Origin of the sequence: Actinoplanes italicus (genome assembly GCF_003001815.1) — a bacterium.
GTDB lineage: Bacteria > Actinomycetota > Actinomycetes > Mycobacteriales > Micromonosporaceae > Actinoplanes > Actinoplanes italicus.
In genome coordinates this window covers 171,653-227,906 of record NZ_PVMZ01000013.1, presented here as the reverse complement: position 1 = coordinate 227,906, position 56,254 = coordinate 171,653, and the positions used below count along the sequence as shown (strand labels likewise).

Genomic DNA, 56,254 nt, shown 5'->3' with positions numbered 1-56,254 from the left:
CGGTGCCGAAGACGGCGGCCGACCTGGTCGACGCCGCCGTGGACCACCTCGCCGCCCGGCCCGGCACGCTCCTGCGCGGCATCTACTTCCTGGCCTACACCGACGCGGAACGCCACGCGCTGGCCGAAGAGCTGGGCGGCCATCCCGCGCTGCGGCCCGCCGATCCGGACACCGACGGCACCGGCGCTACTCGGTGACGGCCAGCTCGTCGATGAACTGCCTCACGCGGGGCCGCTCCCGTACCTCGGCCGGCATCCGCTCGTAGATCCGCCCGGCCTCGTCGGCCGCGGCACGACCGGCGTGCCGGTGCGCGACCGCGAGCGTGGCCAGGCTCTCCGCGAGCGACTCCGCGACGTCCAGCACACGGGACACCTCGCAGGCCTCCGCGGCGGCCGCGATCGCCCGCCCCGGCTGACCGAGTTCGATCAGAGTGCGGGCCTGCCCGTTCAGCACGGCGACGAGATGCGGCCGGTGTGCCGCCGGACGATCGGCGGCCAGCGCGCGATACCGGTCACCGGCTTCCGCGTACGCGTCCGCGGCCTCCTCCGCCCGGCCCAGCGCCCGCAGGATCTGCCCCAGATTGTTCAGCGACGAGGCCAGGAACTCGCCGTACGTGACCGGGTCCCCGGCCGTGAGCCGCCGCCGGATCGCGACGGCCTCGCCGACGGCGGCCATCGCCTCGTCGACGCGACCCGCGCCGAGCAGGTCGACGGCGTAGTTGTTGAGCCCGACCGCCAGGTCCGGCTCGAAGACCGCGGGCCGGGTGCCGGCCAGCCGGCGCCGGATCGTCACCGCCTCGGCCGACGCGGCCAGCGCCTCGTTCGTCCGCCCGATCTCGGACAGCGGCTCGCTCAGGTTGCTCAGCGCCGTCGCCAGGAAGTGCTCGAACGAGTCCGGGCGCGTCTTCGCCAGCTGCCGGTAGGCGGCCACCGACTCGATCATCACCGCGGCCGCCTCGTCGAAGCGGCGCAGGCCGTTGAGCTGCATACCCTCGTTGACCAGCACGGCGGCCACCTCGTGCAGCCAGGCGTTCGGGTCGTCGGCCGCACGCCGCCGGTAGATCGCCGCGGCCCGCCGCACGTCGGCGAGGGCCTCCTCGTAGTCGCCGACCCCGTGGCGCCAGATCCCCCGGTTGCCCAGAGCACCGGCCAGCTCGCCCTCGTACTGGTCGAGGTCCTCCGCGGCGAGCCTCTCGTAGAGGACGACCGCCTCGGCGCACGCCGCGACGGCCTCCTCGTGGCGGCCGAGCGCGGCCAGGACGGTGCCCAGTGTGCTCCAGGTGTACGCCAGGTCCGGCTCGTGCTCGCGAGGATCGCCGGCGGCCAGGCTCCGATAGAGCTCGCGGGCCTCCTCGGCACTGGCCAGGGCGGCGGTGCGATCACCGACGTCGAGTTCGGTGTGTGCCAGGTTCATCACCGCGTGCGCGAGATCGTCGTCGGCCCCGGTCACGCCCTCGTCCGTCACCGCCTGCCGGTAGGCGGACACCGCGGCGGCCATCTCGGTGCGCGCCTGCTCGCGATGGCCGGCCACGTTCAGGCGGTAGCCGAGGTCCACGTGGACGTGACCGCGCTCGCGGGGTCCGGCGGCCGCCGCCAGACGCTGCTCGGCGAGGCGGCGCAGCACCGTCAGGGCGGCCAGGTCCAGGTCGAGATGCCGGCCCTTGGGCAGGTGCGGCTCGATCTCGGTGAGCAGCCCGAGGTCCACGCGGTCGGCGGTGGCCAGGACCACCAGGCTGTTACCGCCCGCCTCGACGGCCAGTGCCGGATCCCGGCGCAGCAGCGGATACAGGTGACCGGCGCCGAGATGGTCCCAGCGCAGCGCGGCCGCCGCCAGCGTGGACATGGCGTGCGGCAACCAGGGGCGCGCCACTCCGCGCGCGTCCCTGGCCAGCAGCTTCCCGAGCAGCGGACCGGCCCACGTCTCGGCCTGGTACGGCGACGAGTGACCGGAAAGGGTCAGCGCCACGAAGTCCTCGGCGAGCCGGTCCGGGTAGAGCGGCTGCAGCCGGTCGCCGGCGGTGTCGGGCGGATAGCAGGCCGCGTGGTCGTCGGCAGCCAGTGCCGTGTCGACGTGCTCCGGCAGCGCCGCGGCCAGCGACTCGGCGGCCTGCACGGCCGAACGGGTGCCGCAGACGGTCGCGACGAACACGACCCGGCGCATCAGGTCCGGCTGGAGCCGTCCGCCGCGGCCGTAGCGGTTCGCCCAGTGCAGCTGCTCGCGATCCAGCAGATAGAGGGTCAGGCCGGCGACGTCGGCGGGCAGCGGTTCCTCCGGACGGTCAAGATCAACAGATACCAGAGCCGCCATGTGTACGGCCAGAACGAGCCCGAATCCCGGCGCGCCGAGCAGATCGCCGATCCCCGGCGCGGGCCCGCGATCGACGCCGTACCGGTCGGCGAACGCGGATCGGGCCGCCTCGAACATCCGGCCCCGTGCCCCGCCGGTGCCGTCCAGCGGCTCCAGCAGTGACGACGACATCCGCATCCGGTGCTCGTCGAGTGACCCGGTCAGGCCCTGCCAGACAGCGTCGGTCCGGGCCAGGAACAGCACCCGGACCGGGACCTCGGCGTGGGTCAGCAGCCGGTTCCCGAGCAGCAGGAGCAGGTGGGACAGCGGCCAGCGATCGGCGTAGTCGACGATTAGCAGCAGGCCCGGCACCCCGTCCGTGCCGAGGTCCTGACGCTCGGCGGGCCGGTGGATCGGCCCGGAGCCCGCGCTCGCCGTGACGACCGCCCAGCCCAGGGCGTGCGCCTCGGCCGCCACCTCGTCGGCGAGCCGCGTCTTGCCCTGGCCGCCGGGACCGTACAGCCACCGGACGGCGAAGCCGGTGTCGTTGTCACGCCACTGGCGGAACTCGGCCAGCTCGGTGTCGCGGCCGGTGAACGGCACCACCCGGTTACGGGCGTCCAGGAGCCGGCTCGGCAGTTCGGCCAGCCATCGCGATGACGGCGGTTCCGGTCTCGACCAGTGGGTGAGCAGGTACAGCGGCACCCCGTCGGGACCGACGTGGAGGTCGGCGCCGGTCACGCCGTACGCGAATCCCTCGATGACGCCTCTCCTCGTTTCGTCGGCGCCGGCGGAAGACCTGAAGTCAGCGCCGCCGGAAGACCTGAACTCAGCGCCGCCGGAAGATCGCCGCCAGACGTGCGGTCAGTTCCGCGGCCACCTCACCGGTGAGCCGTTCGAGGTGTGTCGCCGGCAGGGATTCCTCGGCCGGCACCTGCGCGATGTTCGTCCGGCCGAACCCGCCGGCGTGCGTCCGCGGCAGATTGCCGATGCTGTCGACGGTGACCATCCAGGCCTTACTGACCGCCACCGCGGGCGCGTAGCGGGCGGCCCGGGGCAGATCCAGGTCGAGGAGGATCCTCAGGGCGATGGCGAGACGCCCGGTGACCCAGTCGTCGTCGAAAATCGCGCCGAGCCTGTCGGACGGGAGCGGTTCCCAGGCAGAGCGCACGCCGTCGCGGCTGACGAGCAGGCCGCGGGGACCGAATTCATGGCCGGTGACGACGGCTCGGGCCGCTTGCTCGTCCGTGGACGACTTGGCGGACATCTCGGGCGGCAACAGACCCGCGAGTGTGTCGGCGAGCCCCGGCAACCTGCGGACCTCGATCCTGGCCACGTCCCCGACCGGGATCAGATGAAGTTCGAGCGCCGTGTGCTCGATGGTGTGGTTCTCCTGCTTCCGCCACGGCACCGGCGGTGGCCGGCTGAGGGTGCGCCACTCCAGCGCGAGCGGATCCTCCGGGGCGTGGATGTGGACGTCGCCGTGCATCGCGCCGAACGCCGGTGCGCCGACCCCGATGATGTTCTGGACCGTCGACGACTGCTCGGGCTGCGCGGCGGGGACCTCGTGCGGCTGCGACAGGTAGTCCCTGATGACCGCGACGGCGAAGTCCGCCGCGTTCCGGGCGGCGAGCGGCTGCCACCCGTCCGCGTCGACGGTCTCCTTCTCGCCGTCCGCCCTGTCGCTGATGCCGCGGACCACCAGCGCCGGGACACGGCACACGTGACAGGCCCGGGCCATCCCGGCGCTCTCCATCTCGATGGCACCGGCATCGTTGTAGTGGCTCACCAGCTGCTTCGCCAGTGGCCGGGTGCGGGAGTTGAGCACCACGTCACCGGCGGCAACCGCCCGGAAGTGAACCGGTGGCGCATCCGGAAGCTCATAGTGGTCATGGGCGGCCATCTGGGCGAGCTGCAGGAGTTCGTGGTCGGCGTCGTGGGCATCCGGCCGGGCGAGGAGGCCCGCGTCGGTCTCCATGCCGCCCTGGTAGGCGTAGACCTTGACGGCGACGACCACGTCACCGATCCGCAGGTCGTCGTGCAGGGCTCCGGCGATACCGACGAACAGGATGGCACTGGGCCGGAACAGTTCCACGGCGTGATCGACTCCCAGCGCGGCATCGATGTTGCCCTTCCCCAGCTGGGCGATCGCGATCCTGCCGTCGACCCCCGGCAGCACGCCCACCTCGAACTGGGTGCCACGCGGATGCGACCGCCGGACCCGGTCCTGCACATGTGCCCGAACCGCGCGGTACTCCACCGGGAGCGCGGTCAGCACGACGACCCGCGCACCGTCCTGTGTGCTCACCGGATCAGCGTAGCCGTCGGCATCATGGACGACATGGACGAACAGTCGGTGCAGGCGCGGGGCGGCTTCGCCTACGGAGTGAAGCATGGTGACCTGCACGTCCACGGAAGCGGCGGCGTCTCGTACCGGCTGGAGAGGGTCGAAGATCCTCTGCCCGGCGACCCGGTTCCGCACCGCTGGCCGGAGGGCCGCCTCTCCGCCCTGTGGCTGCACGGCCCGGATTTCACCCGCACGGGTGCCGCCTCCGCATCGATCGCGGCCGGGTTCGCCGCCGACGGCTGGGCGGTCCTCGCGGCCCGGCCCTCGAACGCGCCCGGAACCGACCCGGTGCCCGCGGACGCGACCGGAGTGGTGATCATCGTGGCCGGCGCCGACGACTGGTCCACTCCGGAACTCGGCTGGCTGCTGAGCAACACCGTCCTGCACCGCCCCGAGCTGCCGGCCCGGCTGCTGCTGACGGCGAGCAGCATGAACGGGCTGCCCGCCCTGCGCGCCGCCCTCACCCCGTTGCGGGCCGGGATCCACCCGATCGAGATCGCCCGGCCCTCCGGCGGAACCGTTCCGGCTGATCGGCCGGGGGACGTTCCGCGCGGCACGACAGACGTAACTTGACGGCATGCATCCGTCGTTCATGCCCGGGCTGCGCTTGTGCCGGGACTTCTACGCCGAGGCGGTCCGCCCGCTCCTCGACGACGCCTACCCGGGTCTCGTCCACGCCGCCGCGCGGGTCGGGCAGGGGTCGGAGGTGCTCGGCTTCGACACGCCCCGGTCGGTTGATCACGACTGGGGGCCACGGCTGGAGCTGTTCCTGTCGGCGGAGGACGTCGAACGGCACGGTCGGGACATCTCGGCGCTGCTCACCGCGCGTCTGCCCAAGGACGTGCACGGCTGGCCGACCAACTTCGAACCCCCCGACGCCCGGGTACGGGTGATGACCGCGACCACCGGCCCGGTCTCCCACCGGGTGCTCGTCACCGACGTGGCGAGCTGGTCGGCGGCACAGCTAGGGTTCGACGCGCGCCGCCAGCCGGACCTGCTGGACTGGCTGGCGACGCCCAGTCAGCGGCTGGCCGAGGCGGTCGGCGGCGAGGTGTTCCACGACGGGTCCGGCGAACTGACCGTGCTCCGCGAGCGGCTGCGGTGGTATCCCGACGACGTGTGGCGGTACCTGCTGGCCGCCCAGTGGACGCGGATCAGCCAGGAGGAGGCGTTCACCGGCCGGGCCGCGGAAGCCGGTGACGAGCTCGGCAGCCGGGTGGTGGCGGCCCGCCTCGCCCGCGAGGTGATGCGGTTGTGCCTGCTTCTGTCGCGCCGCTTTCCCCCGTACAGCAAATGGTTGGGAACTGCTTTTCAGAGACTGCCGGGAGCCGAAGGGATCGCCGCCGCCCTGCGCGACGCTGTCGAGACCGGCGACCCGCAGCGGCGGCAGGCCGCGCTGTGCAGCGCCTACGAGGCCGCCGGTGCCCGGCAGAACCGTCTCGGGATCGCGGAGCCGGTCGAGGCGACCCGCCGGCCGTACTTCGACCGTCCGTTTCCGGTCATCGAAGCCGGACGGTTCGCCGACGCGCTGCGGAGCCGGATCACCGACCCGGCGGTGGCCGCGTTGTCTCCGATCGGGGGAATCGACCAGTACGTCGACAGCACCGACACCCTGGTCGATCCGGCCCTGTGCCGGAGGATCATGGGAGCGGCCGGGAAATTCTGACGACCCGGGGGCGTCGATGCGCGTTGGAACGATCGGGGCGGCCGTAGGCTCGGAGCCGTCACCGACGACCTCGCCCGCGTGGAGATGCCGATGAGCGTTCTGAAGGCCCTGTTGTCCGGACTCAGCGCTGGCTCGATCGAGGTCGTCGACCTCACCGCACCGCTGTCCGCGAGCACGCCGATCCTGCAGCTGCCGCCGCCGTTCGCGAACACGATCCCGTTCGGTCTCGAAGAGATCAGCCGGTATGACGACCGGGGGCCGGCCTGGTACTGGAACGACATCCACACCGGCGAGCACACCGGCACGCACTTCGACGCGCCGATCCACTGGGTCACCGGCCGCGACGGTGACGACGTGTCGCAGGTTCCGCCGGGGCGGCTGGTCGCTCCGGCCGTGGTCATCGACGTCGCCGACCGGGCCGCCAAGGACCCGGACTTCCTGCTCGAGGTGGAGCACGTCCGCGAGTGGGAGGCCCAGCACGGGCCGCTGCCCCAGGGTGGCTGGCTGCTGCTGCGCACCGGCTGGGACGCCCGCTCCGGCGACCAGGAGGCGTTCCTGAACGCGAACGAGACCGGCCCGCACACCCCCGGCGTGTCGGTGGAGGCCGCGAAGTGGCTGGCCGAGGAGTCGCCGGTGATCGGCCTCGGCGTGGAGACGGTCGGCACCGACGCGGGGGCCGCGCACTCGTTCGACCCGCCGTTCCCGTGCCACTCCTACCTTCTGGGCGCCGGCAAGTACGGGCTCACCCAGCTGCGCAATCTGGACCGGCTACCGCCGACCGGGGCCGTGGTGATCGCGCCGCCGCTGCCGATCGTCGGCGGGTCCGGCAGCCCGGTCCGGGTCCTGGCCCTGATCGAGAAGTGAGCGACCGCACCGTTGCCGACCTGGTCGGCGAGACGCTCGCGAAACTCGGCGCCGACCTGGTTTTCGGTGTCGTGGGCAGCGGGAACTTCCACGTCACGAACGCTCTCGTCGCGAACGGGGCCCGGTTCGTCGCGACCCGGCACGAGGGCGGCGCGGCCACGGCCGCCGACGCGTACGCGAGGGTCAGCGGACGTCCCGGCGTGGTCTCGGTGCATCAGGGCTGCGGGCTGACGAACGCGATGACCGGCATCGCGGAGGCGGCGAAGAGCCGTACGCCGATGGTGGTCCTCGCGGCGGAACCGGCCGCGGCCGCGTTGCGCTCGAACTTCCGGGTCGACCAGGACGCGCTGGCCCGTGCGGTCGGCGCGATCCCCGACCGGGTGCACAGCGCCGCGACCGCGGTTGCCGACACGGCGCGGGCGTGGCGGACCGCCGTGCGTGAACGGCGGACCGTGGTGCTCAACCTGCCGCTGGACGTGCAGGCCGCAGCCGCCGGACCGGCCGATCCGCCACCGGCGCCCGCGGTGCAGCCGCCACGTGCCTCCGACGACGCGGTGACCGCTCTTGCCCATCTGCTGAGCGGCGCTGAGCGGCCGGTGTTCATCGCCGGTCGTGGTGCGGTCGCCGCCGGTGCCGAGCTGGCCGACCTGGCCGCGGCGTGCGGTGCCCTGCTGGCGACGTCGGCTGTCGCGAAGGGCCTGTTCGCCGATGACGACTGGAATCTGGACGTGTCCGGTGGCTTCGCCACGCCGCTGGCGACCGAGCTGATCCGGGCCGCCGACGTCGTCGTGGCCTGGGGCGCGTCGCTGAACATGTGGACCAGCCGGCACGGTTCGCTGATCGGGCCGGAGACCGTGGTGGTGCAGGTGGACCTGGACGAGGCCGCGTTCGGCGCGCACCATCGCATCGATCTCGGTGTGTGCGGTGACGCGGGGCCGACGGCGGTCGCGGTGGCTGCCGCGCTCACCGGTTCCCGGATCGCTTACAGGACCGATGTCGTACGGGAGAGGCTGCGCGCCGCATCCCGATGGCGCGACGTGCCGTTCGACGACGACGGCGACGACACCCACATCGACCCGCGGACGCTGGCGATCACCCTCGACGATCTGCTGCCCGCCGAGCGGGTGGTGTCCGTCGACTCGGGCAACTTCATGGGTTACCCGTCCATGTTCCTGTCTGTTCCTGATCATCGCGGGTTCTGTTTCACGCAGGCGTTCCAGTCGGTCGGGCTCGGGCTGGCCACCGCCCTCGGCGCGGCACTCGCCAGCCCGGGCCGGCTGCCGGTCGCGGCTTGTGGTGACGGCGGGTTCCTGATGGGCATCGCCGAGCTGGACACGATCCGGCGGCTCGGCCTCGGCATGCTCGTCGTGATCTGGAACGACGAGGCGTACGGGGCCGAGGTGCACCACTTCGGGCCGGGCGGCCACCCGATCTCCACGGTCGTGTTCCCCGAGACCGACCTGGCCGCCATCGCCCGTGGCCACGGCTGCGCGGCGGTCACCGTGCGGGGGCCGGACGACCTCGAACCGGTTCGCGAATGGCTGGCCGGGCCACGCGACCTCCCGATGGTCGTCGACGCGAAGGTCGCCGCGGACCGCCCGTCCTGGTGGCTCGAGGAGGCGTTCCGCGGCCACTGACGCTCTCAGCGCGATCACAGCGGTGATCGTCGATGGTGGACGCCGGGAGGTGCAGCGATGCGGGTACTGATCGCGGCGGTGGGCAGCCGGGGCGACGTGGCGCCGTTCACCGGGCTGGGTGTGCGGCTGCAGGATGAGGGTCATCAGGTCACGATCGCCACGCATGGGCTGTTCGAGGCGTACGTGACCGGCTGCGGGCTGGGCTTTCACCGGCTGCCGGTGGACACCCGGGAGGAGCTGGCCGCCCGGGTCGAGGCCGACGGCGGCCGCAGCCCGGCGCGGATGACGCTGGCCGTGAACCGGGCCCTGGCCGCGCACGCCGGAGAGACGGCGGCGGCGCTGACGGCGGCGGCACGCGACGCCGACGTGCTGCTGCTGACGCCGTTGAGCTGGATCGGCGGGCACGTGGCGGAAGGGCTCGGGCTGCCCAGCATCGGCGTCTACCTGCAGCCGATGACACCGACGCGGGAGTTTCCTCCGGCCACGGTCACCACCCGTACGCTCGGCGGCTGGGGAAACCGGACGGCCGCCTCCGCGCTGCGCATCGCCGGGATGCGGCCCAGCCGGCGGGTCGTCGACGAGCTCCGGGCCGGGTTCGGGCTGCCGCCGGTGGCGCCGGGCGCATGGCTGGCCGGACTCGAGGCGTCCCGCTGGCCGATCTGCTATGGGTTCAGCCCGCTCGTGGTGCCGCCGCCCGCGGACTGGCCCGACTTCCACCGGCCCGTCGGCTACTGGTGGCCCGCCCCGGAACCGGACTTCAAGCCCGGCAGCGAGCTTGCCGGCTTCCTCGCCTCGGGTCCTCCCCCGATCTATGTCGGCTTCGGGAGCCTGCCCGCCACCGATCGGGCTGCCCTCTCCTCGCTGGTCGGTGCCGCGATCCGGGAGGCCGGCGTGCGGGCGGTGGTACACGGCGGCTGGGGCGGTCTCACCGTCGCGGGCGACGATGTGCTCGCGGTTGAGGACGTGCCGCACTCGTGGTTGTTCCCGCGGATGGCCGCTGTGGTGCACCACGCGGGGGCGGGTACCGCGGCAGCCGGTCTGCGGGCGGGGGTGCCCAGTGTGCCGGTGCCGTTCATGGTGGACCAGCCGTTCTGGGCGGGACGGCTGCACCGGCTCGGTGTGACACCGGGTCCGATACCGATGCGGCGGCTGACGGCCGGGCGGCTCGCGGCGGCGCTGACCCAGGCCATCGGCGACCCGGTATACCGGCAGCGGGCCACCGAGATCGCCGCACTGCTGGCGCGGGAGGACGGCGCCGCCGGGGTCGTCCAGCGGCTACGGGAGATCTAGGGCAAGCTCGCGGCTCTGCTCGATGCGCCGCTCGATCCCGGCGAGGGCGCCGGACTCCTGCCAGGTGAGCTGCGGCTGGCGGCCCTCGGCGGCGAGTCTGCGGACCCGGGCCAGTACCTCCTCCTGCTGGGCGATCACCCCGTCGGCCAGGCCGTCGATCGCGGTGAGGCCGTATGCCGCGGCGAACACCTCCATCCGGCGCCGCCGGTCCGGTGCGGCGGGGTGTCGCATCGAGCTCATCGCGAACTCGTCGTCGCGGAACGGGGCCACGTATTCGAGGGCGTAGACGACGTCGTGCAGGGGCGGGTGCGGCCAGGTGTAGTCCCAGTCGAGGATGCCGATCGGGGTGTTGCCGTGCCACACGAGGTTCCACGGCCCGAAGTCGCCGTGACAGACCAGGTCGCCGGGTCGGAACACACCGTCGTGGGCGGCCCAGCCCGCTGCGGACGACGGGCGGAAGTCACGCACCGCGTCGTGGTAGTCGCGCAGCAGCCGAGCCATCGCGGTCAGGCCCTCGTCGGTCACGACCTTCGCCCAGCCGTCACCACCGGACTCGCCGTCGATCCAGGTGAGGACCTCGCGGCCCTCGTCGTCGATGCCGAGCAGGCGCGGGGCGTACTCGAATCCCTGTTCCTGAAGGTGTTGAAGAAGCTCGTGGACGGTCGTCGACCAGGGATGCAACGGGCGGCGCACGGTGTCGCCGATGCGGACCACACGCCGGTACGGGTCATCCTGAAGCACCTCGTCGCTCATTGGCACAGCACATCACCCCGGTACCAGTACGGCGGTGCCCGCCCCTCCCTCCGAGAGAGCGTGCACCGCCGTCGATTCACATCACGCCATGAGTGGGGTCACTGCCGCCGACTCATCGGACTTGTCCCGGCCGCCGCCTGCACCGGTACCGCCTCCGCCCGGCGGTGGGGGTGGCGCGGGTTTGCCGGCCGCTGCGAACACATCTGGCGCCACGGCCGATGCGGGGGCGCCCGGAGCGCCGGAACCATGGGCTGCGGAGACCCGGATCGCCGGTGCGGCCTGGGCCGATGCGGACAAGCCGATCAGCGGCGCGAGCGCCATGGTCATGCTGGCCGCTGCCAGCATCCCGGTGGTCGCCTGGAACGGCGGCCACCGGGTCGTCGGTCACCGGGTCGTCAGCTGGCGAAGGCCTTCACCTCCAGCAGGCCGACCGACGAGGCGCCGCTGGTCAGTGCGACCCGCAGCCTGGTGGTGCTGACCTGGCCGAACGTGACCTGGTTGTACTGGTTGGCGGCGACCGGATAGCCGCTGGCCGACGGGACGTCGACGTAGGCGGTGCCGTTCCAGTACTGGAGCTTCCACGAGGCGGGCAGGTCGATGCCCTGGCCGTCGTCGAAGAAGTAGACCTGTGCCGACTGCAGGTTCTGCGCCGACGACCAGGTCAACTCGGCCCACTGCTGGCCGGTGTTGGGCCAGGTGCCCCAGCGCGGGTTGACGGTGTCGTTCGACGACGGCGGGTCGACACCGTCGTTGATCGCCGCCACGGACTCCCACGATGAGGTGTAGGACGCGCTCGGGGTCGCCGAGGTCGCCAGGTTCGGGTTCGGATTGGGCGGTACGGTGCCCTGCCCGTACAGCTTCAACTCGGTCAGTCCGGTCTTGAGGCTGCCGGACGGTTGCGTGAACTGGATGCGGAGCCGGGCCGTGCTGACCGGTGTGAACGTGACCTTGTTGAAGTTGGCCTGCGGTGTCCCGGGGGTCTTGACCTGTGAGGCGGCGTTGACCCAGGTGCTGCCGTTCCAGTACTGGACGTTGTAGGCGGTCGGTGGCCGGTACCGGTTGCCGGCCCGGTCGTTGCGGAAGTAGATCCAAGCCTCGTCGACCGTACGCGCCGTGCCGAAGCCGACCTCGTACCAGTCGGTGGCGTTGGCGCTGCCGAAGCTGCCCCACAGCGGCGCGTTGGTCGGCAGCCCGTCGATGGCCGCGGCCGCCGACGTGCCGGAGGTGGTGTACGACGCCGACGCGGTGGCGCCCGCGGCCAGGTTGGGCCTGGTCGAGGTGAGGTCGACACCCGCCTTGCTGAAGATGTCGACGACCCGGGCGCTGTTCTGCACCACGTTCTGCGGGGCCTGCAGTGACGGGAAAGCGCTGCTGGCCGCGACCGTGCCGGTGGTGGTGACCGCCCCGGTCGCCGGGTTGTAGGTGAACGGCACGAGCTGGTTGACGGTGGCGACCCGCGTCCCGTTCAGGAAGATCGAGTAGCCCTGCGGGACACCCGGGTACCTGGTCACGCCGTCGGCCGGGTCGTCCCAGACGACCGACAGGTTGGCGTTGCGGTACCGCAGGTTGTTGACCGCGAAGTGGCTCCACCCGATGTTGATCGGCGACAGCTCGATCTGGGTGTCGTTGCGGGGTCGCAGCCCGGCGACGTCCTCGATGATCGTCCAGTTGCTGCTGCCGAGGATGTTGTGGTGGATCCACGAGCGGTAGTTGATGCTGCTGCCGTTCCAGTCGGCCCAGAACTCGTTGGCGTCCGGCCAGGCCGTGTTGCCGCCGACGTACTGTGCCCAGGCGTTCCAGTAGAGCAGCTTCTTGTAGTCCTCGGCGTTCATCCACTGGTTGGGGTAGTTGCGCAACACCGACGAGTAGAGCCGGAACTGCACGGTGGAATTGATCGTCGAGAAGTTGTTGCTGCCGGGGTTGCCGGCGGCTGCCGCGGCGGCCTTGTCGACCTGGTTGGCGGTGTAGAACGGGAAGATCGGGTACTGGCCGGCGTCCGCGAACAGTCGCAGCGCCTCCCGGTACTGGGCGGTGTTCGGCATCAGCCCGACCGAGTACGGGTAGTAGTTGTTGATCTCCTTCCACGGCACGTGCGTGTTCGTCGACACGTGCTTGTGCTCGAGCAGCTGCCGCGACGGGTTCCACAGCGTGTTGACGACGCCGTCGCGGATCCGGTTGGCGAGCGTCTGCATCTCGTTCGCCTTGGCCGTGTTGCCGAGCAGCGTGTAGGCGTCGCGGGCGGCGTTGGCGGCGCTCCACACGTACGCGGTCTCGGCGCGGTCCAGGTTCCCTGCCCGCCAGTGGAACGACACCGCGTCGGCGTCGTTGCCGGTCATGGCGCCCCAGTCGTACTCGATGACGCCGTTGTTGTTGGTGTCGTAGGTCGCGAGCTGACCCTTGGCGTCGCCCTCGGCATAGCGGGCGAAGTTGGTGAGCATGGCCGGCTGACCACCGTGGATCTGGTAGGCCCGCCAGGCGGCCTCGGCGATGTACTGGGTGTACGAGTTCGACCAGTTCTCCGGGTCGCCCGGGTTGTCCATGAACCGGCCGTTCGCCGAGTACTGGCCGACCGCCAGGTACGGGCCGTACGAGTACTCCGCGCCGCGCAGGTACTTCAGGTCGTCGATGTGCATCGGCTGGGTCAGCGCGATCGCGTTGTTGTAGCCGGTCACGCCCTCGATCGACTGCGGGAACTGGAAGTCCTGCCCCGGGATGTCCGCGTCGAGGTGGTTGAAGCGCATCAGCCACCAGCGGTAGTAGATGTTCTTCTTGATCGCCGCGTCCGGCACGTCGATGTACGGGACGTTGTCGGCCCACCAGCGGTTGTAGTCGCGCACGTGGGTGGCGAACGCGTCGGCGGCGGTGCGGGCCCGGTAGGCGTCGTACTCGGTGCGCGACGCCGGGATCTCGTTGGCGACCAGGCCGAGCTGCACCTTGACCGTCACCGTCTGACCGGCGGCGACCGTCACCGATCGGCTGAGCGCCCCGTTGGCGGCGGTGAAGCCGTCACCGGAGAACCGCGGGTAGAGGGTGGTCAGGTTGTTCTTGACGGCTCTCGTGCCGGTGAGCTCGCTGCCGCTGACGGTGGTCGCGTACGGCGAGGTGGCGTTCAGGGTCAGCGTCGTCGAGGCGGTGCCGGTGTTGACCACGGCGACGTTGGTGACCAGCACGTTGTTGTTGGTGATGAACTTGGTGACGTCGAGCCGGACCGACCCGCCGGTGTGCACGCTGCGCCAGTGGCTGGGTGTCTGACGGCGCTGGGCGGCCTGCTCGGTGAAGGTTCCGCTCGACGCGGTGATGGCGTAGGCGTTCTGGCTGGAGATGTTGTCCCAGTACGCCGCGTTGCCACCGAAACCGATCACCGACGGGTTGTGCGTGTACATGAACGCGGCCCGCCCGCGCGTCATCAGCCAGGTGCCGGCCGGGTCGTTGCCGGTCCGGGCGAGCAGCCGGTCCATCCAGAAGTCGGTGCCGCCCGACTCCGCGTCGTAGATGGCGCGCATGGTGTCACCGGTGGTGTAGCCGACCGGCGGCGCCGGGATCGAGCCGGCGTTGCTGAAGGTGGGATAACCGATCGGCTGGGCGGCCTGCGCCGGCTGCTGGGCCACGGTCAGGGCGGCCGAGATCAAGAGCAGACTCATCGGGTACGCCCGGAGCCGCGCCCATCCGGGCCGCCTGCCGCCGGTTCGCTGTCGCATCGGCCCGCTCATGACTGGAAGGCCTTCCACTCGAGCACGCCGGTGGACAGGCCGCTGCGGGACGTGATCTGCAACCGGAGCCGGGTCGTGCTGATCGCGCTGGTGAAGTTGCTGACGTTCTCCGTGTTACCGGCGACCCCGCACGCCGACTGCAGCGAGACCGGCACGTACGCGCTGCCGTTCCAGTACTGCAGTTGACATGACGCTGGTACGTCGATGCCCTGGTTGTCGTCGAACCAGTAGACCGAGCTCTTGTTGATCGACTTGGCGGTCGGCCACTGGTACTCGACCCACTGCACGCCCTGCTGCGGCCAGTTGCCGTAGGCGAGGTTCGACCGGTCCTGCGAGTTCGCCGGCGTCCCGCCGTTGTTGATCGCGGCGAGGCTCTCCCACGAGGACACATAGGACGTCGAAGCGGCCGCGGACGGTCCGAGGTTCGTGCCGCTGCCACCACCGCCGCCGCCCGGGTTCGCGGGCGGGCCGGTGGTCGTCTGCACGACCGGCTGGATGGTGCCGTCAGCGTTGAAGTACAACCGGTCCACGGCCACCGACCTGCGGAAGTTGCCGCCGCTCGGCGCGTTCGCGTTGTGGTAGACGATGTACCACTGGCCGTTGAACTCGACGATGCCCGCGTGGTTGGTCGTCGACGACACCTGGCCGAGCACGACACCGCGGTGGGTCCACGGGCCGAGCGGGTTCGTCGCGGTCGCGTACCGCTGGCAAGCGTAGTTGGAGTTCGTGACACAGCCACCGGTGTCGTTCGCGGCGTACATCATGTAATAGAGGCCGTTGCGTTTGAACATCCACGGCGCCTCCCAGAAGTTGGTGAGGCCCGTGGGCGTGACGACCGACCCGACCGTGTCGATCATGTTGCTGGCCAGGCGTACGGCACGCGGTCCCCAGTACCCGCCCCAGTACATGTAGGCCTGACCGTCGTCGTCGACGAAGACGGTCGGGTCGATGTTGAGGCCTGACGAGTTGGGGGTGCTGTCGCTGATCAGCGGTCCGCCCTTGGCGTCGGTGAACGGGCCGAGCGGGCTGTCGCCGACCGCCACGCCGATGTTCATCCAGCCCGCGCCGTTGCCGTTGACGGACGTGTACCAGTAGTACTTGCCGTTGCGCGGTTCGACCTCGCTGGCCCACGCGTCGGCACCGGCCCACGGGAACGTGCCGATGTTGGCCTTCGCGCCGTGGTGGGTCCAGTTGGCCGCGTCGGTCGACGACAGCACGTGCCATTCGCGCATCTGGAAGTTGGTGCCGCCGGCAGGTGCCTCGTCGCGGCCGGCGTAGATGTACATGGTGTTGCCGACGACGAGGGGGGCCGGGTCGGCGGTGTAGATGCTGGTGATGATGGGGTTCGCGGCCTGTGCCGGGGTGGCGACGGCTATGGCTGCGGCGGCGGTGACCAGCGCACACAGAGCCGCCGGCCATCTTCTTCTGGACATCGGACTTCCCTTCACTGCCCGGTGGCGTGCAATTGCGCGACCTCGGCCGCCGTGAGCGCCCGGCTGTGGATCCGGAAGCTGTCGACGGCTGCGGTCAGGTATGGATCGGAGCCGTACTGGGAGCGGCCGATCCAGTTCTGGGTGGTGGACGGCAGCGACGACGGGCGTACCGTCAGCGCTGTGTTGCGGGCGACCTCGGCGCCGTTGACGTAGAGGACGCCGAGGTTGCCGGTGTGGGTGACGGCGACGTGGGTCCACGCGCCGGTCGGCAGCGCGGCCGGTGCGTTGATGCGCTGCTCGGCGCCGGAGCCGCCGCTGCTGATCGCGTACCGGGCGGTGCCGGAGCTGCTGCGCGGGGTGAGGAACAGGTACGCCCCGGTGCCGGTGCCGAAGTCGAACACCCGGGTCCAGCTGGCGGCCGCGTCGAGACGCACCCAGGTGGCGATCGTGAACGCGGTGACGCCGCTGAGGATGCCGGCGGGCAGGCTGACGTACCCGCTGGCGCCGTTGAGCAGGACCGCGTTGCCGCTGCGCCCGGCCGTGCGGGTGACCCCGCCGACCAGTGAGGCGGTCCAGCCGTTGCCGGTGGCGTCGGCCGTGGTCGTGCCGGACGATTCGTCGAACAGGTAGCGCGCTTCCCGCGGCGTCGTGCTCGTGACGTTCCAGTAGACCGAGTACCGCTGGCCGTGTGTCTTGTAGAACGGCCGGAGCAGCACCGATCCGGCGGTGTACTCCAGCGGCGTGCCGGTCGGCTGCGGCGTCGAGGACAGCGTGGGCAGGGCGGTCAGGTTGCTGGTGCCAAACTGCCCGGCCAGCACGATCGGGCCGTGCTTGACCGCGCGCACCGACGGGTTGTCCGGCGTCGGCTCCAGGGTCAGCGCCATCGGCAGGCTGATGTCGACGACGTCGCCGGTGGTCCAGGTGCGGTTGATCGCCAGGTACGAGCCGGGGGTGGCCGTGCCGGTCACGGTGCCGTTGACACGCACCTGGGCACCGCCGGCCCACGACGGGATGCGGATCCGCAGGTCGATGGCCCCGGAGCCGGCCGTGACGGTGAGCCGCGACGACGGGCTCTCGGGGTAGGTGGTGTCCTGCCGGATGGTGAGGCCGCGGCCCGGCCAGGACAATGTGGACTGTACAAACAGATTGACGTACAGCGTGTTGCCGTTGAAGAAGTAGATGCTGTCACCGAACTTGGTGTTCGTCTCCATGCCGGTGCCGTGACAGCAGGTGAAGTTGTCGTAGTCGTTGCTGTACGTCTTGATGCCACCGGCGCGCAGCGGCACGTAGTAGCTGTGATGCCCGTGCGCCGAGCTGGGGTTCTGCGCGCCGAGAAGGTGGTTATAGAGGCCCTTCTCGAAGAAGTCCATGAACTCGGCGCCGCGGGCGGGGTCGGTGAAGAACAACTGCCGGGTCAACTTCAACATGTTGTACGTGTTGCAGCATTCGCAGGTGGTGTCGGAGAGCTCACTGGCGATCCGGTTGGGCGCCTGGAAGTACTCGCCGTTGGAGTTGCCGCCGATGGCGTACGAGTGCTGGCGCACCACGAAGTTCCAGAAGTTGACGGCGATGTCGCGGTAACGGGTGTCGCCGGTGGCGTGGAAGCCGCGGATGGCGGCGATCGCCTTCGGGATCTGCGTGTTGGCGTGGAACCCGGCGAGCGAGTCGACGTTCGCCGCGAGCGGGTCGAGGACCTGCGCGTGGTCGAAGTACTGCGCGGTGAACAGGTGCACCGGGTCTTCGGTGAGCTGGTACAGGTTGAACAGCGTCTCGCCGATGCCGCCGAACTCCACGCGCAGCATCTGCTGCCGCTGCGCGTGGGTGAGCCGGCTGTTGCGGGCCTGCACCCAGGCGGCCTTGCGCTCCAGCACGGTGAGTGCCTGGGAGCTGCCGGTGAGCAGGTGCCAGTCGAGCAGCCCCTGCACGATCTTGTGCAGCGTGTAGTACGGCGCCCACACCTGCTGCCCGGTCTCGACCCGGTCGATGAACGACTCCGGGTACGCCGACAGGAAACCGTTGGGCCGCTGGCAGAGCGCCAGCTGGGCGACCAGGTAGTCGCCCTTGGCCTGGTACGTGGTGTCGCCGGTGCTGGCGTACGCCTGGGCCAGCCCACTGAGGACGTGCCCGATGGAGTGGCCGCGCAGCTCGGTGGAGGGTGATTCCCAGCCACCGCACGGCGTCGCGGCCGACGACAGGCCGTTGGTCACGCGGAACATGTGCAGGAGCCGGTCGGCGTTGAGGAAACGCAGGTAGGTCTGGGTGCGGCCGGCGTTGTCGAGGAACGGGCCGGCACCGATCCGGACGGCGGTGAGCGGGAACGGGTACGCCGAGACACCGAAGTCGGGGCGGGCGGCGCGGGCCGGGACGGAAGGTAGCAGGACGCCCGCGGCCCCGGCGGCTCCAGCGATCAGGACGGTACGACGATTGAAACGCATGAGGATACCTCTGCAATCGACCTTTTTCGATGCATGAGCGGAGGCGGAGGCCGGGATAGCTGCAGCGTGCGGCACCCTTGGCCGATGCCGGCACACCCACGGTTCGCCTGCGGCACACGCTGCCTTACGAAAACGTTTTCGGCAAGATGTACGCGGTGTTGCGAATAGATTGCCGTGGCTGGGGGCTCTTAGAAGAAATTTAAGATCACCTATGCCGTACGCGCTACGCGCGCCTCTAATGTGGATTGCCAGGAACGCCCGTTTCCCCCACGAGGAGTGCCAATTGCCTTCCACCAACGCGGCCCGCATCACGTGGCCCCTGTTCCGCATCGTCGTCGGCCTGCTGTTCGCCTGCCACGGTCTCGCCAGCCTGTTCGGCCTGCTCGGCGGCGCTCGCGGCAGCGGTGAGCCGGTCCCGGTCGGAGTCTGGCCGAACTGGTACGCCGCCCTCATCCAGCTGTCCTGCGGACTGCTCGTCCTGATCGGTCTCGCCACGCGCCCGGCCGCCATCCTGGCGTCCGGCTCGATGGCCTACGCCTACTTCGTCGTGCACCAGCCGGACGGCCTCATGCCCATCGAGAACGGCGGAGTGACCCCGGCCCTGTACGCCTGGTCGTTCCTGCTGATCGGTGTGCTCGGCGCAGGCTCCTGGTCACTCGACGCCCTGATCAGCAGCCGCCGCACCCCCGCCGCCGCACCCACCGCCGAGCCCGCGAAGCAGCCGGCCTGACCCCGGCCGTCGTCAACCACTGCCTCGCCGCAACCGAGACAGCGACGTCTCGACGACCGTGAAAGACCCCGGCTGTGCGCCACAGCCGGGGCTCTTGCCTGCCGGGGCCGGGACCGCCAAGCTGAATCCCGCTTGTTACCGGCGGGTATTCCGGTGGCGGGCCGGGACGAAGTGTTCGCCGAGCGTTGATCCCCGCGCGGCCCGGCGGATGCACCGGTTCCGGGCAGCCGTGCGGAAATCATCGCCGAAGCGATCGTCTCCGCTCGATCCCCCGAAGGAGCCCGATGTCCCCCATCCCGCGCAGAGTCTCCCGAGCCGCGTTCGTCGCCGGCGGCGCGCTCGCCCTGATCGCCGCCACCGCGGTGCCGGCGCTCGCCGCTCCCCCCACCGAACTCCCCGGCAACGCCGAGGCCATCGAGACCAAGTGGCAGCCGGCCTACGACTACGACACCGACGGCTGCTACCCGACACCCGCGATCGGCCCGACCGGCACCGTCAACGGTGGACTCAAGCCGACCGGCGCGCTCAACGGCGACTGCCACGACAACTACGACCTGGACAACACCAACGGCTACTCCCGCTACAGGTGCAACAACGGCTGGTGCGCCATCGCGTACGGCCTGTACTTCGAGAAGGACCAGGCCCTCGCCGGCAGCTCGATCGGCGGGCACCGGCACGACTGGGAACACGTCGTGGTGTGGGTGCAGAACGACGTCGCCAAGTACGTCTCCACCTCGGCGCACGGCGACTTCAACGTGTACGCGGCGACCAGTGTCCGCTGGACCGGCAACCACCCGAAGATCGTCTACCACAAGGACGGGGCGAGCACGCACGCGTTCCGCCTCGCCGGCACGGCCGACGAGCCGCCGGAGAACGGTTACGGCACCTGGCAGTACCCGTCCCTGGTCGGCTGGAACGGCTTCCCGTCGACCGCGATCCGCACCGCGCTGACCAACTACAACTTCGGCAGTGCGAGCTTCGGCCTCAAGGACTCGAGTTTCGCCGGCCTGCTCACCGAGGCCAAGCCGGCCGGCATCACCTTCAACCCCGCCGGCTGACGCCGTCTCGTCCGGGCCGGGGCGGGTTACTTCGCCCCGGCCCGTATCAGGTACAGGTGGTCGGGATCGGCGTACGAGGGGAACGGCCACGGGTCGCCACCCGCGCCGGGCAACGGCCGCGGCCAGAGGTCGGCCAGTGCTTCCAGGCCCCACGCCCGGAACGCGGACCCCAGCTCGTGCCAGTGCCGGCCGGGCAGCGTCGCCTCGCCGATCGGGTCGCCGGGCGGGTCACCCGCGTAGGTTGTGAGGCATTGCTCGGCCACGACGATCATTCTGGCCCCTCGGCCCGTGACACGATTCCCCGGTGACGCGTGTGCAGATCAACGGCGAGCCGGCGACGACCGAGGTGTTGCATCGAGCCGCCACCCAGGGTTACGGCCATTACACCTCCATGCAGGTACGAGGACGCGCGGTTCCCGGCCTGTCCCGGCACCTCGACCGGCTGCGTGCGGGCTCGGCCGTGCTGTTCCCCGATGCCGAACCGCCCGCGGGCCTGCCCGCCCTCATCGCCAGAGCGCTGGGCGACCTGGACGACGCGTCCGTCCGGGTCACCGTCCTCCCGCATCCGGACGACCGTACCCGTACCGACGTGATGGTCTCCGTCTCCGAACCCGTCGACGACACCCCACGCCCGCCGCTGCGGGTCCGGACCGTCGCATTCGAGCGGGACCTGGCCACGCTCAAGCACATGGGCACGCTGGGGCAGACCTTCCACCGCCTGCAGGCACAGCGGGACGGTTTCGACGACGTGCTCCTGACCGCCCGCGACGGCGCGCTCGCCGAGGGCTCCGTCTGGAACGTCGCCTTCTGGGACGGCGAACGGGTCGTGTGGCCCGACGCACCGCTGCTGGACGGGATCGTCATGCAGTTGCTGCGCGACGGGCTGCGCGAGATCGGCGTCCCCGACACGACCCGGCGCCTGACGGCCGGGTCGCTGCGGGAGATGACCGCGGCCGCCGCGACGAACTCGCACTGCCCGGCCCAGCCGATCGGCACGATCGACGACGTCGCGTTTCCCCGCAACGAGATACTGACCGGCCTGCTCAGCCGGGCATGGAAGCAGGTCGTGCGGGAACCGCTGCGGTGACGGCCTCCACCGGCTGGCGCAGGATGGTCCGCAGTTTCCCGGGCGCGACCCGGCGCGCGTCGCTGAGGTAGATCTCGTGGTGCTTCCCGGTCATCCGCAGACCGTTGGCGGGGATGAACTCGTCGTGCATCCGGGCCAGGGTCTCGGCCTCGTCGTCGTAGGAGCCGACGTGCAGCGTCTGCACACAGCGCCCCTCGGCGAGGGTCGCCAGGCGGACGGCCGACGAGCCGCCGCCCGCGCCGGCGAACATCTCGTCGTCGACCCAGTCCGGGACCATGATCATGAGAGTCCAGTCCCAGCGGCTCTTGTCGCGGGCCGCCGTGAACGCCGTCATGTCACCGGACCACCACAGGCCCTCCAACGGCATCACGACATGGTCCCGGCCGAGCTTCTTGGCGGCGAACTTCAGACGGTACGCCAGCGGGTACAGCGCCCCGGTGGCGTCGGTGAAGGCCCCGGTGTTGGGGTCGCCGTGGCCGTCGATCATCAGGTACCTCAGGGCGGGAACGTCGACGATGTCGAAGCGCCCGCTCTTCGCGGAGTAGGCCGCGATCTCCTTCTTGAAATCGGTCTTGAGCGTCAACGAGGAACTCCTCGGAAGGGTCAGTCGCCGACCCTGCTCCAGAACCCGAACTCGATGCCGCACGACTTGAGGAACCTGCTCTCGCCCTGGCCGACGATCTGGCGGGCGTGGGTCTTCAGCAGGTCCAGGACATCGGCACCGGGTTCGCCGTTCAGGGCGGCGACCACGCGCGGCACGTCGGCCGGGCTCACGGTCAGGGCGTATTCGTACTCGTTGCCGCCGAAGGGGTTGTCCGGGTTCAGGTCCTGGCCCTGGAACCGGAGTGTGCCGTCGGCGTCGAGCGCGGCGTCGACGTAGAGACGGTTCTCGCTCCAGAGACTGACGCTGCGCTGCTGCATGTGGCCCCGCCTATGCCGGTGTCCCGTCGATGGGGAACTGTACCTCGGTGAGCAGTTCCTCCGGGGTGACCGACTGCGGATCGTTGAGGTAGATCTCGCGCGGCGCGCCGTGCGATTTCGCGCCGCGCTCCTCGATCCACGCCGTGATCACGTGATACGCCGGGGAGATCTCCTGGTAGGGGCCGCGGTGGATCGTCGAGGCGACCGGCCCGCCGGGGATCTCGTGGTACCGCACCGGGCCGTCGGGCAGGGTCGTGCCGGCCGGGACGGGGATGCAGATCTCGACATCACCTTCGGTCTTCTCGTCGATGATGTCGTGGTAGACGACGAACGGCGCGCCGGCGGGCCGGACGCCGGCCGTGCCGAGGGCGCCGACGACCGTGCCGAAGCCCTGCTGGATGGCGGCGCCGATGGTGGCCAGGCCGGTGTGCAGGGTCAGGCCCGCCACCGGGACGGCAGCGGCCTGCTTGACGGTCACCTCGTACGGCATGACGTTTCCTCCTCGATCGATGAGACGTTCGAGGAACCGCAGCATCCGCTCCTGCTCGGCGAGCCGGGCACGCAGGCGTTCCCGGTGTGCCGCCAGGCGCTTGCCGGTCAGCTCGGCGTCGTCGTCGGCGAGCAGGTCGCGGATCTCCCCGACCGGCATGTCGATCGCGCGCAGTGCCCGGATCGCCTCGGCCGGTCCGGCCTGTGCCCGCCGGTAGTAGCGGTAGCCGGTCGCCGGGTCGACCCACGCCGGGGTGAGCAGGCCCTGCTCGTCGTAGAAGCGCAGGGCCTTGATCGACAGCCGGCTCATCCGGGAGAAGCGACCGATTCCGATCAGGTCGTCCATGCTCGGTTCCTCCTTCGCCACCAAGGTTCGGGTCTCCCCCGGCGGGAGAGTCAACCCATCCTGCCGGGGGATCGGAGGAACACGCCGCCCAGTGATCAGGAACGGACGACGGCCGAGGCGCCGTTGGACCGCGGCGACGGGATCGGATGCCCGGTCGGGGAGTCGGCCGTGGCGACGGCCGGACCCCTGCCGGCCACGAACCCGCAGTTGGCGATGGTGTGCTGGCGCAGCAGCATCGAGGTCGGCACCGGGGCGATCTCACGCCAGGCGAAGCACGCACGGATGATCTCGGCGTTCTCGCCGCCGGTGATCTCCCGATCGGCCTGCAGGATGGCCCGCAGGATGCCGTGGTAGGTGAGGAAGTCCGGCGAGACGGCACCCCACGTGACGGCGAGCAGCCGGCCGAGGTAGTCACGGGCGCGCAGCAGCGAATCCTTGAACGCGGCCTCGTTGCCGGCGTACGCGGCCGCGAACTCCGCCTGGATGTCGATCAGATCGTGCGCGGTACCGGGCAGATTCGTCGACCGGGTCCGCAGATCCTCACTGATCAGTTTCTTCGCCACCAGGTCCTGCTGGAACACCTCGACCATGGTGTCGAAGATCGCGCCGGTCAGCGGCAGCGACCGCTCGTGCGGCTCGTCGCCGACGTCGGACATGCGCCGCGAGTTCAGTGCCACCCGGATCTCCCTGCTGTCCGACAGCTCACCGACCCGGTCCAGGCCGTTGATGGTCAGCAGGTTGCCCTTCGTGGTGTCGAGCAGGTGGTCGACCAGCGAGTGAAAGTGCAGCGACGCGACGATCGCGACCAGGTCTCCGGCCGACTCGTGCATGCCGCCGTAGTCGACGCCCTCGTCGAACGGGCTGCCCGGGACGCCGACCTCGGCGAAGATGATGCTGTGCCCCAGTTCGTGGGCCAGCACGTCGAAGTTCTCGCAGAACGGCCGCTCGTGGTCGATCGTGCCGTTCGGCTTCCGGCCGAACCCGAACTCGAGGAATCCGTAGCCCGACTGCGCGTTGTCCCATTCGATCAGCGGGATCAGTTCGAGACGATCGAAATCGGATTCGAAATGCCATTGAATCGCACGTCCGAAGTAGTCCTCCCAGATGTCGAGCACACGGCGGACCGTCGCGTACATGGTGGCGGCCGAGAATTCCCGGCTGCTCGGGTCGAGCTGATCGAAATGGCCGTCCTGACCCGGCTGGACGGGCGGCCGCGCCGACCCGCGGAACGGCGGCCGGAAGAAGTTGTTGTAGGGGAGCTTGCCGATCGCGTCGACCACGAACATCCGGTCGTCACCGGGCCCGGCCCGCATCGCCGCCGGCTCGACCGAGACCGTGACGGTCTCCGGCTCGGCGAAGAGCGGGCCGGAGCCGTCGGTCTTCTGAAGGAACCGGGGTTGCGGGAAGATCCGGAATCGGGTGCCGACATCCGCGAGCCTGCGATCCAGTTCGAGGGACATGGGAGAGCCTCCGCCCGCCGTTGATTCTTGGAGGCCTCAAGACGATTCCTTCACCGCCGCGAAGTCAATGTGAGTGTCCAAGAACCATCCGAACGCGATCTGCCGACCGTCACCTATCCGACGTCTGCAGAGCTCCGCCGGACAAATGCAGCCACCGATTCACCCCGATCTCGTCCAGGAACCGTTCGTCGTGACTGACCACCACGAACGCGCCCTGATAGGCGTTCAGCGCGCTCTCCAGCTGGCCCACGCTGACCAGGTCGAGGTTGTTGGTCGGCTCGTCGAGCAGCAGCAGCTGCGGAGCGGGTTCGGCGAACAGCACGCACACCAGCGTGGCCCGCAGCCGCTCGCCACCGGACAGCACCGACACCGGGAGGTGGGCCCGCATGCCCCGGAACAGGAACCGTGCCAGCAGGTTCATCCGTTCGGCATCGGGCAGCGCCGGCGCGAACGACGCCAGGTTCTCGGCCACCGTGCGGTCGACGTCGAGCAGGTCCAGCCGCTGCGACAGATACGCCGCGCGACCGACGGCACCCTTCTCGATCATCCGCATCAGCGTCGACTTGCCGGCGCCGTTCGCGCCGGTCAGCGCGATCCGCTCCGGACCCCTGACGGTCAGATCCAGACCCGAGAAGATCTCCCTGTCGCCGTACGACGCGCGCAGCCCCTCGCCGTGGAATACGGTGCGCCCGGCCGGGACGTTGGTGGCGGGCAGCTCGACGACGATCCGGTCGTCCTGCCGTGCGGCACGGCTGGCCTGGTCGTATCGTGCCTGCGCCTGCCCGAGCCGATCACCGTGCACGTCGGCCGACCGGGCCGCGGACACCTCGGCGGAGCGTTTCAGGTTGCCGGCGTGGATCCGGGCCAGTCCGGCGCTGGCCAGGCCGCGTGACGCGTTCGACGCCCGGCGCGCGGCCCGTTCCCTGGCCTGCTGTGCCTCGCGTTTCTGCCGCTTGAGGTCCTGCTCCGCACTGCGGACCTGGCGTTCCAGGGTCTCGCGGGAGCCTGCCACCGCCTTCTCGTAGTCGGTGTAGTTGCCGCCGTACCAGCTGATCTCGCCGTGATCGAGCGCCGCGATCCGATCCATCTCGTCGAGCAGCTCCCGGTCGTGGCTGACCACGAGCAGGGTGCCGGTCCACGAACGCACCACTCCGATCAGCCGCTCCCGGGCGTTCCGGTCGAGGTTGTTGGTGGGCTCGTCGAGCAGCAGCACATCCGGCCGTTTCAGCAGCTGGGCGGCGAGCCCGAGGGAGACGACCTGCCCGCCGCTGAGGGTGCCGAGCCGCCGGTCGAGCATGACGTCGCCGAGACCGAGACGGTCGAGTTCGGCGCGGGTGCGCTCCTCGATGTCCCAGTCGTTGCCGACCGTGGCGAAGTGCTCCTCGCCGACGTCGCCGGCCTCGATGGCGTGCAGCGCCGCGATGACCGGCTCGACGCCGAGCACCTGCGCGACGGTCTGCTCCCCGGCGAACGGCAGATGCTGCGGCAGGTAGCCCGGCACCCCGCGGACGGTGATCGTGCCGCCGGTCGGGGTCAGCTCGCCCGCGACGAGTTTCAGCAGCGTGGACTTGCCGGCGCCGTTGACGGCGACCAGGCCGGTGCGGCCCTCGGGCGCGGTGAACGACAGATCGCGGAAGACCGGAGTGTCGTCCGGCCACGAGAAGGAGAGTTCGGCAACGGAAAAGGACATGGCTCACCCCTGGGAAGGTGTCGGATTTCAGGGCACGACGAAGGCAGCCGCCGGATCGGCGGCCGGGGCGGGGTCTTCACCCTGCGATGTCGTCGTCCCCTGCCATGTCTCTCTCCTTGCATGAAAGCTCCGGCAACGATAGCTCATCCAGCCCGTCGCGATAGCGTGCCGTGGTGAATGGTGGACCGGCCCGATTCGGCGGGCGTGACGACGTGGTGCTTGCGGTGGTCCTCGACGTCGCTGATCTCAAACGGTCAGCGGCCTTCTGGGCCGGGGTGCTCGGCTACGATCCCGGGCCGAGCTCGCCCGGCATCTACCGGCAGGTGATGCCCGCCGACGGCAACGGCATCGAGCTGCTGCTGCAGAAGGTCGCCGAACCGCACTCCGGCAAGAACCGCATGCACCTGGACCTGCGCGTGCCCGACCTCGCCGTCGAGGTGGCCCGGGTGGAGGCACTGGGCGCACGCCGCCTCACCAGCGAGCCGATCGAGGAACACGGCTGGTCCTGGCACGTCCTGGCCGACCCCGACGGCAACGAGTTCTGCGTACTCCAGCCACCCACCGACCGCGAGCCGTAGCCCGCACTGGTGAAAGCGCTCACGCTCGGCGGGAACGCGACGCGTGCAGGGACGCGAGGAGCCGGAGGCGGTCGGCGTCGGGACTGCCCGGCTCGGCGGTGTAGACGACCATGACCGGGCCGGGGCTGCCCGGCAGCGGGTAGGTGTCCCAGTCCAGGACGATGTCGCCGGCCCCGGGCACCCGGAAGGTCTTGGAGCCGCTCACCGACTCGCGTACGTCGTGCCGCGCCCACAACCGCCGGAACTCGGCGCTGCGGATGCTCAGCTCACCGACGATCGCGGTGGCTCGTGGGTGCGTCGGGTCGGTGGCGACCGCGGTCCGCATCATGCCGATGTAGTCGAGTGCCTGCCGCTCCCAGTCCGGGCAGCCGCGATCGCCGGTCATCGTGTCGTCGAACATCAGCAGCAACATGTTGAGCCGGTCGACCGGGTGGTCGCCCGGATCGCCGAGCAGGACCTCGGCGAGCGGGTTCCAGTCGAGCAGGTCCAGGTGCCGGCCGAGCACCAGCGCCGGGGTGTCCATCACCCGCAGCAGGCGCCGGGTGCTGTCCGGGACCCGCTCGGGCTCGCGGTGCGCCCGGGCCGGTGCCGGGCGGCGGGCGGCGTGAGCGAGGGTGAACAGGTGGCGGCGCTCCTCGTCGTCGAGGCCGAGCGCGCCGGCGATCGCGTCCAGCACGTCGTCCGACGGGCGCACCTCCCGGCCCTGCTCCATCCGCTGGTAGTAGTCGGTGCTCAGCCCGGCCAGCAGCGCCAGCTCCTCACGCCGCAGCCCGGTGACCTTGCGCCGCCCGCCGGGCTCCAGGCCGACGTCCTGAGGCCGGAGCCGGCTGCGCCGGGCCCGGAGAAAATCGGCGAGCTCACGGGCGTACGGATGAAGGCTGCTCATGACCGCAAGTGTGCCCGCCACCCGGGCCGGCGAAGGTAGGTCCCGCCGACCTAGGCAGGCGGGAACGACCGAGACGGCCCGCATCGCTCCTAGCGTCCTTGCGACAGCACCCCGACGCCAGGAGCAGCAGATGAGCAATTGGACCGCCGACCGGATCCCCGCGCAGCACGGCCGGGTCGCCGTGGTGACCGGCGCCAACTCGGGCCTCGGCCTCGTCACCGCCACCGAGCTGGCCCGCCGCGGCGCACACGTCGTGCTGGCGGTGCGCAACATCGCCGCGGGTGAGGAGGCCACCGCACGGATCGGCGGCGACGTGGAGGTGCGTGAGCTGGATCTGGCCTCGCTCGACTCGGTACGCGCGTTCGCCGCGAACCTGATCGCCGATCATCCAGTGATCGACCTGCTGGTCAACAACGCCGGTGTGGTGCTGCTCGGGCCGCGCCGCACGTCGGCCGACGGTTTCGAGCTGCAGTTCGCCACCAACATGCTGGGCCACTTCGCGCTGACCGGCCTCCTGCTCGGCAACCTGGCGGCGGCCCGCGAGGCGCGGGTGGTGAGTCTCAGCTCGATCACCCACCGGGGCGCGCATCTGGACTTCGACGACCTGATGTTCAAACACCGGTACCGGGCGACCACCGCGTACGGGCGGTCGAAGCTGGCCACCACGGTGTTCGGCGTCGAACTGGATCGCCGGCTGCGCGCGGCCGGGTCGCCGGTCCGCAGCGTGCTGGCCCACCCCGGTATCACGCGCACCAATCTGACGCCGCGGGCCTGGGAACACCGGGGACGGCTCGGCAGGATCGTCGCCCGTGCCGGTCTCGTCTTCACCCAGCCCGTCGAGCAGGGCGCGCTGCCGCAGCTGCGGGCCGCCACCGAGCCGGGGCTGACGGGTGGCACGTTCTTCGGTCCGGCCGGCCTCGGCGAGACGCGGGGCCGGGTCACCGAGGCGCGGCTGAGCCGGGAGGCCGCCGATCCGGCCGTGGGCAGCCGGCTCTGGGCGGCGGCCGAGGAGCTGACCGGCGTCAGCTACCTCGCACGTCGAGGACCCGCAGCAGCGCCTCGGTGAGATGCCCGGCCGTCCGGTCCGCGGTCCAGCCGAGGGTGCGGGTGAGGTCGACGACGGCACGCTCGTCGAAGACGGTGATCCACATCAGGACGGCGAACCGGACATCCTGCGACGGCACCAGGCCGGCGGCGATGGCGGCCTCCACCCGGCGGGCCAGCCGCTCGTAGAGGCCGCCGACGAACGGGTCCTCGGCTCCTCGGCGGGCCAGGACGCCGCGCGGGGAGCGCACGTGCACGGCGGCCGCGCCCCAGCGGGACGCCTGGGCCACCCATTCGCGGCAGACCGCCCGGATGTCGCCGATCGGGTCGGCGGCCGGCAGCCGATCGAACGCGTCGAGCAGTTCGGCGGTCAGCTCGGCCCAGAACGCGTCGACGGCGCTGTCAGTGTCGGCGAAGTTCCGGTAGGCCGTGGCGGTCGACAGCCCCGCCAGCCCGGCGGCGTCGGCCAGCGAGAACGCGGTGCCGCGCTCGGCCAGCAGCTCCCCCACGGCGGCCAGCAGCGCCGCCCGCCGCAGCCGCGCGTCACCGCGCCGTGGCTGCCGTTCCGCTCGCGCGCCCGCCGCCGACATGCGCCGATCTTAGGAGTGGGCGGGATCACCGAGGTCTGCCGGGTCGTGTAACAGGGCCGAAAAGGATCGCCCGCAGACTGGGAAGTGAGAAAACATTCTCAGTTACCTCGGGGAGGCAGTGCCATGGCCACAAGGACGCGTGTCGCGGTGATCGGCGCCGGGGCGGTCGGCACGGTGGTCGCGGCGGCCGCGGTGGACGCCGGGCACGACGTGGTGGTGTGCGCACGGCGGCCGCTGGACCGGCTGATCGTCGAGCGGGCCGACAGCGTCCGCGAGATCGACGTGCCGGTGCTGACCGACCCGGGCGAGGCAGGTGAGGTCGACTGGGTGCTGCTGGCCACCAAGGCACAGGACGCGGCCGGAGCGGCGGCCTGGTTCGGACCGCTGACCGGCCCGAACACCACCGTCGTCGTGCTGCAGAACGGCGTCGACCACGCCGAGCGGATCGGGCCGCTGGTCCCCCGCGGGACGCGGGTGCTGCCGGCCCTGGTCTACGTGGCGGCCGAGTCGCTCGGCTCCGGGCACGTGCTGCACCGGATGGGCGCGCGGATCACCGTGCCGGGCGGACCGGGCACGGCCGACGCCGGCACGCGGTCGGCGTTCGACGAGCCGGCGCCGGTGGCGGTGCGAGCGAGCTCGCGGGCCACCGACCCGGCCGACCGGTTCGCCGCCCTGCTGACCGGGTCGTGGCTGCACGTCGAGCGGGTCGCCGACTTCCCCACGGCGGCGTGGCGCAAGCTGCTCACCAACGTCGGCGCGAACCCGGTCACCTCACTCACCATGAAACGGATGTCGGTGATCCAGCACGAGCCGGCCGTCCGTGAGCTGACCCGGGCGCTGCTGGACGAGGCGATCGCGGTCGGGCGGGCGGCCGGAGCACGGCTCTCCGACGCCGACCGCGAGCACACCCTGAACATCTATGACGGGTTCGCCGAGGACGACGGCACGTCGATGCTCTACGACCGGATCGCCGGGCGCGCCACCGAGCACGAGCTGATCACCGGCGCCGTGGTCCGGCTCGGCGAGCAGCACGGTGTGCCCGTGCCGCTCAACCGGGCCATCCTCGCGCTGATGCACGGGGTCAACCACAAGTAGGTCACTGCATCCGCAACGCGAGCCTGCCGTCGAACGGCGCGGTGACGAGGCTGGTGACCCCGCCGCCGCGGAGGCGCCAGGCGATAACGCCCTCGTGGTCGGTCCGCGCCAGGACGGTCTCGCTGTCGTACCAGCTGAGCGCCGCACAGCAGCTCTTGCTACGCCGCGGGCCGGCGGAGTCCTCCATGACGAGGACCTCGCTCAACGCGCCGGTGCGGGTGTCGACGACGGTCAGCATCTGGGCGCCGCCCTGGAACGACCTGCCCATGGCGTCGGCCCAGGAGCCCCAGCCGGCGACGGCGATGCGCCCGTTGCCGTCGGAGATCGCCTGGCCGTAGAACTCGTCGACGGCCCAGCCGGGGGGCATGCCGCTCTGGTCGACCGGCAGCTCGCGGACCGGCTTGGCCGAGCCCATCTCCCACACCCGCAGCACGCTCCGTCCGTCGATCTCGACGATCTCGGCGAGTTCCCCGCCGAGGACGGAGCTTCCGGCGCTGTTCCAGGCCGAGACGGCCGCCGGTTCCCGGCTGATCTCGCCGGTCGCCAGGTCGACCCGGGTGACGCCCGGCCCGTCGGCGCCGACCAGCACGGTGTCGGGACCCCACCACATGACCTGCTCGTTGAGGCCGGGCACCGGGTACCGGCTGGCCTTGGCAGTGGGCAGGTCGACGACGACGAGTGCCTGCGGCTGGGCGACCGCGACGCGGCGCCGGTCCGGTGAGAGGGAGGCGACGCGCAGCGGGTCCGCCTCGTTACCTCCGGCGTCATGGGTACGGACGAGGTCGCCCACATCGACGCGGATCCACTCGCCCCTGGTGTCGAGCACGTGCAGCGGCCGCATGGCGCGGTCAGACTCGCCGGCCTGCTCCTGGAACACCGCGACCGCCTGCTCCACGGGATGCCCGGTCAGCGGGCGGGCGTCGGCCGGAACCCTGACGATCGCCGGGAACGGATCCATCCCGCGCCAGGACACGACCGGTGGGATCGTCGAGATACGCGTGACCGGCGGTTGCGGGGACTCGGTGGACAGCGCCGGTGGCGGCGGCTGGGAGCGTCCGATGTTCAGCGGGATCACCACCGCGGCCACCGCGACGACGACCACGGCCGACGCCACCACCTGACGCGTACGGCGTACCCGCCGGGATCTCGCCCAGGCGGACGCGGCGAACGAGGGAGCCGGCACGTCGGCTGCGGTCTCCTCGAGCAGTTCGGTGAGCCGGTCGGTCGTCATCAAATTCCTCCGTGGATACCCCCGCCTTGAGGCGGGGGAGGAAACGGAACTCCTGCGGAGCAGGTCAGGGATAGCTCATTCGCCGTCAAGGCGGATGAGCGTCTACCCGCGCGGACTTGCCCGTTAGATCGGTTCCGAACAGGTGTGTCAATATGTGAGGGATATCTACGCGTACGGTGAAGCGGGCTTTCAAGTTCCGTTTCATTCCGACTCCGGAGCAGGCTGACCTGCTGATCCGGACGTTCGGCTGTGTGCGCAAGGTTTACAACCTGGCGTTGGAGGCGCGCACCGCTGCCTGGTGTCAGCGGCAGGAGCGGGTCAGCTACAACGCCACCAGCGCGATGCTGACCGCCTGGAAGAGGACCGAGCACCTCGCGTTCCTGAACGAGGTGTCCTCGGTTCCGCTGCAGCAGTGCCTGCGGCATCTGCAGAAGGCGTTCACCGGCTTCTGGGAGAAACGGTCGCGATATCCGCGGTTCAAGGCCAGACACCGGTCGCGGGCGTCGGCGGAGTTCACCGCGTCCGCGTTCACGTTCGAGAACGGTCAGCTGACCCTGGCCAAGATGACCGCCCCGCTGGACATCGTCTGGTCGAGGCCGTTGCCCGAGGGCCGGTCGCCGTCCACGGTGACGGTGTCGCGCGACAGTGCGGGCCGCTGGTTCGTGTCCCTGCTCTGCCAGGACACCCCTGCCCCGATGCCCGCCACCACGCAGGCGGTCGGTATCGATGCCGGGCTCGACCACCTGATCACGCTGTCCACCGGGGAGAAGATCGCCAATCCCCGCCACGAACGCGCCGACCGTAAGCGACTGGCCCGCGCGCAACGAGAACTCGCCCGCAAGGACAAGGGCTCGGCGAACCGGGCCAAGGCCCGGCTCAAGGTCGCCCGCGTCCATGCCCGGATCACCGACCGGCGCCGTGACCACCTGCACAAGCTGACGACTCGACTCGTGCGTGAGAACCAAACGATCGTGATCGAGGACTTGGCCGTGCGCAATATGGTCCGCAATCACACCCTGGCCCGCGCCATCTCCGACGCGGCTTGGACCACCTTCCGTGAACAGCTTGAATACAAGGCCGGCTGGTACGGCCGGGACCTGGTCGTGATCGACCGCTGGTACCCGTCGTCGAAGGTCTGCTCGGCCTGTGGAGCCGTCGCTGACAGGATGCCGTTGAACGTCCGAACGTGGACCTGCCCCTGCGGGGCGACCCACGACCGCGACGTCAACGCCGCGAACAACATTTTGGCCGCCGGGCTGGCGGTGTCTGCCTGTGGAGCCGGCGTAAGAACTCAACGGGGGAACCTCCGTCCGGGGCAGCGGGTTGGGAAGCAGGAAACCCGGCGGGCGACCGCCGGAATCCCCGTCCCTTAGGGCGGGGAGGATGTCAACAGAGGTCCTTCCCCACCAGATCGCTGAGTTCCGGCGCCAGCTCGCGCAGTTTGCGCAGGGCGGCGCTGGCCTGGCTCTTCACCGTGCCGACCGTCACGCCGAGGATCTCGGCGGTGCGGGCCTCGGTGAGATCGTCGAAATAGCGCAGCACCAGCACGGCCCGCTGCCGTGGTGGCAGCCGGCGCAGGGCCGCCTCGAAGACGACCCGGTTCGGCACGTCGTCGCTTCCGGTCAGCCGTTCGGGCGGGGCGGCGCTCAGGTCCTCCCGCCGGAAGCGGCGCCACCAGGAGACGGCGTCGCGGTACATGACGGTGCGCAGGAACGCCTCCGGGTCACCCTCGCGCACCCGGTCCCACCGCAGGGCGAGCTTCACGAGCGCGCCCTGCAGCAGGTCCTCGGCGAGATGGTGGTTCCCGCAGACCAGGTACGCCGAGCGCAGCAGCCGGTGCTGGCGGCTCTCGACGAAGGCGGCGAAGTCGGTGTCCACGTGATTCGAACGCATGGGGACCTCTGAATGGTTGGGCGCTTCGCGGAACCGGCGTTGACAATGTTGCGGAGTCGATTCCAGACTGACGCGCCAAGGAGGATCCTGAGTGAAGATCGTCGATGCACGCGTGATCGTGACCTGTCCCGACCGCAACTTCGTCACCCTCAAGATCATTACTTCATCAGGGGTGTACGGGGTGGGCGACGCCACCCTCAACGGCCGCGAACTGTCCGTCGCCGCCTACCTCAGCGAACACGTCGTGCCCGCGCTGATCGGGCGCGACGCCTCGCGGATCGAGGACACCTGGCAGTACCTCTACCGCGGGGCGTACTGGCGGCGCGGGCCGGTCACGATGAGCGCCGTCGCCGCGGTCGACACCGCCCTGTGGGACATCAAGGGCAAGGTCGCCGGGCTGCCGGTCTACCAGCTGCTCGGCGGCCGCTCCCGGGAGGGCGTGACCGTCTACGGCCACGCCAACGCCGCATCCACCGACGAGGTGCTGTCCGAGATCGCCGACTACGTCGAGCTGGGCTACAAGGCCGTGCGGGTGCAGACCGGCGTCCCGGGACTGGAGAGCACGTACGGGGTCGGCAAGGACCGGATGTTCTACGAGCCGGCCGACGCCGCGCTGCCGACCGAGAACGCCTGGTCGACGGCCCACTACCTCGAGCACGTGCCGACCGTGTTCGCGCGCGTCCGTGAGGAGTTCGGGCCGACGCTGCGGCTGCTGCACGACGTGCACCACCGGCTGACACCGATCGAGGCGGCCCGGCTCGGCAAGAGCCTCGAGCCGTACCACCTGACCTGGATGGAGGACCCGGTTCCCGCCGAGCTGCAGGAGGGGTTCCGGCTCATCCGGCAGCACACCACCACACCGATCGCCGTCGGCGAGGTGTTCAACACGATCTGGGACTGCCGGCAGCTGATCACCGAGCAGCTCATCGACTACGTCCGGGCCACCGTCGTGCACGCCGGGGGCATCACGCACCTACGCCGGATCTTCGACCTCGCGGCGCTGCACCACGTCCGCAGCGGCTCGCACGGCGCCACCGACCTGTCCCCGGTCTGCATGGCCGCCGCGCTGCACCTCGACCTGGCCATCCCCAACTTCGGGCTGCAGGAGTACATGCGGCACACCCCGGCCACCGACGCCGTCTTCCCGCACGGGTATCACTTCGCCGACGGTTACCTGCATCCATCCGAGGAGCCGGGACTCGGCGTCGACATCGACGAGGAAGAGGCCGCGCGGTATCCGTACCGCCCGGCCTCTCTTCCGGTGAACCGCCTCCAGGACGGGACCATGCACGACTGGTGACGCCTACTTCTTCCCGGCGTGGGAGGGGGTGGGCAGGCTGCTCGGTTTGCCCGGTGGCTTGTGACTGCGAGCGGGCTTGCCCGATGCGGCGCCCGGGCCGTCGAGCCCGGCGCAATAGGCGGCCACCTCCGCCTCCGACCCGGCGGCCTCCACCAGGTCCCGGTACCAGGGAGCGTCGTCGCGGCCGGGCGCGGCCGCCCAGGCGCGGCACCAGCCGGCGGCGCCGGGTACGGCCGCCGACCCGGAAGGTTGCGCGGGTGTGGGCGCGGACGGGGGCGCGGCCGCGGACGGGGGCCGGCCGGGCCTCCGGGACGGTTCGGCTCGCGACGGCCGGGGATCGGGAGCGTCCGGGACCGTCTGCGGCGCCGGGACACCCAGCCGGGAGAAGAGGTCGTGTGCGCGCTGCTGCGCGCCGTCCGGAAGGTGGCCGCCACGGGCCGCCACGGCGGCCCCGGTGCCCGTCAGCAGCAGCACACCGGCTGTGACGTTGACGATGAGGGTCCGCACCGCCCGTGACCGCCGGAACCGGGTCGCCGGCCCCGGTGCCGCGGCGTCCAGGCCGGCGGCGGCGAACGCGGCGACCGCGGCCGGCCGGCCGGCCAGTTCCTCCGCGTGCGCCGGAGCCTTCGCGGCCGCCAGGAGCTCGGCCAGGCCTCGATCCTCAGGGCCGGGTTCCGCCCCGGCCGCCCACCGGCCGGCCGCGTCGAGGTCGTCCGGACCGGTCCGCCGCATACGCATCGCATGACGGAGAGCGTCGAGCAGCCTCATCGCGTTACACCTCCTCAGCCACGTAGGTGGCCTTCACGACGTTTCGGGCCCGGACATCGGGGTGGATCGCGAGGCGGCGTAGCCCGCGCATGGCGGCGATGCGCACCGCACCCGAACGTTTGCCGAGGATCTCGGCGGTGGTGGCGACGTCGAGTCCGATGACGACGCGGAGCATGACGGCTTCGGCCTGGTCCCTCGGCAGGGTGGCGATGACCCGCAGCGCCCAGTCGGTGCTGAAACGCTCCTCGGTCTGCGACGCGGCGTCCGGGGCGTGCCACCGGGCCTCGACGTTGCCGACGACGTCCTCGCGCCGCCGCCCGGCACGCCGCAGCTGGTCGATGCCACGGTGCCGGGCGATCCGGAACAACCAGCCGCGGAAGTCGCCGACACCGCCGGAGAAGCGCCGCAGATCCTTCGCGACCTGCAGCCACGTCTCGGAGGCGACGTCCTCGGCGAGGTCGCCCACCACGACCCGCAGGTACCGCAGCACGGCCGGGTTCAGGGCCGACCAGAGGACGGCGAACGCGGCCTCGTCGCCGTCCCGGGCGGCGTCCAGCGCACCGCCCAGATCGTCATCGGTCATGAGAGATGCACTTCCCCCGCTCGGCAGGGGAGCACACGCTACACGGCCCACCGATTCGCTCGAACGAGGTCCGGCGTAACGCCACGGACGCCCGTGACGCTCTTCCTCCGGGACACCGACGATCCCCTGACCACTCCGCCGAGAGGATGTCGTGCACATCGAATGCCGTCACGAAGGCGCCACCACGTGGCTGGCCCCGACCGGAGAGCTCGACATGGTCTCGGGGCCGCTGCTGCTGGAGCACGTCGAGCGCGAACTCACCCCCGGCCACGTCCGTCACCTGGTGGTGGACATGGCCGCGGTGACGTTCTGCGACTCGGCGGGCATCGAAGCCCTGCTGTCCGCCCGGAACGCCGCCACCGATCGCGCCGCGACCCTGCGTACCGTCAACGTGGTCGGACTCGCCCGCCGCACTCTGGAGATCACCGGGATGCTCGACTTCCTGGGCGGGAGCGACTGAGGCGCGGGCAGAGCCGGCCGCTCCTGACCGTCGCGCCGGTGATGGCCCTCCGCGTTTCCCGGACGAGTGGACGGCCTTGCGCACCGGCCCACGTGCCCGCCTCGCCGACACCAGCCGCTCCCCCGAGGCGGCGTCACCGTGAGTACCTGTTCTGGCTGATGGAGAATCCCGGACCGCCGCACCCGAAGATGCGCCAGTGGAAGAGCCGGCTGCCCTTTCGGGCCTCGACGACGGCCTCCGGCGGGCCGTGGCGCGGCCACGGGTCCGTTATGGTTCGCCGCGTGCCGGCTTCCGTGTCACCCCGCATTCTCGCCGTCGTCGACGCCCTTCCGCTGCGGCCGGACTCGCGGGTCCTGGAGATCGGGTGCGGTCCAGGAGCCGCCGCGCGGACCGTGGCGGCCCGTCTCGGCACCGGTCACATCCTGGCCGTCGACCGGTCCGCCGCGGCCGTCGACCAGGCCCGCGCCGGCGCGGCGGAGGCCATCGCGGCCGGGCGGATGAGCGTGCGCCGGACCGCCGCGCAGGACTTCGTCCTGGAGCCCGGCGAGCAGCCGTACGACCTGGTGTTCGCCATCCGGGTAGGAGGCCTCGACGGCCGCCACCCGGAGATCGGGAGGCGGATACTCGAGCGGCTCGCCCACGCCACCACGCCGGACGCACGCCTGTTCATCGACGGCGGGAACCCGTTACGGGAACTGAGCATCCCACGGTCCTGAGATCACGCCGGGAGGCGCTCGGCCAACTCCTTCAGGGCCCGGGCGGCGCCCGCGGTCAGGGGTTCGCCGTGACCGGGCAGGATGGCCCGGATGTCCATGGCGGCCAGCTTGCGGACCGTGGCCTTCGCCAGCTTCTCGTTGGCGGTGAACCGGGGGTCGGAGCCGTCGAGGCCGCCGATCGTACGCAGCGCGTCGCCGGCCACGAGGACACCGGTGGCCGGCTCGAACACCGAGATGTGGCCGAACGTGTGGCCGGGAGTGCCGATGATGCGCATCCCGAAGACCTCGTCGCCGTCGTTCAGCGGCTTCAGCGCCCGTGGCGACTCGATCGCGCCGACGTCCCCCGCCCCGGCGTAGATCGTGGCTCCGACCTGCGGGGCGATCTCGGGCAGTCCGCCGACGTGGTCGTCGTGCATGTGGGTGAGCACGATGTGCCGGACCGACTTCCATCCGGCGCCCGCCGCCTTGAGGGCCTCCTCGATCGCCGTCTCCGAGCCCGCGGTGCCCAGGTCGACGATCGCCGCCTCGTTCCCGCGGACCAGGATGTACGCGGCCACACCCATCTCGACGCGCCGCCAGTCACCTGCCACCGCGCCGACGGCCGCCGGAACGGGCGGCTCCGGCGACGCGGGCGGGGGTGTCGACGCGGGCGGGGGTGGCGCCGATGACGGTGACGCCGGTGATGGCGGTGACGCCGGTGATGGCGGTGACGCCGGTGCCGGAGACGGCGATGACGGCGTGCAGGCGTTGAGGACGGTCATGCCGAGCGCGCCGGCCCCGGCCGTGAACAGCAGATGTCGTCGCGACAGCCACAGCTCCCCCATGACCGTCGATTAAAGCAGCCACGCCCTGCAGAACAGAGGCGAGCGTTGACGCGCGGGCAGGCGCGGCAGGCGCGGGCAGGCACGGCAGGCACGGCGAGCGCGGGCAGGCACGGCGAGCGCGGGCAGGCACGCCGGGCGCGGGCAGGCACGCCGGGCGCGGGCAGGCACGCCGGGCGCGGGCAGGCACGCCGGGCGCGGGCAGATCCGTACCAGCAGGGGCGGGCGGTCAGGCGCGGCGGGCCTTTCGGATTCGATTCAGCAGGGGCCGGCTGCGGACGGTACGGGACAGCCCGGCGAGAGTCCTGGCGGACAGTTCATCCGTTCTGCCCGCCAGGACCTCGACCGCGGCGGCCGCCGTCTGCGGCGCGAACGGGCTCCGTGGCCACGCCGGGTCGGCGGTGGACGCCGCGACGGCGACCCGGCACAGCAGCGCGGCCGCCTCCTCGCGGGGGTCCAGCGACAACATCCAGACCAGGCCGCGCAGCAGTTCGTCGGTGCCGAACCAGACGTAGCCGCGGTGCTCGGTGAAGCACTCCAGGACCGCCTCGATCGGCCACCCGTCCGGGAATCGCGTGGCCTCACGCAGCCACGCCCTCGACGGCACGGGCCGGGTCAGTGAAGCCGCGTGCCGCAGCGTCGCGGTGGCGACCGGACCGTCGAGGCCGGCACCGAGTTTCTGCCGCGCGACCTCGCCGAACCCGCACGACCAGGGCAGCAGATCGAGTGGCAGGCAGCCCGCGGCCCGGCCGATCGCGGTGCCGTACAGCACCGCGAGCTGCCGGCGGATGTGCCGAGGGGTACTCCAGCAGTCGATGAACTCGTCGAGGACAGCGCGCAGAGCCGGGCCGAAACCCTGCAGCTCGGCGGGGTTCAGGGACACGGCGATGTGGCCGGCCAGGTGGTAGCCGCCGCCGTCGTAGTGGTCGTAGCCGTCGGAGGTGCGCAGAGCCCACGCCAGCTCGGAGCGGGTCCACCGGACGTCGTCACCGAACAGAGCGGGCATGACACGGGCCGGCCCTTCGTCGGGGGCACCGCCATTCCCGATCGCCCGGAGGTGTACCCGCAGCGCCGCCTGCCGGCGGACCTCCGCCGGCCAACCCGCCGCTCCCGCCGGCCGCGCCCAGCTGCCGGACGCCTCGTCCACGGCACGCAACGCCGACTCCAGCAGCCCGTCGGGGCCCGGCCCGGGTGAGCCGGCGCGTGTCCGGTCGTCGGGATCCACGAACCCGGCCGCTTCCTCGCCCATCTCCGGAAGCAGCTGCGTCCACGTCATGCGGGAGATCCTGCCGCGGGGGTACGACACTTTCCGGGTCGCCGGGCGCTCCCACCGGGACAACGGACGGCGACGGTGGTACTACAGTCACGCCATGACCGAGGATCCGGCCTGGTTGCCGTACGTCCTGATGGCTTTTCTGGTCGGTGTTCCGGCCATGGCCGGGGTCCTCATCATCGTCGTGGCGGCGCGGCGGTGGTTCCGGTTGCGGCGGCTCGCCACCGAAGGACGGCAGGCGACCGCGCGGGTGGTCGACAACCAGCAACGGTCCGGCTCCGGCCATCGGATCGTCTTCCGGCCGGTGGTCGTGTTCCGGACCGATTCGGATCAGGAGGTCACCACCGTTCTCCCCGACCTGACCCGGTTCGAGTCCCACGTGATCGGCACCGAGATCACCGTGTACTACGACGAGCGGACGCCGGCCGAGGCAGTGTCGGTCGGCCGGGGCAACGGCGGGCTGATCGTCGCCGTCGTCCTCGGCCTGATTTTCCTGGGCTTCGCGGTGCTCGCCTACCGCCTCATGGGCGGGTTCGGCGAGTTCGGCGAGTTCGGCGGGTTGGGCGGGTTCGGCTGAGCCGGGATGTCACGGCTGCCGTACGGGCAGCCGCCACCGGCCGGTGGCGGCTGCCCCGGCGTCACCAGGTCATGTCGAACTGCCGCTCGAAGACGTGGAATCCGGCGCGGCCGAAGGCGGCCGCCATCGGCACGTTGCCGACGTCGGTGGCCGCCCTGATCCGGGGCACGTCCTGGGCCACGAGAACCCGGACGCCCTCGGCGAGCAGGTCGTCGATGTGGCCCCGGCCGCGGTGGGCGGGGACCACGCCGATGTAGGCGATGATCGGGTTGTAGCCGTTGTGTCCCGGGATGACGAACCCGACCGGCTCGCCGCCGGGCAGCGTCGCGACCCGCCACCACTCCGGCGGGCTCGGGTACCTGGCCAGCTCCTCGCGGTACTGCTCGGCGGCCGCCTCCCGTGCCGTCATCCGGGTCAGCTCCTGACGGCTGTAGGCGTCGAGGGTGCCCTCGAGCACGAGCGTCATGAGGTCGATCAGCTCGCCCGCGTCCCGGGGTGGCCGGAAGGTCAGCCGCCCGGACGGCTCGGCGACGGGTGTCCCCGGTTCCCAGTGCAGGCGCAGGCGCTCGACGAACGGCTTGGCGCCGCAGCGTTCGAGCACGGTCAGCCAGGTGTCGGCGTCGGAACGCCGCCAGTCGGGCGGAAGGAACCGGGTGTACTCCGGCGCGGGTGTGGGCAGCGCCGTCTCGACGAGGCGGACCGCGTCCTCGAGGTGGCCTGCGGCGACGTCGAGGATGTCCATGACCAGCGGATGTTCGTCACCGGGGCGGGACCACCAGGCGGCCCGGGCGACGATCCGGTCACCGCGCAGGGCGAGCCACAGCCACTCGGGGCGGCGGCGTCCGGCGGCGAGGTCACCGGCGATCTGTGTGTTGAGGGTGTACGGGAAGGAGTTGAAGAGGTCCAGCTCGCCGGGGATGACGGCGGGTCGGATGGTCAACGGTGTCAAGGCGTTCTCCGTGAGAGAGGCGCCCACTCCGCTCCGGGCAACGGTCAGTCGTGTACCCGGCAGGAGGTGAGCGCGGTGTGCGTGCGGTACATCGCTCAGCCCTCCTTCCTTTGGTCGGTGGATCGATCGCCGAGATTCCACCAGAGCGCCCGCCGATCCGCCACCGAATTATTCGCGCCGACGCTCTTGTCAACGATAAATTGACTTCTGAAGCGTTGCTCTGCCGAAACGTCCGCTCATAGCCTGAGTCGTGCTGGCTCAACTTTAGGAGGACGCCGGTGGATGGGTTCACGCGGGTGATGAGGAACCGGAACGCGAAGGCGTACCTCGGCTCCGTCGTCGTCTCCGGTTTCGGCACCAGCGCGATGATGCTGGCCGCCGGGATCTGGGTGATGACGCTGACCGGATCAAGCAGTCTCGCGGCATGGGTGGGCTTCCTGATGTGGGCGCCGACCCTGGCCGGCCCGGTCATCGGCGCGCTGGTGGACCGGGTGCCGCAACGCCGCCGGGTGATGATCGGCTCCCACCTGGTGATGGGTCTGCTGTTGCTGCTCCTGCTGCTGGTCCGAGACGTCACCGACGTCTGGCTGATCTTCGTGGTGATGGCCTTCTACGGCGTCAGCTTCGTGGTTCTCGACGCGGCCGAGACCGCGGTCCTGCCCGCCGCCGTCTCCGCCGATCTGCTCGGCGACGTCAACGGCCTGCGGATGTCAGCCTCCGAGGGGATGAAACTGGCGGCGCCGCTGATCGGCGCGGGACTGTTCGTCTGGATCGGTGGCGCGGGAGTGGCGGTCCTCGACGCGGTGACGTTCTTCGCGGCCGCGGCGCTGTTCCTGCTCGTGCGGCCCGGCCCGGTCACCGCCGAGACCGAGGACACGGCGTGGCGGCAGCGGGTCGCCGAAGGGGGGCGCCAGCTCTGGCGGCTTCCGGTGCTGCGCCGGATCGTCTTCTCCGGGACGGCGGTCATGCTGCTCACCGGCTTCACGGGGACCGTCGTGTACGCGGTGGCCGATGAAGGGCTCCACCGCGCGCCGGTGTTCGTCGGTGTGCTGTCGGCCATACAGGGCGCCGGGTCACTGGCGGCCGGATTCCTCGCCGGCCCGCTGCAGCGACGGGTGCGGGCGCACCTGTTCGTCGGGGCGAGCATCGCGTTGTTCTCCGCCGGCGTGGTGCTGCGGGCGCTGCCGTCGCTGCCCGCGGTCGCCGTCTCGTCCGTGATCATCGGAGTGGCCGTGCCATGGGTCCTCATCGCGATCGCGACCAGGCTGCAACAGGACGTCCCGGCGCGGTACCTCGGGCGCGTGTCCGGAACTGTTCAGCTGCTCACCTTCGCGCCGGGTGCGGTGGGTCAGGCGCTCGGCGCGACGATGCTGGCGGTGGTCGACTACCGTCTCATGCTCGGCGCCGCGGCGGCCGGTGCCGTGATCACGGCCGCATTCTGTCTGCGGCCGGCCGGGGAGCCGCCGGGTCTCGAGGAGCGCGCAGATGTCCGTACAGCTGAGAAAGATCGTCTCTGATGACGCGAAGCGGCTCGCCGTCCTGCTCGGGCAACTCGGCTATCCCACCGACGAGGCCACCGTGCGCGAACGTCTCCGCGGCTGGGCCGACGACCCGGCGAGCCACCTGCTCGGCGCCGAGGCGGACGGTGTCCTGATCGGCGTGGCCGCGCTGCACACCATGCCGGCGCTGGAGACGGACGGCCGGCTCGGGCGATTGCTGGCACTGGTCGTCGACGAGCACCACCGTGGTCAAGGCGTCGGAGAATCGCTGGTCAGCGCCGTGGAGGAGCTGGCGCGGGCGACCGGCTGCCTCCGGATGGAGATCACCTCAAGCCGCCATCGGGTCCGGACACACGAGTTCTACCAGCGCCTCGGATACGAGGACCGGTGCCCGGTGAGCGCGAGATTCCTCAAGACCTTTTGACGGTACGTCAGCCGAGCGCCCGATCCGGCCGGGCGCCGCCGACGAACCGCTGGGCCTCGTCGTCCGGGTCCGCCTCCCCCACCTCGCCGGCCCACTTCTCCGCGTCGTCCAGCGGCCGGTAGCCGATCGCCCGGCCGCCGGCCTCCGACCACCACCGGCGGGTGTTGGCCGAGACGCCCCACACGAGCCGCCAGCCGGTCGCTGTCAGAGACGCCTCGACCAGCCGGGCCATGTCGTCAGGGGACAACCAGACGGCAAGGTCACGCGGGCTCGACGGCCGTTCGGCGCACTTGCCGATGCGCAGGCAGACGACGTGCAGGCCGTACCGGTCGTGGTGCAGGCGCCCGAGCGACTCGATCGCCGCCTTGCTCCAGCCGTAGTAGGTGTCCGGCCGGGCGGGCACGTCGTCCGCCAGCCCGTCCGGTCCGGCCTGGTCGCGGGTCTGAAGTCCGGCCGCGTGGTTGCTCGACGCGAGGATCACCCGCGGCACGCCCGCCCGGTGCGCCGCCGCGAGCACCCGCTCGGTGCCCCGCACGTTGGCCGCGAGCAGGTCCTCGAACGGCTTCTCGCCCGGGATGCCGCCGAGGTGCAGGATCGCGTCGGCACCGCGTGCGGCCCGCTCGACCGCCGCCCCGTCGGTGACGTCGAGCCGTTCGACGCCGTCGCCGGGCGTCAGGTCGGTGAGCCGCAGCTCATGATCGTCCAGCCGCTTCCGGAGCATCCCGCCGATCCGCCCGGAGGCTCCGGTCATCAGAATCACCGCCATACCCCGCTGTTTCCCTCACCGGCCCGGCCGACACGCGGACTCCGGCGCGTTCGGCGCCTTCCTTCACGGGCCCGAGCGACACACGGACCCCGGCGCGTTCGGCGCCTTCCTTCACCGGCCCGAGCGACACACGGACCCCGGCGCGTTCGGCGCCTTCCTTCACCGGCCCGAGCGACACGCGGGCTCCGGCGCGTTCGGCGCCTTCCTTCACGGGCCCGAGCGACACGCGGGCTCCGGCGCGTTCGGCGCCGATGCCCGCGGTGACCACCAAGGCGACACCGGCGACGGCCGCCCAGCCCGGCACCTGGTGGAGCAGGACGAGCCCGACGACGACGGCGAGGGCCGGTTCGAGGCTCATCAGCGTGCCGAACGCGGCCGTGGTCAGCTTGCGCAGGGCGAGGAGTTCCAGGACGAACGGCACCACCGGCAGCAGCATCGCCAGCAGTAGTCCCTCGACCAGAATCCGCGGCGTGAGCTGCCCGAACACCGACGGCCACGCGACTAGGGTGGCCACCGCGCCGGCCACCGGCATCGAGATCGCGAGACCGGCGACGCCCGAGACCTCGTCGCCGACATGCTGGGTGAGCAGGATGTACGCGGCCCAGCAGACCGCCGCCCCGAGAGCGAAGACGACGCCCAGCGGATCGACCGACCCCTGCCACGGCGAGGTCAGCAACAGCACCCCGGCCCCGGCGAGCAACGGCCAGAGCAGGCGCCGCCCGCGGAACACGGCCACACCGAGCGGGCCGAGGAACTCCAGGGCGCTGGCCGTGCCGAGCGGCAGCCGGGTGACGGCCAGCATGAACAGCAGCGTCAGCGCGGCGGTCACCACCCCGAGCGCGACCGATGAGGTGATGCCGGCCCGGCTGACACGGAACAGGCGGGCCCGGTCGAAGAGCAGGACCAGAACCAGGAGCAGCAGGCCGGCCCAGGCGAGCCGGAGCCAGGCCGTGCCGAGGGCGCCGATCTGGATGGCCAGACCGACCGAGGCGGCGAGGCCGAGCTGCACGAAGCTCATCGAGGCGACGGCGAAACCGGTGCCGGTGCGGGTGTTGGAGAGGGTCACGCCCCCAGTAGACGGCGACCGGAACGTTCGCGTCCACGTGAGGTTGATGGACATATCGTTCGCGACTGCTTAACAATGACGGCGTGGACGTACGCCGCCTGGAGACGCTCCTGGTGCTGTCTCGACTGGGATCGATGCGTGCCGTCGCCGATGAGACGCACACCACCACGTCGACCGTGTCGCAGCAGATCGCCGCCCTGAGCAGGGAGGCCGGCACCCCGTTGATCGAACCCGAGGGCCGGCGCGTCCGCCTCACGCCGGCCGGGCGGCGGCTCGCCGAGCACGCCGTGACGATCCTGGCCGCGATCGAGGCCGCCCGGCTGGACCTGGATCCGGCCGCGGAACCCGCCGGAACACTGCGTGTCGCCGGTTTCGGCACGGCGATCCGGCGCTCTCTCATGCCGGTCACGGCCCTTCTGGCGAAAAACCATCCGGCGGTACGGGTACGCATTCACGAACACGAACCGGACGAGGCGCTCGAACTGCTCGCCGCCGACAAGATCGACCTGGCGCTCACCTACGACTTCAACCTCGCGCCGGAGAAGCCGGACCGCTCGCTGGAGGCCCGGCCGCTGTGGTCCGTCCCGTGGGCGCTGGGTGTGCCCGCTGACGACTCGGACGCTGACGCGCCTTCCCCGCAGGTGTTCCAGCGTTACCGGGACGCGGAGTGGATCGTGAACTCCCGCGGCAACGCGGATGAGCTCGTCGTACGTACCATCGCCTCAATGTCCGGTTTTGATCCTCTGGTGACCCACCGGGCCGACAGCTTGACGCTGCTGCAGCACCTGGTTGTCGCCGGTCTCGGCGTCGGGCTGCTCCCGGTCGATCGCGAACTCATCGACGGTGTGCGGCTGCTGCCTCTGCGGGATCCCACGCCGGTCCTGCGCACCTACGCCGTGGTGCGGGCGGGCAGCACCCGGTGGCCACCGCTGGCGTTGCTGCTGAATCTCCTCTCAAGCGTTCCAGGGCAGCAGCTCGGCGGCGCCGGCCTCGAGGATCGCGGGGTCGGCTCCGGTGACGAAGGCGCGGTCGAAGGGCCACCCGCGGACCCCGGCCTCCCGTGAGAGCAGGAACCGCAGGAAGTGCGGCAGATCGCTGCCGGCCAGGTAGCTGTAGTCGTCGCCCTCCGTCGTGTCGATGAAGTAGACGGCACCCGAACCGGCGTCGAGCACGTAGTAGTTGCCGCACCCGTCACCGGCGACCGGGATCCGCCCCTGCTCCGCCCAGCCCGGGAAGAACGCGAGCGTCTCCGCGACGGTGTCCGTCCCGAAGACCCCGCCCGGCCCGGCCGCCGAGCCGTTGCAGAACCGCAGCCACGCGACGTACGGATCCGGAAGCCGGACCGGACAGCAAGCCGCGATCGTGGCGATCTCGGCCTCGCCGGCACCCCGCAGCGGCGGATCGCCCGGTGGTCGCTCCGCTCGCGCGAGCAGCTCCAGCAGCTGGGCGTCGGCGGCTTCGGGAACGCCGAGCGCGGTGTACAGCAGCCGCGCGGACTCGGCCTGCCACGCGGCTTGCTCCCACTCCGCCCGGTGAAGGTGAACTCCGGCCAGCCCGTGTCGGGCCCGAGCCTCCTCCGGCCGGTTGCCCGCGGACACCGCCAGGTTGAGCGCCGTCTCATGCTCGGCGGCGGCCCTGCCGACGAGCCCGTTCTCGCTTTCCCTACCCCTTTGCTGCTCGTGCCCCTGCTCGCCCTCCTGCTCGCGGCCCTTTCCCTTTTCCTGCTCGTGCCCCTGCTCGCTCTCCTGCTCGCGCCCCTTTCCCCTTCCCTGCTCGTGCCCCTTCTCGTGCCACGCCCGGAGCGTCATCTCGTGCTCGGCGGCCGGCCCGGCCTGCGTGCTTGAGGCGAGCAACGCCTCGCCGAGCCCGTTGTGCGCCGCCGCGAGGTCGCTGCGGTTGCCCATGGCCCGATACACCTCCGCCGCCCGCCGGTGGCGGTCCCCCGCTTCAAACGGCCGGCCCTGGTGCCGCAACAGCAGCCCGACCTGGTTGAGGACCCGTGCCTCTCCGAGCGGGTTGCCGTCCTTGCGGTGCAGGGCGAGTGCCAGGTCGAGGTGTCGGCGGGCCTCGTCGTGCCGCCCGGCCCGATCCAGGATCATGCCGAGATCTCCGAGCACGAAACCCTCCCGCGCCCGGTCACCGGCGACCCGGGCCAGGTCGAGTGCCTCCTTCAGGCAGGTCTCGGCGCGTCCGGTGTCCCGGAGCTGCCAGGCCACGTCACCGAGCGTGTGCATGGCGAGGGAACGTGGGAACTCGTCGTCGGTCACGTCGAGCGCCTGCTCCGCGAACGAGGCGGCCTGCTCGTAGTCGCCGCGCCGCCAGTGCGTCCAGGCCAGGTCGGCCAGAGCCCGGCCGGCCACGTCCGGATCGCCGTTGGCACGGCTGCGCTGGAGGGCGACGGTGTGCAGGGTGACGGCGTCGTCGTGGTGGGCCTGCCGGTCGAGGTACGGCCGTAGGGCGTGCGCCAGATGCCCGACGCAGACCCGTGGACCGTGCACCACGGTGGCGATGATGTTGCCGCGTTCGGCGTCGAGCCAGTCGATCGCCTCGTCCGGCCCGGCGACCGGAACGATGGGGGTGAGCTCCGGTGGCAGACCCGGCCGGTCGCCGATGTTGTCCGGATAGAGCTGCCGCACGGCCGACCGCGACCGATGCAGGTAGTGCACGAGGAGCCGCATGACCGCAGCGCCCCCACCGGTCTCGCCGCCCCCACCGGTCTCGCGGCCCCCACCGCCCAGGCCGGCCTGACCGTCCAGGGTTCGGGTGTGCTCGCGCAGCAGGTCGTGCATCGTGTATCGGCCAGGCTCGCGCTGGATCAGCATGTGCGCGTCGAGCAGGCTCTCCAGCAGGTCCTCGGCGTCCTGGACGGGCACGTCGGCGAGCGCCGCCGCGGCGTGCGGCTCGATGTCGCGGCCCGGCGCCGGCCCGAGGAGCCGGAACATGCGCTGCTCGGCCGGCTCCAGCTGCTCGTAGGAGACGGTGAACGCGGCGGCCACACTGCGTTCGGGTGTCGCGAGGTCGGCCAGTCGCAGGCGCCCGGCCAGGTAGGACACGCTCCAGCGGGGGCGGTGCTGCAGGCGGGCCGCGGCCAGGCGCAGGGCCAGTGGAAGGCGTCCGCACAGCTCCAGCACGTCACGGACCGCGTCGGGCTCGGCGGCGGCCCGCTCCCCCACGATGCCGCCGAACAGCGCGGCCGCGTCGCCGGCGGGCAGCACGTCCATCGACAGCGCCCGTGCGCCGTCGAGGTCGACGAGCCGACGCCGGCTGGTGATCAGCAGCAGGCTCTCGGTGGCGCCGGGCAGCAGCGGCCGCACCTGAGCCCCGTCTGCGGCGTTGTCGAGCACCACGACCGCCCGGCGCGCGGCCAGCTCGGCACGCCACAGCGCGGAGCGGTCAGCGAGAGTAGGCGGAATGTCGTTGATCTCCGCCTGTCGCAGCAGCGTCTCGAGGGCCGCTGCCGGATCCTGCCCGGTCAGGTCGACGAAGAACCGCCCGTCCGGGAAACGCCCGGCGAGCCGGTGGGCGGCGTGAACCGCGAGGGTCGTCTTGCCGACCCCGGCCATCCCGTCGATCGTGATGACGTTGCTGCCGCCGTCGGCCACCAGGCGTGACAGCTCCTCGGCACGGCCCGCGAAGTCGGGGACGTCGTAGGGCAGGAAGCTGCGGCCACGCCCCGGCGGCGCACCGGACAGCACCGACCGCTCCACCTCGATGAAGGCCGGCCCAGGATCCAGACCCTGCTCGTCGGCGAGCACCGACCGGTAGGAGCGGGCCGCGGCCAGCGCGTCGGCCTGCCGCCCCGACCGGTGCAGGGCCAGCACCAGCTGCCCGGCGAGCCGCTCCCGCAGCGGATGCGCCGCCACGTGCGCGGCCAGCTCGTCGAGGACCTTGGCGTGCTCCCCCGCCGCCAGCGCCTGCTCCATCAGCTGCTCGACCGCGGCAAGGCGGCGATCGTCGAGCAGCGCGCGGGCACCGGTCGCGTAGTGGGCGTGCACGTCGGCCAGCGCCTCACCGCGCCACAGGTCGAGCGCCTCACGGAGCCGGCCGGCCGCGACGAGGTCGTCGAACTCGTGCACGTCGGTGCGGGCGTCGGCCAGGTAGCCGCCCGGCCGGGTCTGCAACACGTCGCGCACCCCGGCCCGGCGCAGCGCCGTGATCGCCGCGTGGATCTGTGACCGGGCCGTGTCGGGCTGCTCGTAACCCCACATGGCGTCGATCAGCCGCTCCATCGGGATCACCCGGCCGGCGTGCAGCAGCAGATAGGCCAGCACGGCCCGGTGCCGCGGGGCGATGCCGTCGCAATCCATGACCTGGACAGGGCCCAGGAGCAGGAACCGGGAAACCACGATGCACCTCCCATCGCCGATGCATCGCGAATCTATCAACGGGGTCCGACATCTTTCGTGGCACAGGAACACGAACGAACCCGAGGAGTACGACATGGCACGCATGAAGAACCCGGCGATGCTGGTCCCGGCCGCGATGCAGCCGATCCAGGAGCTGGCCAAGGCCGCCCGCTCGCAGGACGTCGACCAGGAGCTGATGGACCTGGTGCACCTGCGGGTCAGCCAGATCAACAGCTGCAGCCCCTGCGTCGACGGCGGCGTGAAGAGCCTGCGCAAGGCCGGCGTCAGCGACGAGCGGATCGGCCTGGTGCCGGCGTGGCGGGAGACGCCGTACTACACCGACGAGGAGCGGGCCGCGCTCGCTCTGGCCGAGTCGGTGACCCGGCTCGCCGACCGCACCGACGCCGTCCCCGACGACGTGTGGGACGCGGCCGCCGACCACTTCACCGAGGAGCAGCTGGCCTCGATCCTGCTGTGGGTCGCGGTGACGAACCTGTTCAACCGGCTCAACGCCCCCATCCGCCAGACCGCCGGGGCGTGGTGAGCCCGATGACCGTGGTTCGCGCGCACACGTACGGCATCGATCCCGTCGATCTTGAAGAGTTCCTGGCCAGGCGCGCCTCGCTGATCGGCACGGTCCGTGAGACCCACCCCGGCCTCACGAGGACCGTTCTGGTCCGGCTCGACGACGACACGTACACCGACACCTGGCACTGGGCGAGCGCCGCCGAGCTGCAGGCGGCCCTCGCCGCCATCGCCACCTTCCCGGAGGCCCCGCTCACCATGGCCCTGACCAGGGACGGGACGGCCCGCAACGGCCTTGTCGTCGACCAGCGCTGAGGAGCCCACGATGGCAGCCTTCTCCCGCTGGATGCAGCGCGCCGTGAACGCCCGCAAGGTCCGCGACGGCAGGGGCACCATCATGGGCATGGAGGTGCTGGTCCTGAACACCGTCGGCCGGCGCACCGGCCGCCACCCACACCCGCCACCACCCCTGCCGTCACGGCACCCGCCGCACCCGCCATCACACCGCTGAGGTCGCCGCCGTCGTCGCTGTGCCCCGGCCGTATCAGCCGTAACCCACGGCTGGCCTCTTCCGGCGGCCCCTCGATTCCTCCGGCTCTGGGATATGGCTGCTTCCCGCGCCAGAGTGCAGCCATATCCCAGAGCCGGAGTCCCAGAAGCGCCCATGTTGATCATCGAGCAATGGGATGTGCACCTAACGCCGCGATCTAGTGACCTTTCGCCGCCCCCACCACCCAAAACTCACAAGATCGACGGAAACGCGCGGCGATGGGCGCGAAGCGGCAGGAGAGGGCGGGCGGGCGGTCACGTCCAGTAGAGGATGCGGCAGGCAGGCAGCCGGCGGCTGATCTCGGTCTCGAACCAGCCGCGCAGGTCGGCCATCACCGGCGCCGGGTAGACGTACTTCACCGCACCGAACTTGCCGTGCTTGCGTGACCTGACCTCCTCGTCCATCTCCAGCCGGGTACGCGGATACCAGCCCAGCAGCACGTCCCTGCTGCCGGGCGTGAACCGGTGGGTGATCAGTTCAGCGGTCAGGTCGAGGCCGGGCACCCCGTCGACGGCCGCCGCCACGTCGTCCAGCAGCGCGCCGTAGGAAGCGCGCCAGTCGTCGATCGGCATGATCGGAGCGATCGTGAGTCCGACCGGGTAGCCGTCGAGCGCGAGACGACGCAACGCGGCCAGCCGGTCCGCCAGGCGGCTCGTTCCCCCTTCGAACCGGGTCGTCACCGGCAGGCAGTTGACGCTGAACCGCACCCGGGTACGGCCGCGGTGCGCAAGGCCGACAAAGGTGTCCACGTCGTCGAACTTGGTCGTCCAGCGCAGCTGCACCGGCGCGTCCCAGGCGCCGAAGTGCTCCACCGCCCGCCGCCAGCCACCGGTCAGGTGTTCCAGCGCGAGCGGGTCGGTGTAGCAGGAGGCCTCGAACGTGGTGCCCTCGTCGCGCCTGGCCGGGCGGCGGCTGGTGACGGTGCCCTGTCCGGCGTACGCGGCGAGCCCGTCGAGGATGTCGTCCAGGTCGGCGTAGACACGGGTGACCGGCGGCCCGGACAGCGATCCTGCCAGGTAGCAGTACTGGCAGTGCGCCGGGCAGCCCTCCGCGAGGTCGAACCGCCAGTCCGCGCTCGGTGCGATCGGCTGCAGACGCCGGCGCGACGGCGGGCTCACCACGATCGCCATCGTGCTCTTGGCGCGGGCGTACGTCTCGCGGTCGTTCTCCCCGCGGACGCCGGTCAGCCGTGCGGAGCGCAGCCGCTCCACCTCGATGCCCTGGTCCTCGACGAGCGCCATGATCCGGCGGCCGTGCGGATGGTCGTACGCCGGCGGGGTCGCCACCACCCGTCGCGGCGTCCAGCGGCGACCGGGCCGGGCGGGCGGCGCCACCCCGCTCAGGCCGGACGTGGCCACGAGCTCACCACTGGCGCTGTGCGGAGCGGCAGGGGCATCCTGGGCGAGCGGCCGGTCGAGGTCGGTCATACCCGCTGGTTACCCCCGAACGTGAAGATCAACATCGGGTTTCGTCAATCAGGAAGGACGACGCGCTACGAGAGGTAACGATGGGTGGACTTGAGACCAGCGAGGACGACGTCGCGGTGCTGCTGCGATCACGGGGTGAGCCGGACTGCTTCGCCGAGCTGTTCGAGCGCTACTTCACGGGCCTGCACGGGTACGCCTCCCGGCGGCTGGACGGGCCGGGCGGCGACGACGTGGCGGCCGAGACGTTCCTGATCGCGTTCCGGCAGCGGGACCGGTTCGATCCGGGCCGGGGGTCCGTCCGGGCCTGGCTGTACGGGATCGCCACCAACCTGATCCGGGCGCGGCGGCGGGACGAGGCGCAGGGCTATCTGGCGTACGCACGGGCCGCGGCCCACCCGGCCGCCGATCCGATGCACGAGGAGCAGACCACCGACCGGGTGGCGGCGGCCGCCGCCCGGAACCGCATCGTCGCCGCGCTCGCCGGCCTGTCGGCGCGGGACCGGGACGCCCTGCTGCTGGTGGTGTGGGGCGAACTGTCGCATGAGGAGACCGCGGCCGCCCTCGGTGTGCCGGTGGGGACGGTCGGCTCTCGCGTGCACCGTGCCCGCCGCAAGATCCGCGCCGCATTGGACGACGTCGACCCGACCCGACCGACCGAGAGGACAGCCCGCCATGGATGAACTCGACCTGCTGGCCACCGCGCGGCCGGTGACGCCGCCGACCGCCGAGACCACGGCCGCCGCCCGGCAGCGGCTGTTCGACCTGATGGACGCCGCACCGGCCGCCGCACCGGCCGTCACCGTGCCGCGACGCCGGATCCGGGCGTTCCGCTGGGGCCTGGTCCCGGCGATGGCGGCCGCCCTCGCGCTGGTCGTGGTGCTGACCTCGTCGTGGGGACGGCCGGACGACCCGGTCCGCCCCGATGTCGACCTGGCCGACGCCGGGCCGCGCCCGCCGCAGAAACTGCGGAACCTGCTGCTGGCGGCCGCCGACCGGACGATGGGCGACAGCACCGCCGGCGGCCGGTACTGGGTCTCCGAGGTCGAGTCGGGAACACTGCTCGAGGTGGGCCGGGACGGCAACCGGTACGCGATCATGGGCCGCACCGAGGAGACGGTCTGGCACACGGTCCGCCGTGACGACCGGGCCGTGCACTATTTCCGCTGGGTGGGTGCCGCGCCCGCCTCGGACGCCGATCGGGCCGCATGGAAGCGGGCCGGTTCACCGGCGAGCTGGCCGAAGGACGAGGCGTGCCCCGACAGCGGCAGCTATCCGGCCGGGGCCGGTGCGACGCGCACGGTGATCAGCAAGCCGGGGGCCAGCACGTTCTCGATCGGCGGGGGCTACATCACCGCGGCGCAGGTGCGGGATCTGCCGACGGATCCGGTACGCCTGGAGGCGTGGCTGGTCGACTCGCTGCGTCGCGGGAACCCGGATCTGACGGCAGCCGAGCTGTCGAAGGGCATCTTCTCCTCGATGCTCAACCTGCTCTACCAGGCGCCCGGCACGCCGGAGGTCCGGGCGGCGGCCTACCGTCTACTGGCCGTGCTGCCCGGCCTGCGTGACCTCGGGCCGGTGACCGATCCGAAGGGCCGGCCCGGCAACGCGGTCACCCTGGTCACGAACGAGGACGAGCCGGGCGTACGGCAGGCCGACACCGGTGGCGCACGTGAGGTCCGACTGATCTTCGACCCGGAGTCGGGCGTTCCGCTGGCGTGGGAGACGCGGGTGCTGCGCCCGGCCGACTACCTGTCCTGGGTTCCGGCGGGCGCGGTCTTCGACTACGAGGCCGTGCTGCGGACCCGGTGGACCGACGACGTGCCGCCGGACACCGCCGGGGCGCTGCCGGAGGACGTGCAGGAGCCGGCCGGCTGCTGATCGGGGGGATGCCGTCCACCGCGACCCGTGCGGTGGACGGCATCGGCACTGTCAGGGGTGGGCGGCCTCGTGCGCGGCGACGATCTTCGGCCACGACTTCGGCCGGGTGGGAACGAAAGCGGGAGCCAGGGTGGACGGGCCGAGTTCCGGGCGGCCGGGGGTGTAGAGCCAGGTCTGCAGGAACGCGTCCAGGTCCTGGCCGGAGATCTGCTCGGCGAGGGCCTGGAACTCGGGGGTCGTACCGTCGCCGTGTTCGTTCTTCTCGGTCCAGGCGCGCAGGATCGCGAAGAACTTCTCGTCACCGACGAGCTCGCGCAGGTGGTGCACGGTCAGCGCGCCCCTGTCGTAGACGGCGCTGTCGAACAGGCGGTCCGCGCCGGGGTCGCCCGGCAGCACCTGCCAGAACGGGTCGTCGGCGGGGTGGACCTCGGAGTAGACGTACCGGGCGATCTCGGCGGCCGTCCCCTCGTTCTGGTCCTCGGACCAGAGCCACTGGGCGTACGTCGCGAAGCCCTCGTTGAGCCAGATGTCCTTCCACTGGCCGAGCGCGACGGAGTCGCCGAACCACTGGTGCGCGAGTTCGTGGACGACGAGTGAGTTGTTCGAGCCACGGATGAACGAGCGTCCGTCGTACACCGGCCGGGTCTGTGTCTCGAGGGCGAAGCCCTGGTCTCCGGCGCCGGTGACCACGCCACCGCGTGCGCCGAACGGGTACGGCCCGAACAGCCCGGCGGCCCAGTCGGTGATCTCGTCACTGCGTTCCACGCTGGCGCGGGCCGCCGCGGCGGTGACCGGGTCGAGGCGGGTGTTGTAGGCCGTGACGATCGGGCTGCCGTCGGCGGAGGTGTCCTGGTAGGTGTCGAACTGGCCGATCGCCAGGAACGCCAGGTAGGTGGCCTGCGGCTTCTCCTGCCGCCACGACCAGCGGTCCCAGCCCGCGAACGCGGGCGTGGCCCACCGGGTCGGTGTGCCGTTGGAGATCACCTCGACGCCGTCGGGCACGAGGACCGAGACGTCGAAGCTGGCCTTGTCGGTGGGGTGGTCGTTGCTCGGGTACCACCACCAGGCGATCTCCGGCTCGTTGACGGCGAGCGCGCCGTCGTCGGTGCGGTTCCACGAGGTGAAGCCCGCCGCCACGACCGCGGACGGGATGTCGTCGTACTCGACGACGACGGTGATCGGGGTGCCCTTGGTGATCGGGCGGGCCGGGGTGACGACCAGCTCGTGATCACTCTGCTTCGTGAACGTGGCGGGACGGTTGTTGACCCGTACCGACGTGGTCTTGAGGGCGAAGTCGAGGTTGAAGCGGGAGAGGTCCTGGGTCGCGGTGGCCAGGATGGTGGTGGCGCCGGTCAGGCGGTCGGTGTCCGGGTAGTAGCGCAGGCGTATGTCGTAGTGCCCGACGTCGTATCCGCCGTTGCCGTACTCGGGGTAGTAGACGTCGCCCGCCCCTGGGCTCCCGGGCGCCGGTGCGGCCTGGGAGCCGGTCTGGACGGTGAGGACGGCGGCGAGGACGGCCGCCGTCACGGTGACTGTTCTGCGGAGCAAGGGTGTCTCCCTTCACGGGGTTGCCGTAGAAGGGAAACCTACCAATGCATTTATAACTATCGATTAAGTTGACCGTCGGTCAGCAGCGCGGCCATCTCGGGGAGCTTGAAGAACTCGGCCGTGGCCACCGCCGACGGCGAGCCGCCGTGCGGGTCGGCGCCGGCGGCGAGCAGCGACTTCACCGTCTCCGGGTTCTGCCGGAAGACGCCGGCGGCCAGAGCGGTCTGCCCCCGGTCGTTGACCCGGTCAGGGTCGGCGCCCTGCTCGAGCAGAGCCGTCACGGTGTCGACATGGTTGTGGTAGGCCGCCAGGATCAGCAGCGTGTCGCCCTTGTCGTTGGTCAGGTTGGCCGGCAGGCCCGCAACGACGTTGACGATCAGCTCCTCGGTGCCGCCGGAGCGCGCCAGGTCGAACATGCGATGCGCGAATCGAATCGTCTCTTCATCCAGTTCTGCCACGCCCGAAGCCTAACCTTCGATTTCACGCGCGGGTTTCCTGCCAACTCAAACCTATCGCGGACCGGGGGGCTTGCCGCAAGGCCCGGTACGGGGCGCAGAATCGTCGTCCGAGGCCGGGAGCAGCCACGACAATGCAGGAAATGCGCTCAAGAACAGCCGTCGCGAAGGAATTGGCGAATGACTGATCAGTACGTTCTGGATCTCCGCGAGGTCAGCGGGACCAATATCACACTAGTCGGCGGCAAGGGCGCCAACCTGGGGGAGCTGTCGAGGATCGACGGTGTGACGGTGCCGGCCGGGTTCTGTGTGACCACCGAGGCGTTCCGGCGGGCCGAGGACCACCGGCGGGAGATCGAGGCGGCGATCGCCGGGCGGATCCGGGCGGACACGTCGTATGCCGTCCGCTCCAGCGCGACGGCCGAGGACACGCCGACCGCGTCCTTCGCCGGGCAGCACGACACCTACCTCGGCGTGGTGGGCGCCGAAGCGGTCCTGGAGGGGGTTCGCCGCTGCTGGGAGTCGCTGTTCACCGAACGGGCGGTCGCCTACCGGCGGCGCAACGGCTTCGACGACAGCCGGGTCCACATGGCCGTCGTCGTGCAGGAGATGGTCCCCGCGGAGGCGTCCGGTGTCCTGTTCACCGCCGACCCGATCACCGGCGACCGTCGCGTGTCCGCCGTCGACGCGGTCTTCGGTCTCGGCGAGGCGCTGGTGTCCGGCCTGGTGAACCCGGACGGCTTCAAGGTCCGCGACGGCGTGGTCGTCGGGCGGGCGATCGCCGCGGAACGACCCGCCCTCACC

At 71.2% G+C, this 56,254-nt stretch carries 53 protein-coding genes (2 of these 53 cut by a window edge); 26 read left to right on the top strand and 27 right to left on the bottom strand.

What is annotated here, in order from left to right; translation table 11 throughout:
• Window positions 1–197, top strand: the 3' portion of a protein-coding gene (locus CLV67_RS29395; RefSeq protein ID WP_106324089.1) for a macro domain-containing protein. The gene continues 1,108 nt to the left of window position 1, outside the view; only the last 197 of its 1,305 coding nucleotides appear in the window; the start codon falls outside the window, past its left edge; it ends in the stop codon at window positions 195–197.
• Here CLV67_RS29395 and CLV67_RS29390 read toward each other — a convergent pair.
• Entirely contained in the window at window positions 187–3,027 is a 2,841-nt protein-coding gene (locus CLV67_RS29390) for a tetratricopeptide repeat protein (protein WP_106324087.1), read from the bottom strand. The two genes, CLV67_RS29395 and CLV67_RS29390, sit on opposite strands and share 11 nt — an antisense overlap.
• Window positions 3,028–3,115: 88 nt before the next feature.
• On the bottom strand, window positions 3,116–4,594 hold the full coding sequence (locus CLV67_RS29385; RefSeq protein ID WP_170154051.1) for a 5'-methylthioadenosine/S-adenosylhomocysteine nucleosidase: 1,479 nt from the start codon (window positions 4,592–4,594) through the stop codon (window positions 3,116–3,118).
• Window positions 4,595–4,627: 33 nt separating this feature from the next.
• On the opposite strand from CLV67_RS29385, the gene CLV67_RS52120 reads away from it, so the two are divergent.
• From CLV67_RS52120 to CLV67_RS29365, 5 genes are all read left to right on the top strand, one after another.
• Window positions 4,628–5,206, top strand: a complete 579-nt coding sequence (locus tag CLV67_RS52120) for a hypothetical protein (protein WP_170154050.1) — start codon at window positions 4,628–4,630, stop codon at window positions 5,204–5,206.
• A 4-nt stretch (window positions 5,207–5,210) separates the two neighbouring features.
• A complete protein-coding gene (locus CLV67_RS29380) occupies window positions 5,211–6,299 on the top strand; it encodes a DUF4037 domain-containing protein (protein ID WP_106324083.1) in 1,089 nt (362 codons plus the stop codon).
• A 90-nt stretch (window positions 6,300–6,389) separates the two neighbouring features.
• Window positions 6,390–7,163 (top strand): cyclase family protein, encoded by a 774-nt coding sequence (locus tag CLV67_RS29375; RefSeq protein WP_106324081.1) that lies wholly within the window; start codon window positions 6,390–6,392, stop codon window positions 7,161–7,163.
• Entirely contained in the window at window positions 7,160–8,800 is a 1,641-nt protein-coding gene (locus CLV67_RS29370) for a thiamine pyrophosphate-binding protein (RefSeq protein WP_106324079.1), read from the top strand. Before CLV67_RS29375 ends, CLV67_RS29370 begins: the two co-directional genes overlap by 4 nt.
• A gap of 57 nt (window positions 8,801–8,857) precedes the next feature.
• On the top strand, window positions 8,858–10,090 hold the full coding sequence (locus CLV67_RS29365; RefSeq protein WP_106324077.1) for a glycosyltransferase: 1,233 nt from the start codon (window positions 8,858–8,860) through the stop codon (window positions 10,088–10,090).
• Here the strand turns inward: CLV67_RS29365 and CLV67_RS29360 are convergent.
• The 4 genes from CLV67_RS29360 to CLV67_RS29345 form a co-directional block, all read right to left on the bottom strand.
• Window positions 10,076–10,843 (bottom strand): aminoglycoside phosphotransferase family protein, encoded by a 768-nt coding sequence (locus tag CLV67_RS29360; RefSeq protein WP_106324075.1) that lies wholly within the window; start codon window positions 10,841–10,843, stop codon window positions 10,076–10,078. The two genes, CLV67_RS29365 and CLV67_RS29360, sit on opposite strands and share 15 nt — an antisense overlap.
• 395 nt (window positions 10,844–11,238) lie before the next feature.
• A complete protein-coding gene (locus CLV67_RS29355) occupies window positions 11,239–14,484 on the bottom strand; it encodes a discoidin domain-containing protein (RefSeq protein ID WP_106324073.1) in 3,246 nt (1,081 codons plus the stop codon).
• A gap of 65 nt (window positions 14,485–14,549) precedes the next feature.
• Complete coding sequence (locus CLV67_RS29350) at window positions 14,550–15,986, bottom strand: glycoside hydrolase family 43 protein (protein WP_106324071.1); 1,437 nt, start codon at window positions 15,984–15,986, stop codon at window positions 14,550–14,552.
• A gap of 11 nt (window positions 15,987–15,997) precedes the next feature.
• Window positions 15,998–18,421 (bottom strand): beta-L-arabinofuranosidase domain-containing protein, encoded by a 2,424-nt coding sequence (locus CLV67_RS29345; RefSeq protein WP_106324069.1) that lies wholly within the window; start codon window positions 18,419–18,421, stop codon window positions 15,998–16,000.
• A gap of 283 nt (window positions 18,422–18,704) precedes the next feature.
• Here CLV67_RS29345 and CLV67_RS29340 point away from each other — a divergent pair, with 283 nt between their 5' ends.
• Together CLV67_RS29340 and CLV67_RS29335 are read left to right on the top strand one after the other, a co-directional pair.
• The gene (locus CLV67_RS29340) at window positions 18,705–19,151 is read left to right on the top strand and encodes a DoxX family protein (RefSeq protein WP_239166564.1); all 447 of its coding nucleotides are present in this window, start codon (window positions 18,705–18,707) and stop codon (window positions 19,149–19,151) included.
• A gap of 284 nt (window positions 19,152–19,435) precedes the next feature.
• Window positions 19,436–20,209 (top strand): NPP1 family protein, encoded by a 774-nt coding sequence (locus CLV67_RS29335; protein ID WP_106324065.1) that lies wholly within the window; start codon window positions 19,436–19,438, stop codon window positions 20,207–20,209.
• Between the two features lie 26 nt (window positions 20,210–20,235).
• Here the strand turns inward: CLV67_RS29335 and CLV67_RS29330 are convergent, their stop codons facing one another.
• Window positions 20,236–20,472, bottom strand: a complete 237-nt coding sequence (locus CLV67_RS29330) for a hypothetical protein (protein ID WP_146169338.1) — start codon at window positions 20,470–20,472, stop codon at window positions 20,236–20,238.
• A gap of 41 nt (window positions 20,473–20,513) precedes the next feature.
• Between CLV67_RS29330 and CLV67_RS29325 the strand changes: the two genes are divergently transcribed.
• Window positions 20,514–21,296: an aminotransferase class IV gene (locus CLV67_RS29325; RefSeq protein ID WP_106324061.1), complete on the top strand. Its 783-nt coding sequence runs from the start codon at window positions 20,514–20,516 to the stop codon at window positions 21,294–21,296.
• Here CLV67_RS29325 and CLV67_RS29320 read toward each other — a convergent pair.
• The 5 genes from CLV67_RS29320 to CLV67_RS29300 all read right to left on the bottom strand — a co-directional run bounded on the left by CLV67_RS29320 (window position 21,253) and on the right by CLV67_RS29300 (window position 26,202).
• A complete protein-coding gene (locus tag CLV67_RS29320) occupies window positions 21,253–21,879 on the bottom strand; it encodes a GyrI-like domain-containing protein (protein WP_106324059.1) in 627 nt (208 codons plus the stop codon). The genes CLV67_RS29325 and CLV67_RS29320 overlap by 44 nt on opposite strands.
• A gap of 20 nt (window positions 21,880–21,899) precedes the next feature.
• Entirely contained in the window at window positions 21,900–22,217 is a 318-nt protein-coding gene (locus tag CLV67_RS29315; RefSeq protein ID WP_106324058.1) for a hypothetical protein, read from the bottom strand.
• A 10-nt stretch (window positions 22,218–22,227) separates the two neighbouring features.
• On the bottom strand, window positions 22,228–23,052 hold the full coding sequence (locus CLV67_RS29310; protein WP_106324056.1) for a MerR family transcriptional regulator: 825 nt from the start codon (window positions 23,050–23,052) through the stop codon (window positions 22,228–22,230).
• Window positions 23,053–23,147: 95 nt separating this feature from the next.
• On the bottom strand, window positions 23,148–24,512 hold the full coding sequence (locus CLV67_RS29305) for a gluzincin family metallopeptidase (protein WP_203737358.1): 1,365 nt from the start codon (window positions 24,510–24,512) through the stop codon (window positions 23,148–23,150).
• Window positions 24,513–24,621: 109 nt separating this feature from the next.
• Window positions 24,622–26,202 carry an ABC-F family ATP-binding cassette domain-containing protein gene (locus tag CLV67_RS29300; protein ID WP_106324054.1) on the bottom strand — a complete coding sequence of 527 codons (1,581 nt, stop codon included), beginning with the start codon at window positions 26,200–26,202 and terminating at the stop codon, window positions 24,622–24,624.
• 173 nt (window positions 26,203–26,375) lie between these two features.
• Here CLV67_RS29300 and CLV67_RS29295 point away from each other — a divergent pair, with 173 nt between their 5' ends.
• On the top strand, window positions 26,376–26,780 hold the full coding sequence (locus tag CLV67_RS29295) for a VOC family protein (protein ID WP_203737356.1): 405 nt from the start codon (window positions 26,376–26,378) through the stop codon (window positions 26,778–26,780).
• Between the two features lie 19 nt (window positions 26,781–26,799).
• Here CLV67_RS29295 and CLV67_RS29290 read toward each other — a convergent pair whose 3' ends face one another.
• Window positions 26,800–27,666 carry a helix-turn-helix transcriptional regulator gene (locus CLV67_RS29290; RefSeq protein WP_106324050.1) on the bottom strand — a complete coding sequence of 289 codons (867 nt, stop codon included), beginning with the start codon at window positions 27,664–27,666 and terminating at the stop codon, window positions 26,800–26,802.
• 130 nt (window positions 27,667–27,796) lie between these two features.
• Here CLV67_RS29290 and CLV67_RS29285 point away from each other — a divergent pair, with 130 nt between their 5' ends.
• Window positions 27,797–28,732 (top strand): oxidoreductase, encoded by a 936-nt coding sequence (locus CLV67_RS29285; protein WP_106324048.1) that lies wholly within the window; start codon window positions 27,797–27,799, stop codon window positions 28,730–28,732.
• Here CLV67_RS29285 and CLV67_RS29280 read toward each other — a convergent pair.
• On the bottom strand, window positions 28,689–29,300 hold the full coding sequence (locus CLV67_RS29280; protein ID WP_106324046.1) for a TetR/AcrR family transcriptional regulator: 612 nt from the start codon (window positions 29,298–29,300) through the stop codon (window positions 28,689–28,691). The two genes, CLV67_RS29285 and CLV67_RS29280, sit on opposite strands and share 44 nt — an antisense overlap.
• A 123-nt stretch (window positions 29,301–29,423) precedes the next feature.
• On the opposite strand from CLV67_RS29280, the gene CLV67_RS29275 reads away from it, so the two are divergent.
• Window positions 29,424–30,395 carry a 2-dehydropantoate 2-reductase gene (locus CLV67_RS29275; RefSeq protein WP_106324044.1) on the top strand — a complete coding sequence of 324 codons (972 nt, stop codon included), beginning with the start codon at window positions 29,424–29,426 and terminating at the stop codon, window positions 30,393–30,395.
• A gap of 1 nt (window position 30,396) precedes the next feature.
• On the opposite strand, the gene CLV67_RS29270 is transcribed toward CLV67_RS29275, so the two are convergent.
• Entirely contained in the window at window positions 30,397–31,626 is a 1,230-nt protein-coding gene (locus CLV67_RS29270) for a hypothetical protein (RefSeq protein ID WP_106324042.1), read from the bottom strand.
• Window positions 31,627–31,802: 176 nt separating this feature from the next.
• Here CLV67_RS29270 and CLV67_RS29265 point away from each other — a divergent pair, with 176 nt between their 5' ends.
• A complete protein-coding gene (locus CLV67_RS29265) occupies window positions 31,803–32,999 on the top strand; it encodes an RNA-guided endonuclease InsQ/TnpB family protein (protein ID WP_203737354.1) in 1,197 nt (398 codons plus the stop codon).
• Window positions 33,000–33,012: 13 nt separating this feature from the next.
• Here CLV67_RS29265 and CLV67_RS29260 read toward each other — a convergent pair whose 3' ends face one another.
• Window positions 33,013–33,519 (bottom strand): SigE family RNA polymerase sigma factor, encoded by a 507-nt coding sequence (locus CLV67_RS29260; protein ID WP_106324038.1) that lies wholly within the window; start codon window positions 33,517–33,519, stop codon window positions 33,013–33,015.
• Window positions 33,520–33,610: 91 nt separating this feature from the next.
• Between CLV67_RS29260 and manD the strand changes: the two genes are divergently transcribed.
• Complete coding sequence (manD, locus tag CLV67_RS29255) at window positions 33,611–34,819, top strand: D-mannonate dehydratase ManD (protein WP_106324036.1); 1,209 nt, start codon at window positions 33,611–33,613, stop codon at window positions 34,817–34,819.
• 3 nt (window positions 34,820–34,822) lie between these two features.
• On the opposite strand, the gene CLV67_RS29250 is transcribed toward manD, so the two are convergent.
• Window positions 34,823–35,587, bottom strand: a complete 765-nt coding sequence (locus CLV67_RS29250) for a hypothetical protein (RefSeq protein WP_170154049.1) — start codon at window positions 35,585–35,587, stop codon at window positions 34,823–34,825.
• Between the two features lie 4 nt (window positions 35,588–35,591).
• Window positions 35,592–36,170 (bottom strand): RNA polymerase sigma factor, encoded by a 579-nt coding sequence (locus CLV67_RS29240; RefSeq protein ID WP_106324031.1) that lies wholly within the window; start codon window positions 36,168–36,170, stop codon window positions 35,592–35,594.
• Window positions 36,171–36,321: 151 nt separating this feature from the next.
• Here CLV67_RS29240 and CLV67_RS29235 point away from each other — a divergent pair, with 151 nt between their 5' ends.
• Both CLV67_RS29235 and CLV67_RS29230 read left to right on the top strand, forming a co-directional pair.
• Window positions 36,322–36,630, top strand: a complete 309-nt coding sequence (locus CLV67_RS29235; RefSeq protein WP_106324029.1) for an STAS domain-containing protein — start codon at window positions 36,322–36,324, stop codon at window positions 36,628–36,630.
• A gap of 281 nt (window positions 36,631–36,911) precedes the next feature.
• Entirely contained in the window at window positions 36,912–37,346 is a 435-nt protein-coding gene (locus CLV67_RS29230) for an SAM-dependent methyltransferase (RefSeq protein ID WP_106324027.1), read from the top strand.
• Window positions 37,347–37,348: 2 nt separating this feature from the next.
• Here the strand turns inward: CLV67_RS29230 and CLV67_RS29225 are convergent, their stop codons facing one another.
• The gene (locus CLV67_RS29225) at window positions 37,349–38,170 is read right to left on the bottom strand and encodes an MBL fold metallo-hydrolase (protein WP_170154048.1); all 822 of its coding nucleotides are present in this window, start codon (window positions 38,168–38,170) and stop codon (window positions 37,349–37,351) included.
• 226 nt (window positions 38,171–38,396) lie between these two features.
• Window positions 38,397–39,443 carry a hypothetical protein gene (locus CLV67_RS29220; protein ID WP_170154047.1) on the bottom strand — a complete coding sequence of 349 codons (1,047 nt, stop codon included), beginning with the start codon at window positions 39,441–39,443 and terminating at the stop codon, window positions 38,397–38,399.
• Window positions 39,444–39,537: 94 nt separating this feature from the next.
• Here CLV67_RS29220 and CLV67_RS52115 point away from each other — a divergent pair, with 94 nt between their 5' ends.
• Window positions 39,538–40,017 carry a DUF3592 domain-containing protein gene (locus CLV67_RS52115; RefSeq protein WP_170154046.1) on the top strand — a complete coding sequence of 160 codons (480 nt, stop codon included), beginning with the start codon at window positions 39,538–39,540 and terminating at the stop codon, window positions 40,015–40,017.
• A 61-nt stretch (window positions 40,018–40,078) separates the two neighbouring features.
• Here CLV67_RS52115 and CLV67_RS29210 read toward each other — a convergent pair whose 3' ends face one another.
• Complete coding sequence (locus CLV67_RS29210) at window positions 40,079–40,966, bottom strand: GNAT family N-acetyltransferase (RefSeq protein ID WP_106324021.1); 888 nt, start codon at window positions 40,964–40,966, stop codon at window positions 40,079–40,081.
• 278 nt (window positions 40,967–41,244) lie between these two features.
• On the opposite strand from CLV67_RS29210, the gene CLV67_RS29205 reads away from it, so the two are divergent.
• Together CLV67_RS29205 and CLV67_RS29200 are read left to right on the top strand one after the other, a co-directional pair.
• Entirely contained in the window at window positions 41,245–42,483 is a 1,239-nt protein-coding gene (locus CLV67_RS29205; RefSeq protein ID WP_203737350.1) for an MFS transporter, read from the top strand.
• Window positions 42,452–42,889 carry a GNAT family N-acetyltransferase gene (locus tag CLV67_RS29200; RefSeq protein ID WP_106324019.1) on the top strand — a complete coding sequence of 146 codons (438 nt, stop codon included), beginning with the start codon at window positions 42,452–42,454 and terminating at the stop codon, window positions 42,887–42,889. The genes CLV67_RS29205 and CLV67_RS29200 overlap by 32 nt, the downstream gene beginning before the upstream one ends.
• A 7-nt stretch (window positions 42,890–42,896) precedes the next feature.
• Here CLV67_RS29200 and CLV67_RS29195 read toward each other — a convergent pair whose 3' ends face one another.
• Both CLV67_RS29195 and CLV67_RS29190 read right to left on the bottom strand, forming a co-directional pair.
• Entirely contained in the window at window positions 42,897–43,640 is a 744-nt protein-coding gene (locus CLV67_RS29195; RefSeq protein WP_211304164.1) for an NAD-dependent epimerase/dehydratase family protein, read from the bottom strand.
• On the bottom strand, window positions 43,582–44,721 hold the full coding sequence (locus CLV67_RS29190; RefSeq protein ID WP_249037972.1) for an EamA family transporter: 1,140 nt from the start codon (window positions 44,719–44,721) through the stop codon (window positions 43,582–43,584). The genes CLV67_RS29195 and CLV67_RS29190 overlap by 59 nt, the downstream gene beginning before the upstream one ends.
• Before the next feature lie 83 nt (window positions 44,722–44,804).
• Here CLV67_RS29190 and CLV67_RS29185 point away from each other — a divergent pair, with 83 nt between their 5' ends.
• The gene (locus tag CLV67_RS29185) at window positions 44,805–45,785 is read left to right on the top strand and encodes a LysR family transcriptional regulator (RefSeq protein ID WP_106324017.1); all 981 of its coding nucleotides are present in this window, start codon (window positions 44,805–44,807) and stop codon (window positions 45,783–45,785) included.
• Here the strand turns inward: CLV67_RS29185 and CLV67_RS29180 are convergent.
• Window positions 45,675–49,067: a BTAD domain-containing putative transcriptional regulator gene (locus CLV67_RS29180; RefSeq protein WP_170154045.1), complete on the bottom strand. Its 3,393-nt coding sequence runs from the start codon at window positions 49,065–49,067 to the stop codon at window positions 45,675–45,677. The genes CLV67_RS29185 and CLV67_RS29180 overlap by 111 nt on opposite strands.
• A 94-nt stretch (window positions 49,068–49,161) precedes the next feature.
• Here CLV67_RS29180 and CLV67_RS29175 point away from each other — a divergent pair, with 94 nt between their 5' ends.
• Genes CLV67_RS29175 through CLV67_RS52770 form a run of 3 tightly spaced genes read left to right on the top strand, consistent with a single transcriptional unit; the run spans window position 49,162 to window position 50,103 of the window.
• A complete protein-coding gene (locus CLV67_RS29175) occupies window positions 49,162–49,611 on the top strand; it encodes a carboxymuconolactone decarboxylase family protein (protein WP_203737347.1) in 450 nt (149 codons plus the stop codon).
• A 5-nt stretch (window positions 49,612–49,616) separates the two neighbouring features.
• Window positions 49,617–49,907 (top strand): hypothetical protein, encoded by a 291-nt coding sequence (locus CLV67_RS29170; protein WP_106324011.1) that lies wholly within the window; start codon window positions 49,617–49,619, stop codon window positions 49,905–49,907.
• Window positions 49,908–49,917: 10 nt separating this feature from the next.
• Window positions 49,918–50,103 carry a hypothetical protein gene (locus CLV67_RS52770; protein WP_203737345.1) on the top strand — a complete coding sequence of 62 codons (186 nt, stop codon included), beginning with the start codon at window positions 49,918–49,920 and terminating at the stop codon, window positions 50,101–50,103.
• Between the two features lie 293 nt (window positions 50,104–50,396).
• Here CLV67_RS52770 and CLV67_RS29160 read toward each other — a convergent pair whose 3' ends face one another.
• Window positions 50,397–51,569 carry a spore photoproduct lyase family protein gene (locus CLV67_RS29160; RefSeq protein ID WP_203737343.1) on the bottom strand — a complete coding sequence of 391 codons (1,173 nt, stop codon included), beginning with the start codon at window positions 51,567–51,569 and terminating at the stop codon, window positions 50,397–50,399.
• An 80-nt stretch (window positions 51,570–51,649) separates the two neighbouring features.
• On the opposite strand from CLV67_RS29160, the gene CLV67_RS29155 reads away from it, so the two are divergent.
• Window positions 51,650–52,249, top strand: a complete 600-nt coding sequence (locus CLV67_RS29155; RefSeq protein ID WP_106324009.1) for an RNA polymerase sigma factor — start codon at window positions 51,650–51,652, stop codon at window positions 52,247–52,249.
• A complete protein-coding gene (locus CLV67_RS29150; RefSeq protein WP_106324007.1) occupies window positions 52,242–53,447 on the top strand; it encodes a CU044_5270 family protein in 1,206 nt (401 codons plus the stop codon). The genes CLV67_RS29155 and CLV67_RS29150 overlap by 8 nt, the downstream gene beginning before the upstream one ends.
• 51 nt (window positions 53,448–53,498) lie before the next feature.
• Here CLV67_RS29150 and CLV67_RS29145 read toward each other — a convergent pair whose 3' ends face one another.
• Both CLV67_RS29145 and CLV67_RS29140 read right to left on the bottom strand, forming a co-directional pair.
• Window positions 53,499–54,995, bottom strand: coding sequence for a M1 family metallopeptidase (locus CLV67_RS29145; protein WP_106324005.1), 1,497 nt, complete (start codon window positions 54,993–54,995; stop codon window positions 53,499–53,501).
• Between the two features lie 56 nt (window positions 54,996–55,051).
• A complete protein-coding gene (locus tag CLV67_RS29140) occupies window positions 55,052–55,453 on the bottom strand; it encodes an ankyrin repeat domain-containing protein (protein WP_203737341.1) in 402 nt (133 codons plus the stop codon).
• Window positions 55,454–55,630: 177 nt separating this feature from the next.
• Between CLV67_RS29140 and rph the strand changes: the two genes are divergently transcribed.
• Window positions 55,631–56,254: the 5' portion of a rifamycin-inactivating phosphotransferase gene (gene rph / locus CLV67_RS29135; RefSeq protein ID WP_106324001.1), read on the top strand. 1,785 nt of this gene lie beyond the right edge of the window; 624 of the gene's 2,409 nt are visible here — the first part of the coding sequence; it begins with the start codon at window positions 55,631–55,633; its stop codon lies beyond the right edge, outside the window.

Coding starts and splice junctions, on each gene's coding strand:
- CLV67_RS29350 (WP_106324071.1), bottom strand. CDS start 15,986: ATGTCCAGAAGAAGATGGCCGGCGGCTCTGTGTGCGCTGGTCACCGCC.
- CLV67_RS29335 (WP_106324065.1), top strand. CDS start 19,436: ATGTCCCCCATCCCGCGCAGAGTCTCCCGAGCCGCGTTCGTCGCCGGC.
- CLV67_RS52770 (WP_203737345.1), top strand. CDS start 49,918: ATGGCAGCCTTCTCCCGCTGGATGCAGCGCGCCGTGAACGCCCGCAAG.
- CLV67_RS29380 (WP_106324083.1), top strand. CDS start 5,211: ATGCATCCGTCGTTCATGCCCGGGCTGCGCTTGTGCCGGGACTTCTAC.
- CLV67_RS29225 (WP_170154048.1), bottom strand. CDS start 38,170: ATGGGGGAGCTGTGGCTGTCGCGACGACATCTGCTGTTCACGGCCGGG.
- CLV67_RS29315 (WP_106324058.1), bottom strand. CDS start 22,217: ATGCAGCAGCGCAGCGTCAGTCTCTGGAGCGAGAACCGTCTCTACGTC.
- CLV67_RS29170 (WP_106324011.1), top strand. CDS start 49,617: ATGACCGTGGTTCGCGCGCACACGTACGGCATCGATCCCGTCGATCTT.
- CLV67_RS29345 (WP_106324069.1), bottom strand. CDS start 18,421: ATGCGTTTCAATCGTCGTACCGTCCTGATCGCTGGAGCCGCCGGGGCC.
- CLV67_RS29260 (WP_106324038.1), bottom strand. CDS start 33,519: ATGCGTTCGAATCACGTGGACACCGACTTCGCCGCCTTCGTCGAGAGC.
- CLV67_RS29200 (WP_106324019.1), top strand. CDS start 42,452: ATGTCCGTACAGCTGAGAAAGATCGTCTCTGATGACGCGAAGCGGCTC.
- CLV67_RS29305 (WP_203737358.1), bottom strand. CDS start 24,512: ATGTCCCTCGAACTGGATCGCAGGCTCGCGGATGTCGGCACCCGATTC.
- CLV67_RS29270 (WP_106324042.1), bottom strand. CDS start 31,626: ATGACGACCGACCGGCTCACCGAACTGCTCGAGGAGACCGCAGCCGAC.
- CLV67_RS29300 (WP_106324054.1), bottom strand. CDS start 26,202: ATGTCCTTTTCCGTTGCCGAACTCTCCTTCTCGTGGCCGGACGACACT.
- CLV67_RS29160 (WP_203737343.1), bottom strand. CDS start 51,569: ATGACCGACCTCGACCGGCCGCTCGCCCAGGATGCCCCTGCCGCTCCG.
- CLV67_RS29195 (WP_211304164.1), bottom strand. CDS start 43,640: ATGACCGGAGCCTCCGGGCGGATCGGCGGGATGCTCCGGAAGCGGCTG.
- CLV67_RS29360 (WP_106324075.1), bottom strand. CDS start 10,843: ATGAGCGACGAGGTGCTTCAGGATGACCCGTACCGGCGTGTGGTCCGC.
- CLV67_RS29285 (WP_106324048.1), top strand. CDS start 27,797: ATGAGCAATTGGACCGCCGACCGGATCCCCGCGCAGCACGGCCGGGTC.
- CLV67_RS29220 (WP_170154047.1), bottom strand. CDS start 39,443: ATGACGTGGACGCAGCTGCTTCCGGAGATGGGCGAGGAAGCGGCCGGG.
- CLV67_RS29150 (WP_106324007.1), top strand. CDS start 52,242: ATGGATGAACTCGACCTGCTGGCCACCGCGCGGCCGGTGACGCCGCCG.
- CLV67_RS29365 (WP_106324077.1), top strand. CDS start 8,858: ATGCGGGTACTGATCGCGGCGGTGGGCAGCCGGGGCGACGTGGCGCCG.
- CLV67_RS29290 (WP_106324050.1), bottom strand. CDS start 27,666: ATGAGCAGCCTTCATCCGTACGCCCGTGAGCTCGCCGATTTTCTCCGG.
- CLV67_RS29280 (WP_106324046.1), bottom strand. CDS start 29,300: ATGTCGGCGGCGGGCGCGCGAGCGGAACGGCAGCCACGGCGCGGTGAC.
- CLV67_RS29375 (WP_106324081.1), top strand. CDS start 6,390: ATGAGCGTTCTGAAGGCCCTGTTGTCCGGACTCAGCGCTGGCTCGATC.
- CLV67_RS29275 (WP_106324044.1), top strand. CDS start 29,424: ATGGCCACAAGGACGCGTGTCGCGGTGATCGGCGCCGGGGCGGTCGGC.
- CLV67_RS29310 (WP_106324056.1), bottom strand. CDS start 23,052: ATGGACGACCTGATCGGAATCGGTCGCTTCTCCCGGATGAGCCGGCTG.
- CLV67_RS29250 (WP_170154049.1), bottom strand. CDS start 35,587: ATGAGGCTGCTCGACGCTCTCCGTCATGCGATGCGTATGCGGCGGACC.
- CLV67_RS52120 (WP_170154050.1), top strand. CDS start 4,628: ATGGACGAACAGTCGGTGCAGGCGCGGGGCGGCTTCGCCTACGGAGTG.
- CLV67_RS52115 (WP_170154046.1), top strand. CDS start 39,538: ATGACCGAGGATCCGGCCTGGTTGCCGTACGTCCTGATGGCTTTTCTG.
- CLV67_RS29240 (WP_106324031.1), bottom strand. CDS start 36,170: ATGACCGATGACGATCTGGGCGGTGCGCTGGACGCCGCCCGGGACGGC.
- CLV67_RS29155 (WP_106324009.1), top strand. CDS start 51,650: ATGGGTGGACTTGAGACCAGCGAGGACGACGTCGCGGTGCTGCTGCGA.
- CLV67_RS29175 (WP_203737347.1), top strand. CDS start 49,162: ATGGCACGCATGAAGAACCCGGCGATGCTGGTCCCGGCCGCGATGCAG.
- CLV67_RS29355 (WP_106324073.1), bottom strand. CDS start 14,484: ATGAGTCTGCTCTTGATCTCGGCCGCCCTGACCGTGGCCCAGCAGCCG.